The 42,652-nt window shown below is 60.0% G+C and carries 29 protein-coding genes (1 of these 29 running past the window's edge); 18 read left to right on the forward strand and 11 right to left on the reverse strand.

Features of this window, described 5'->3' with window-relative positions:
- The 13 genes from glgA to AD669_RS13625 all read left to right on the forward strand — a co-directional run.
- Window positions 1-72 carry the 3' portion of a glycogen synthase GlgA gene (glgA, locus tag AD669_RS13565; RefSeq protein WP_053120566.1) on the forward strand. It extends 1,515 nt beyond the left edge of the window, so 72 of the gene's 1,587 nt are visible here — the last part of the coding sequence; its start codon lies beyond the left edge, outside the window; it ends in the stop codon at window positions 70-72.
- A gap of 32 nt (window positions 73-104) precedes the next feature.
- Window positions 105-1,907, forward strand: coding sequence for a malto-oligosyltrehalose trehalohydrolase (gene treZ / locus AD669_RS13570; protein ID WP_053120568.1), 1,803 nt, complete (start codon window positions 105-107; stop codon window positions 1,905-1,907).
- The gene (gene malQ / locus AD669_RS13575) at window positions 1,904-3,982 is read left to right on the forward strand and encodes a 4-alpha-glucanotransferase (RefSeq protein ID WP_053120570.1); all 2,079 of its coding nucleotides are present in this window, start codon (window positions 1,904-1,906) and stop codon (window positions 3,980-3,982) included. The genes treZ and malQ overlap by 4 nt, the downstream gene beginning before the upstream one ends.
- Window positions 3,979-6,747: a malto-oligosyltrehalose synthase gene (locus tag AD669_RS13580; RefSeq protein ID WP_053120572.1), complete on the forward strand. Its 2,769-nt coding sequence runs from the start codon at window positions 3,979-3,981 to the stop codon at window positions 6,745-6,747. The genes malQ and AD669_RS13580 overlap by 4 nt, the downstream gene beginning before the upstream one ends.
- Before the next feature lie 27 nt (window positions 6,748-6,774).
- Window positions 6,775-7,089, forward strand: a complete 315-nt coding sequence (locus tag AD669_RS13585; protein WP_053120574.1) for a DUF2934 domain-containing protein — start codon at window positions 6,775-6,777, stop codon at window positions 7,087-7,089.
- 324 nt (window positions 7,090-7,413) lie between these two features.
- Window positions 7,414-9,573: a glycogen debranching protein GlgX gene (gene glgX / locus AD669_RS13590; protein ID WP_053120576.1), complete on the forward strand. Its 2,160-nt coding sequence runs from the start codon at window positions 7,414-7,416 to the stop codon at window positions 9,571-9,573.
- Between the two features lies 1 nt (window position 9,574).
- Window positions 9,575-10,573 (forward strand): acyl-CoA dehydrogenase, encoded by a 999-nt coding sequence (locus tag AD669_RS13595; RefSeq protein ID WP_053120578.1) that lies wholly within the window; start codon window positions 9,575-9,577, stop codon window positions 10,571-10,573.
- Window positions 10,570-11,328: a PIG-L deacetylase family protein gene (locus AD669_RS13600; RefSeq protein WP_053120580.1), complete on the forward strand. Its 759-nt coding sequence runs from the start codon at window positions 10,570-10,572 to the stop codon at window positions 11,326-11,328. Before AD669_RS13595 ends, AD669_RS13600 begins: the two co-directional genes overlap by 4 nt.
- Window positions 11,325-11,924: an SAM-dependent methyltransferase gene (locus AD669_RS13605; protein WP_053120582.1), complete on the forward strand. Its 600-nt coding sequence runs from the start codon at window positions 11,325-11,327 to the stop codon at window positions 11,922-11,924. Before AD669_RS13600 ends, AD669_RS13605 begins: the two co-directional genes overlap by 4 nt.
- Window positions 11,921-12,580, forward strand: coding sequence for a glycosyltransferase family 2 protein (locus tag AD669_RS13610; protein ID WP_053120585.1), 660 nt, complete (start codon window positions 11,921-11,923; stop codon window positions 12,578-12,580). The genes AD669_RS13605 and AD669_RS13610 overlap by 4 nt, the downstream gene beginning before the upstream one ends.
- A 181-nt stretch (window positions 12,581-12,761) precedes the next feature.
- Window positions 12,762-13,520, forward strand: a complete 759-nt coding sequence (locus AD669_RS13615; RefSeq protein ID WP_053120587.1) for a PIG-L deacetylase family protein — start codon at window positions 12,762-12,764, stop codon at window positions 13,518-13,520.
- Window positions 13,521-13,899: 379 nt separating this feature from the next.
- Entirely contained in the window at window positions 13,900-14,682 is a 783-nt protein-coding gene (locus AD669_RS13620) for an endonuclease/exonuclease/phosphatase family protein (RefSeq protein ID WP_053120620.1), read from the forward strand.
- A gap of 322 nt (window positions 14,683-15,004) precedes the next feature.
- On the forward strand, window positions 15,005-16,075 hold the full coding sequence (locus AD669_RS13625; RefSeq protein WP_053120589.1) for an autotransporter outer membrane beta-barrel domain-containing protein: 1,071 nt from the start codon (window positions 15,005-15,007) through the stop codon (window positions 16,073-16,075).
- A 146-nt stretch (window positions 16,076-16,221) separates the two neighbouring features.
- Here AD669_RS13625 and glgB read toward each other — a convergent pair whose 3' ends face one another.
- The 3 genes from glgB to AD669_RS13640 all read right to left on the reverse strand — a co-directional run bounded on the left by glgB (window position 16,222) and on the right by AD669_RS13640 (window position 23,986).
- On the reverse strand, window positions 16,222-18,450 hold the full coding sequence (gene glgB, locus AD669_RS13630) for a 1,4-alpha-glucan branching protein GlgB (RefSeq protein ID WP_053120591.1): 2,229 nt from the start codon (window positions 18,448-18,450) through the stop codon (window positions 16,222-16,224).
- A 2-nt stretch (window positions 18,451-18,452) separates the two neighbouring features.
- Entirely contained in the window at window positions 18,453-21,794 is a 3,342-nt protein-coding gene (gene treS, locus AD669_RS13635) for a maltose alpha-D-glucosyltransferase (RefSeq protein ID WP_053120593.1), read from the reverse strand.
- 194 nt (window positions 21,795-21,988) lie between these two features.
- Window positions 21,989-23,986, reverse strand: a complete 1,998-nt coding sequence (locus AD669_RS13640; protein ID WP_053120595.1) for an alpha-1,4-glucan--maltose-1-phosphate maltosyltransferase — start codon at window positions 23,984-23,986, stop codon at window positions 21,989-21,991.
- A gap of 216 nt (window positions 23,987-24,202) precedes the next feature.
- On the opposite strand from AD669_RS13640, the gene AD669_RS28600 reads away from it, so the two are divergent.
- The gene (locus tag AD669_RS28600) at window positions 24,203-24,361 is read left to right on the forward strand and encodes a hypothetical protein (protein ID WP_003224520.1); all 159 of its coding nucleotides are present in this window, start codon (window positions 24,203-24,205) and stop codon (window positions 24,359-24,361) included.
- Window positions 24,362-24,444: 83 nt separating this feature from the next.
- Here the strand turns inward: AD669_RS28600 and AD669_RS13645 are convergent, their stop codons facing one another.
- Window positions 24,445-24,957: an MgtC/SapB family protein gene (locus tag AD669_RS13645; RefSeq protein WP_053120597.1), complete on the reverse strand. Its 513-nt coding sequence runs from the start codon at window positions 24,955-24,957 to the stop codon at window positions 24,445-24,447.
- 122 nt (window positions 24,958-25,079) lie between these two features.
- Here AD669_RS13645 and AD669_RS13650 point away from each other — a divergent pair, with 122 nt between their 5' ends.
- From AD669_RS13650 to mapR, 3 genes are all read left to right on the forward strand, one after another.
- On the forward strand, window positions 25,080-25,328 hold the full coding sequence (locus tag AD669_RS13650; RefSeq protein WP_053120599.1) for a DUF3203 family protein: 249 nt from the start codon (window positions 25,080-25,082) through the stop codon (window positions 25,326-25,328).
- Window positions 25,329-25,523: 195 nt separating this feature from the next.
- The gene (ccoG, locus tag AD669_RS13655; protein ID WP_053120601.1) at window positions 25,524-26,954 is read left to right on the forward strand and encodes a cytochrome c oxidase accessory protein CcoG; all 1,431 of its coding nucleotides are present in this window, start codon (window positions 25,524-25,526) and stop codon (window positions 26,952-26,954) included.
- A 186-nt stretch (window positions 26,955-27,140) separates the two neighbouring features.
- A complete protein-coding gene (gene mapR, locus AD669_RS13660) occupies window positions 27,141-28,550 on the forward strand; it encodes a GntR family transcriptional regulator MpaR (RefSeq protein WP_053120604.1) in 1,410 nt (469 codons plus the stop codon).
- Between the two features lie 149 nt (window positions 28,551-28,699).
- Here the strand turns inward: mapR and AD669_RS13665 are convergent, their stop codons facing one another.
- From AD669_RS13665 to tpx, 7 genes are all read right to left on the reverse strand, one after another.
- On the reverse strand, window positions 28,700-29,446 hold the full coding sequence (locus tag AD669_RS13665; protein ID WP_053120606.1) for an SDR family oxidoreductase: 747 nt from the start codon (window positions 29,444-29,446) through the stop codon (window positions 28,700-28,702).
- Between the two features lie 253 nt (window positions 29,447-29,699).
- Entirely contained in the window at window positions 29,700-31,781 is a 2,082-nt protein-coding gene (locus AD669_RS13670; protein ID WP_053120607.1) for a bifunctional diguanylate cyclase/phosphodiesterase, read from the reverse strand.
- Between the two features lie 263 nt (window positions 31,782-32,044).
- The gene (locus AD669_RS13675; protein WP_053120609.1) at window positions 32,045-33,514 is read right to left on the reverse strand and encodes an efflux transporter outer membrane subunit; all 1,470 of its coding nucleotides are present in this window, start codon (window positions 33,512-33,514) and stop codon (window positions 32,045-32,047) included.
- Window positions 33,511-36,618, reverse strand: coding sequence for an efflux RND transporter permease subunit (locus tag AD669_RS13680; protein ID WP_053120611.1), 3,108 nt, complete (start codon window positions 36,616-36,618; stop codon window positions 33,511-33,513). The genes AD669_RS13675 and AD669_RS13680 overlap by 4 nt, the downstream gene beginning before the upstream one ends.
- Window positions 36,619-36,760: 142 nt before the next feature.
- Window positions 36,761-39,862 carry an MdtB/MuxB family multidrug efflux RND transporter permease subunit gene (locus AD669_RS13685; RefSeq protein ID WP_053120613.1) on the reverse strand — a complete coding sequence of 1,034 codons (3,102 nt, stop codon included), beginning with the start codon at window positions 39,860-39,862 and terminating at the stop codon, window positions 36,761-36,763.
- Window positions 39,859-41,166, reverse strand: coding sequence for an MdtA/MuxA family multidrug efflux RND transporter periplasmic adaptor subunit (locus tag AD669_RS13690; RefSeq protein ID WP_053120615.1), 1,308 nt, complete (start codon window positions 41,164-41,166; stop codon window positions 39,859-39,861). The genes AD669_RS13685 and AD669_RS13690 overlap by 4 nt, the downstream gene beginning before the upstream one ends.
- Before the next feature lie 185 nt (window positions 41,167-41,351).
- Window positions 41,352-41,852, reverse strand: coding sequence for a thiol peroxidase (tpx, locus tag AD669_RS13695; protein WP_008086450.1), 501 nt, complete (start codon window positions 41,850-41,852; stop codon window positions 41,352-41,354).
- Window positions 41,853-42,165: 313 nt separating this feature from the next.
- On the opposite strand from tpx, the gene AD669_RS13700 reads away from it, so the two are divergent.
- Entirely contained in the window at window positions 42,166-42,594 is a 429-nt protein-coding gene (locus tag AD669_RS13700) for a YciI family protein (protein WP_053120617.1), read from the forward strand.
- The last annotated feature ends 58 nt before the right edge of the window (window positions 42,595-42,652 follow it).

Consider the following 42,652-nt stretch of genomic DNA (forward strand, 5'->3'; position numbering starts at 1 on the left):
GCGGTTGAACCGTACGCCGAACTCTACGAACAACTGGTGGCCAAGGCCTTGGGTAAAGCAATCCACAAGTAACCGATCCACAAGGAACAAGGAGGTTGTAAACGATGCCGTTCCGGTCTATTGAAACCTGGCCCCACGGCGCGATCATGCTGGATGCCGAGCACACGCAATTTGCGCTGTGGGCGCCGGATGCGTTTTACGTCAGTGTCGAACTCGAAGACGGCCAGTCCCTGCCAATGCTGCCTCAGGCAGACGGCTGGTTTGTGATCAAGGCACGCTGTGCGGCGGGTACCCGCTACCGCTACAACATCGACGGCGAACTGGAGGTGCCCGACCCGGCCTCCCGCGCGCAGGACGGTGGCCTCGACCGCCACAGCGTGGTGGTCGATCCGCTGGCCTATCAATGGCGACACAGTGCCTGGCACGGTCGCCCGTGGAGTGAAGCAGTGATCTACGAGTTGCACGTCGGTGCGCTCGGTGGTTTCGCTGAAGTCGAACAACATCTGGCGCGCCTCGCAGGTTTGGGCATCACCGCCATTGAATTGATGCCGCTCGCGCAGTTCCCCGGCGAGCGCAATTGGGGTTACGACGGGGTTCTGCCCTACGCCCCGCAAGCCTCCTACGGCACCCCGGAACAACTCAAACATTTGATCGACAGCGCCCACGGTCATGGGCTGGCGGTGATTCTCGACGTGGTCTACAACCACTTCGGCCCCGACGGCAATTACCTGCACCGCTACGCCAAAGGCTTTTTCCGCGAAGACAAACACACGCCTTGGGGCGCGGCGATCGATTTCCGCCGCAGCGAAGTGCGCGAGTTCTTTATCGAAAACGCACTGATGTGGTTGCTCGAATACCGCTTCGACGGTTTACGCCTCGATGCAGTGCATGCCATCGAAGACCCCGATTTCCTCACGGAAATGGCCCAGCGCATCCGCGCGCAGATCGACCCGACCCGGCATGTCTGGCTGACCGTTGAAAACGAACTCAACCAATCCAGCCTGCTCGAATACGACTACGACGCGCAGTGGAATGACGACGGCCACAACGCCCTGCATGTTTTGCTCACCGGTGAAACCGACGCCTATTACGCCGACTACGCCGCGCAACCCACCGAGCAATTGGTGCGATGCCTGAGTCAGGGTTTTGTCTTCCAGGGCCACATCACCCGCCATGGCGAGCCGCGCGGCGAACCCAGCGAACACCTGCCGTCCACCGCGTTCGTGCTGTTCCTGCAAAACCACGATCAGATCGGTAACCGCGCATTCGGCGAACGCCTGCATCATCTGGCCGACCCGCGCGCCGTGCAGGCAGCGACCGTGCTGTTGCTGCTGTCACCGATGATTCCGCTGATGTTCATGGGCGATGAATTTGCCGCCGAACAGCCCTTCCAGTTTTTCACCAGCCACCATGGCGAACTGGCCGAACTGGTGCGCGAAGGCCGACGCAATGAATTCGCCGCGTTCAGCGCCTTCGCCGATCCGCACAAACGCGAGCAAATCCCCGACCCAAATGCCGAAAAAACCTTCCACGATTCACAGCCAAGGCTGATCGGCAATGGCAGCGTCAAACAGCAGGAAACCCTCGCGCTGTACCAAAAGCTTTTGCAATTTCGCCATCAATACATCATTCCGCATCTGTCCGGCACCCAGGCACTCGGCGCGCACATGCTCGGTCACGCGGCGGTCAGTGCACGCTGGCGATTGGGCAATGGCAGTGAGCTGCGAATTGACCTGAACCTCAGCGACACGCCAGTGGTCAACCCTCCACAGACCGAGGCCGTGTGGTTGTTTCAACAGCCACCCACCGTCGATCTATCGGAATCGGGCCAACTGCCCGCGTATTGCGCGCTTGTCAGCCTCACGGCCGCAACCCCTTTGCAACCTCTGGATGGAGAGCGCCTATGAGCGATGCGCAACTGGAAATTCTCGCCAGCCGAGCCGGCCTTGCTGTCGACTGGATCGACGCCAACGGCCGCCAGCAGAAAGTCGCCCCGGCGGTGCTGCGTAATGTCCTGATCGGCCTGGGCCACCCGGCCAGCACCGCACAGGAAATCGACGCCAGCCTGTTGGAATTGCAAGCCGTGCAACAAGACCGTCATTTGCCGCCGCTGCTGACCAGCGATGTCGGCGTCGGCGTCGATCTGGCGCGTTACTTCGCGCCGGAGACCCCGTGTGAAATCGTTCTTGAAGACGGCTCGCGACTGAACCTGAAACTTGACTCCGAGGCAGTGCTGCCCGGTCTGGTGCCGGTCGGTTATCAGCAGGTGCACATCGCCGATCAATTTTTCACCCTCGCGGTCGCGCCGGAACGCTGCTTCAGCGTCGGTGATGCGGTGGACAATCCGATCCCCCGCGCTTGGGGCCTGAGCGTGCAGCTATATTCGTTGCGGCGCTCCGGCGATGGCGGTTTCGGTGATACTCAAGCGCTGGAAGAACTGGCGCGAGTCGCTGGCGAACGCGGTGCCGAAGCCTTGGCGATCAGCCCGTTGCACGCGATGTTCAGCGCCGACACCGGCCGCTACAGCCCTTATTCGCCGTCCAGTCGCCTGTTTCTTAATTCGTTATACGCCGCGCCCGGTGCGATTCTCGGCGAACGCGCCCTGCGTGATGCTATCGACGCCACCGGCCTGGCAGAGCAGTTTGCGCAACTGGAAGACTTGAAACTGGTCGACTGGCCCGCCGCCGCTGACGCCAAGCAAAAACTGCTGCAAGCGTTGTACGAAGGCTTCGTTGCTGGCGATCACCCGTTGCACCCGGACTTCGCCAGTTTTCGTCACGCCGGTGGCGAAGCACTGGAAAACCACTGCCGCTTCGAAGCGATTCAGGAAATGCGCGCCGCCCGTGGCGAGAACCTCGACTGGCGGCAATGGCCGGAGCACTGGCACGACCCACGCGGCGCCGCGCTTGAAGCGTTCGCCGAAGAATATGCCGATCGCATCGGCTACTTCGCCTTCTGCCAATGGCTGATCCATCGCTGCCTCGAGCGTGCGCAAACCGCCGCTCGCAGCGCCGGCATGGGCATCGGCCTGATCGCTGATCTGGCAGTGGGTGCCGATGGCGCCGGCAGTCAGGCCTGGAGTTTTCAGGATGAGTTGCTCGCCTCGCTGACCGTTGGGGCACCGCCGGACATTCTCAATCGCTCCGGACAAGGCTGGGGGATTTCCGCGTTTTCGCCGGAAGGTCTGATTCGCAACGGCTTCCGCGCCTTTATCGACATGCTCCGCGCTAACTTCGCCCATGCCGGCGGTTTGCGCATCGACCACGTCATGGGCCTGCAACGTTTATGGGTGATCCCTAACGGCTCGGCACCGGCGGATGGCGCTTACCTGTATTACCCGGTGGATGACCTGCTGCGTTTGCTGACGCTGGAGTCCCATCGTCATCAAGCCATCGTCCTTGGCGAAGACCTCGGCACCGTGCCCGACGGTCTGCGCGAAAAACTCATCGCCCGCTCGATGCTCGGCATGCGCGTGCTGCTGTTCGAACAAGACAACACGCATTTCAAACCGATTCTCGACTGGCCGGATAACGCGCTGGCGACCACCAGCACCCACGATCTGCCCACCCTGAATGGCTGGTGGCACGGCCGCGACATCGACTGGAATGCACGCCTTGGATTTGTCGATGCCAACGGCGAAATCGAATGGCGCCAGCATCGTCAGCGTGAGCGCGAAGGCTTGCGCAGTGCACTGAGCCAGGATCCGCAGAACTTCCGCGAAGAATCCCACGAGGCCGATCAAGTCGTTGATGCCGCCGTACGCTTCCTCGGCCACACCCGTGCGCCGCTGGTATTGCTGCCACTGGAAGATGCGCTGGGCATCAACGAACAGGCGAACCTGCCCGGCACCATCGATACCCACCCTAACTGGTCGCGTCGCTTGCCCGGCCCCAGCGAAGCGTTGCTCGACGGCGTCGATGCTGCACGACGTCTGGAGCTGCTGGCTTGCGCGCGTCTTCAGGCTGCCGAGCGTGACCAATGAACCAAACGCTTATCCAGCCACTGCGCGCGACATTGCGCCTGCAATTCCATAAAGGTTTTACCCTCGAACAAGCGGTGCCACTGGTGCCGTACTTCGCTCAATTGGGCATCAGCCACATTTACGCCTCGCCGTTGCTCGCCGCCCGCGCCGGTTCGATGCACGGCTACGACGTGGTCGACCCGACGCAGGTCAACCCGGAACTCGGTGGCGAACCGGCATTGCGGCGTCTGGTCAGCACCCTGCGCGAACACAACATGGGGCTGATCCTCGACATCGTGTCCAACCACATGGCCGTCGGCGGTAACGACAACCCGTGGTGGCTGGACTTGCTGGAATGGGGACGACTGAGCCCGTATGGCGAGTTTTTCGATATCCAATGGCATTCGCCCGATCCGCTGATGGAAGGCCAGTTGTTGCTGCCGTTCCTCGGCAGTGACTACGGCGTGGCCTTGCAGGACGGCACGTTGAAGCTGCATTTCAACGCGCAGACTGGCAGCTTTTTCGTCGAGCATTACGACCATCACTTCCCGATCTGCCCGAATGATTACGGCGAGATTCTCAAGCACGAAGAAACGCTGAAGCCGCTCGCTGATCGGTTCAGTGCCCTCAGCTACCAGACCGATGCGCATTCGCTGGCGGTTCCACTCAAGGAAGAACTGCGGCAACTGGCGAGCGATGCGCAGGTGCTGCAAGCGATTGAAAACAATCTCAAGCACTACGACTCAACCACTGACGAAGGCTTTCAAGCGCTGCATCAACTGCTCGAGCGCCAGAGCTATCGTCTGGCCAGTTGGCGCACCGCCGCGGATGACATCAATTGGCGGCGCTTCTTCGACATCAATGAACTCGGTGGTTTGCGCGTCGAACGTCCGGCGGTGTTTGAAGCGACTCACGGCAAAATCTTCCAGTTGGTCGCTGAAGGTCTGGTCGACGGCTTGCGTATCGACCACATCGATGGCCTCGCCGATCCGCGGGGTTACTGCCGTAAATTGCGCCGGCGCCTTGACCTGATCGCGCCGGATCGACACTTGCCGATCTACGTCGAGAAGATCCTCGGCGCCGGCGAAACCCTGCACCGCGACTGGGCAGTGGACGGCACCACCGGCTACGAATTCATGAATCAACTGTCGCTGCTGCAACACGATCCGGACGGCGAACATGTGCTCGGTGAGCTCTGGCAACGTCGCACCGAGCGCCCCGCCGCGTTTATTGAAGAGGCACAACTGGCGCGTCAGCAGATCCTCAACGGTTCGCTGGCCAGCGATTGCGAAAGCGTTGCGCAGGCCTTGCTGCAAGTCGCCCGCGACGACCTGATGACCCGCGACCTGACCCTCGGCGCCATCCGCCGCGTATTGCAGGCGCTGATCATACATTTCCCGGTGTACCGCACTTACATCAGCGCGACGGGCCGCTCGGCGCAGGACGATGTGTTTTTCCAGCAAGCCATGGACGGTGCGCGGCCAACGCTCAGCGAAGCTGACTGGCCGGTGCTCGATTGCGTGGCGGCATGGCTCGGTGGCACACCGTGGCGGCGCAAACCGCTTGGCCGCTCGCGGAAAATCCTCAAGCACGCCTGCGTACGCTTTCAACAACTGACATCGCCGGCAGCGGCGAAAGCCGTGGAAGACACCGCGCTGTATCGCTCGGCGGTGCTGCTGTCGCGCAATGACGTCGGCTACAACACCGAACAATTCAGCGCGCCGGTCAGTGATTTCCACGAGGTCAATCAGCGGCGCCTGGCGGAATTTCCGGACAACCTGCTCGCCACCGCGACCCACGATCACAAACGCGGCGAAGACACCCGCGCGCGTCTGGCCGTGCTCAGCGAGCGCAGTCACTGGTACGCCGAGCAGATCGAATTGTGGCGCGCCCTCGCCCGCCCGGTTCGGGTTGACGATCAAGTGCCGTCGGCCGGTGATGAGCTGATCCTCTATCAAGCCTTGCTCGGTAGTTGGCCGCTGGATTTGCGCGACGACGATCACGCCGGGTTCGCCGACTACGCCAAGCGCATCTGGCAGTGGCAACAAAAAGCCTTGCGCGAAGCCAAGCTGCAAAGCAGTTGGAGCGCGCCGAACGAAGCCTATGAAAATGCGACCCAGGCCTTCACCGAAAAACTCCTGACCGGTGAAGACGGCGAACTGCTGCGTGCGGCGCTGGCCAAGACCGTCAGCAGTATCGCTGCTGCCGGCGCGCTCAATGGTTTGGCGCAAACCTTGCTGCGCATGACCGTGCCGGGGGTGCCGGATCTATACCAAGGCAACGAGTTCTGGGACTTCAGCCTGGTCGATCCGGACAATCGCCGGCCGGTGGATTACGCCGCTCGCGAGCAGGCCCTGCAGGAGCCTCTGCCACCTGTGGATCTGCTGACGCACTGGCGTGACGGGCGCATCAAGCAAGCCTTGATTGCGCAGGTGCTGAACTTGCGCGCCGAGCATGCCGAACTGTTTCGGCATGGCTCGTACCAGGCCCTGGAGGTGCTGGGCGAGCAGGCGCACAACGTGCTCGCGTTTGCCCGCGAACACGAGGGGAAACACGCCATCGTGATCGTGCCGATCCGTTGCGCGACGCTGCTGGAAAACAGTGCTGTACCTCAGGTCGATGCGCTGCACTGGGGCGATACCCGGGTGGTTTTACCGTTCGACGCCTCTGACACAAACCTGAAGGGACTTTTTCAAAGCAGCGCAGTCACAAAAAACAGGGAGCTGAAAATCAGCGACGCGCTGGGGGATGTCCCGGTCAATCTCTTTATCCAACACTTAACGTAAGCATGAGTTCAGTTCAGGAGCATTGCGATGAGTACCGACGATAAACGCATTCGCGAATTCGCCTATCAAATCTGGGAATCGGAAGGGAAACCTGAAGGTCATGAGGAGCGCCACTGGGAGATGGCGCGCAAACTGGCTGAAGCTGAAGCCTTGGCACCGAAGAAAGCCCCGAAAGCGGCGGGCAGCAAAACCGCTGGCAAGGACGCTGAAGTGAAAGCACCTGCTGCCAAACCGAAGGCAGCGGCCAAGGCCAAGCCAAGCAGCGCCGCCAAGGTGATTCCACCCGGCGAAAAACCCGCCGAGAAAAAGCCACGAGCGCCGCGCAAGCCTTCGGCGATCTAACGCTTTACCGACGATTGAATTGAACTGAATGACCGTGTGGCGGGCTTGCTCGCCACCGAGGACGCGTTCGTCCTCAAGAAATACACAAAATCCCTTGTTTAAACCGGCTTCTGTGGTGAATGGATTTTTGTGGCGAGGGGATTTATCCCCGTTGGGTTGCGAAGCAGCCCCAAATGCTGCACTTGCGGAGTGTCAGACATACCGCGTGCAATGGTTTTGCGACTGCTGCGCAGCCGAACGGGGATAAATCCCCTCACCACAAAATCTCGCTCCTACCGGGAACCGGTTTCAACTGAACTGTCCCCGTTTTTTGCAGGAGCAATCATGACCCGTCCAAAAAAAGCCGAGCCCGCCGCGCACGCTGAGCCTTCGAGAATTCGTGAAGGCCTGCCCTTCCCGCTCGGTGCGACCTGGGATGGTCTGGGGGTGAACTTTGCGCTGTTCTCCGCCAACGCCACCAAGGTCGAACTGTGCATCTTCGACGATGCCGGTGAAGTCGAACTCGAACGCATCGAACTGCCGGAATACACCGACGAGATTTACCACGGCTACTTGCCCGATGCGCACCCGGGGCTGATCTACGGCTACCGCGTGTACGGCCCTTACGATCCGGCCAACGGTCACCGCTTCAACCACAACAAACTGCTCATCGACCCGTACGCCAAACAACTGGTCGGCGAGCTGAAATGGTCGGAAGCGCTGTTCGGCTACACCATCGGCCACCCCGACGCCGACCTCAGTTTCGATGAACGCGACAGCGCGCCGTTCGTGCCCAAGTGCAAGGTCATTGACCCGGCACACACCTGGGGCAACGACCAGCGTGTCAGTGTGCCGTGGGACAAAACCATCATTTACGAAACCCATGTGCGCGGCATCAGCATGCGTCACCCCTCGGTGCCGGAAAACGTGCGAGGCACCTTCGCCGGTCTGATGAATGACGATGTGCTCAAGCACATTCGCAGCGTCGGTGTTTCGTCGGTCGAGCTGTTGCCGATCCACGCCTTCGTCAACGACCAGCACTTGCTGCACAAGGGCATGACCAATTATTGGGGCTACAACAGCATCGCGTTTTTCGCCCCGGATCCGCGTTATCTGGCCAGCGGCAAGATCGCCGAATTCAAAGAGATGGTCGCGCACCTGCACGAGGCCAATCTCGAAGTCATTCTCGACGTGGTCTACAACCACACCGCTGAAGGCAACGAACAGGGCCCGACCCTGTCGATGCGCGGGATCGACAACGCTTCGTACTACCGCTTGATGCCCGATGACAAACGCTACTACATCAACGATTCCGGCACCGGCAACACGCTGGATCTGAGCCATCCGTGCGTTTTGCAAATGGTCACCGACTCGCTGCGTTACTGGGCCACGGAAATGCACGTCGACGGTTTCCGCTTCGACCTGGCGACGATTCTTGGCCGTTATCACGATGGCTTCGACGAACGTCACAGCTTCCTCGTGGCCTGCCGTCAGGATCCGGTGCTGCGTCAGGTGAAAATGATCGCCGAGCCGTGGGACTGCGGCCCCGGTGGCTATCAGGTCGGCAACTTCCCGCCGGGCTGGGTCGAATGGAACGACAAGTTCCGCGACACCGTGCGGGCCTTCTGGAAAGGTGATGACGGCCAGGTTGCCGATTTCGCCAGTCGCATGACCGCTTCCGGCGAAATGTTCAACCAGCGCGGACGGCGGCCGTATTCGTCGGTGAACTTCATTACCGCGCACGACGGCTTCACCCTCAATGATCTGGTCTCGTACAACGACAAGCACAACGAAGCCAACGACGAGAACAATCAGGACGGCAGCAACAACAACCTGTCGTGGAACCACGGCGTCGAAGGCCCGACCGACGACCCGGAAATCAATGAACTGCGCCATCGGCAGATGCGCAATTTCTTCGCCACGCTGCTGTTGTCGCAAGGCACGCCGATGATCGTCGCCGGCGACGAATTCGCCCGCACGCAAGATGGCAACAACAACGCGTATTGCCAGGACAGCGAGATTGGTTGGGTCAACTGGGATCTGAGCGAAGACGGCAAAGGCTTGCTGAAATTCGTCAAACGCCTGATCAAGCTGCGCCTGGCTTATCCGATTCTGCGTCGCGGACGTTTCCTGGTCGGCGAGTACAACGAGGACATCGGCGTCAAAGACGTCACCTGGCTGGCACCGGACGCCACCGAGATGACCACCGAGCACTGGCACGATGCACACAATCGTTGCCTCGGCATGCTGCTTGATGGCCGCGCGCAGGAAACCGGGATCCGCCGCAAAGGTGCCGATGCGACCTTGCTGCTAGTGGTCAACGCGCACCACGACATCGTCAATTTCACCTTGCCGGAAGTGCCGGACGGCGGTTTCTGGACGTGCATGATCGACACCAATCAGCCTTCGATTCGTGGCCAGGAGCGCTTCGATTTCGGCCATGAATATTCAGTGACCGGCCGTTCGTTGCTGCTGTTTGAACTGCAACACGAAGAAGAAGATTGATATGGATCTGCACTGTTATCTCGCCCGCAAACCGCCGGATTATGCCGACACCCACGCCCTCGGCCAGTGCCTGCGAGCGATGGTTGAGGCCGGGCTTGACCGCTTGCCGTTACCCGGCAGCGGTCTGACGCTGGAGCGCTTTCAGCATTTAGCCGCTGTCGGCGGGCATGATCTGGGTTTGTGCAAACTCTATGAGGGGCACACCGATGCACTGGCGATCATCGAACAACTCGGTGGTACGCCGACGCCCGGCAGCACGTGGGGCATGTGGGCAGCGGAACCGCCGCAAGCCCGGGTGAAGGTCAGTCCGGCCGGGCATATGGTCGCGTTGAATGGACGCAAAGCCTGGTGTTCCGGCGCGGCGGTACTCAGTCATGCGCTACTGACGGCGTGGGACGCCGATGATCAACAGCAATTGGTCGCGGTGGCGCTCGATCAACCGGGCGTGACGGTCACTGATGAAGGCTGGCGCGCCGTGGGCATGGGCGCGACTGGCAGCGTCGAAGTGTTGTTCGATGGCGCTGAAGGTCAGGCCATCGGCAACCCCGGCGATTACTTGCAACGGCCGGGTTTCTGGCAGGGCGGCATTGGTATTGCCGCCTGTTGGTACGGCGCGGCGCAGCAGATTGCCGAGCGGTTGCGCAAGCAGTGCGGTCAGCGTGAAGAACCACATGCCCTCGCCCATCTCGGCGCCGTCGACAGTGCCTTGCAAGCGGCGGCGGATGTTTTGCGCTTCAGCGCTTTGCATATTGATGCAAATCCTGACGACAACGCCGAACTGCTCGCCCGTCGCGCCCGCGCAGTGGTCGAGCAGTCTGCCGAACAGGTGATCCGTGAAGTCGGCCGCGCATTGGGCGCCGGGCCTTACTGCAAGGATCGCCACTTCGCCCGACTGATCGCTGACCTGCCGGTGTTTCTGCGGCAAAGCCATGCCGAGCGCGACCTCGCCGCCCTCGGCCAACTGATTGCCCAACAACCCGCCGAGGTCTGGTCGCTATGAGAGCCAATCCAATCGTCGGCCAAGGAACGACCCTGCATCAATGGCAAGGCTCGCGGCATTTGGCGGAGCTGCAAAGCATCGACGTGCTGAGCCTGGTACCACCCGGATCGCGCGCGGTGATTATTGCACCGCACCCGGACGATGAAGTGCTGGGTTGCGGCGGTTTGCTGCAACTGCTCGCCGCTGCCGGGCGCCCGTTGCAACTGATTTCAGTGACTGACGGCAGCGCCAGTCATCCCGGTTCTGAACGCTGGCCGGTTGAACGCTTGAGCGTGATTCGGCCGCAAGAATCCGCTGAAGCGCTGCGCCGCCTCGGCCTGCCGATGCACCGTTTGAAATGGCTGCGCGGGGGTTTCACCGATACTCAAGTGGCTGCTCAGGAACAGCAATTGCGCGCGTTCATCGAAAGCCATCTGCGCCCCAACGACGTGGTGTTTACCACGTGGCGCGAAGACGGCCATTGCGATCACGAAGCCGTCGGCCGTGCCAGTGCCGAAGCCGCGCGTCAGGTCGGCGCGACCTGCCATGAGCTGCCGGTGTGGACATGGCACTGGGCAACCCCCGAAGACGCCTTCGTGCCGTGGCAACGCGCGCGCAAAATTCTTCTGACGCCGGCGCAAGTCGCGCGCAAACGCCACGCGGTGCACGCTTTTGCCAGTCAATTGGAAGGCGACGCACAAGCCGGGCTTGCACCGGTGTTGGCGCCATACGTGATCGATCGCCTGCTGCAGCCTTTTGAAGTGGTGTTTTTATGAGTGTCGATGATCGCTATTTCGACGGCCTGTTCGCCGGCAGCGACGACCCGTGGGCCTTTCGCGAGCGCTGGTACGAGCAGCGCAAACGCGCGATCACCCTCGCCGCCCTGCCGCGTCCGCACTACCGGGCGATCTTTGAACCGGGCTGCGCCAACGGTGAATTGAGCGCTGAACTGGCGAATCGCTGCGACCGACTGTTGTGCTGCGACACAGCCGACGCAGCGGTGCGTCTGGCGCGAACCCGATTGAGTCTGTTCGACCACGCTGAAGTTCGCCAAAGTCGCCTGCCGGGGGACTGGCCGGAGGAAAAATTCGACCTGATTGTATTTAGCGAAATCGGCTACTACCTCGACCGCGATGATCTGACAGCCGTTGCCCAACGCATGGGCCAGTCCTTGGCTGCAGACGGGCAAGTGCTCGCCTGTCACTGGCGCCCGCCGATTGACGACTGCCCGTTGAATGCGCGGCAGGTGCACGATTTGCTCCACGAACATTTGCACCTGCCACGCCTGGTTTTACATCAGGAAGCGGACTTCATTCTGGAAGTGTGGAGCCGCGAACCGCGCTCGGTGGCAACGCTGGAGGGCTTGCGATGATTGGCATCCTGATTCCGGCGCACAACGAGGAAGACTTGCTCGACGAGTGCCTGAGTGCCGCATTACGCGCCAGCAAACACGGACTGCTCGCCGGCGAACGGGTCGAAATATTGGTGGTTCTCGACAGTTGCACCGACCGCTCGGAACAGATTGTCAGCAAATATCCAGTTTTGAGCTTGAATATAAAAGCGCGCAATGTAGGTCAGGCGCGAGCGACCGGTGCGCGGATGTTGCTGGAGCGAGGGGCGCGGTGGATATCCTGCTCCGATGCCGACAGCCGCGTGGCCGACGACTGGCTGGTGGCGCAACTTGGATTAGGCGCCGATGCTGTCTGCGGGACGGTGACGGTTGAGCGCTGGCACGAGTCGCTCGACGAGGCGGCGCAGATTCGTTATCACAGCCACTATCGGGCGTGTGAGGGCCATCGGCATATCCATGGCGCCAACCTCGGCATCAGTGCTGACGCATACCGTTTGGCCGGTGGTTTCGAACCGCTGGCCTGTGATGAAGATGTACAACTGGTGCGGCAACTGGAGCTGACCGGCGCCAATATTGCGTGGAGTCATCGGCCGTTGGTGCACACCAGCGCGCGGCTCGACAGCCGAGCACGCGGCGGGTTTGGTGACTATTTGCGGAATTTGGTACAGATAGGCTAAAAAAAAGCGTATCAGTTTGCGAGGTTTCGAGACGAATCGTTGTTCATGAGCAATACTCTGTTGCGCGGCAATCCAGGGTTCGGAGCGTCGTGTAGCAATCAACCAGCCTTCAAGCGTCGGACACGTTGAGCAACGTTGCCAGGCGCACGACTGAGGGCGAAACCAACAAGGACGTCGCCACATGAAACCGTTATCCCTCAGTGAAAGCAGTTCGACCGCACAGATCTGGAACAGCGCCCCGCAACTCGACAATATTCCCGTCATTAATACCCGAAGCCTGGTGCCCGCTGGTGCGCGCGCTGTGATCATCGCCCCGCATCCCGGGGATGAAGTGGTGATGTGCGGCGGCCTGCTGCAATTGTTTTCCGGCCTGGGTCATCCATTGCAATTGCTCTCGATTACCGACGGCAGCGCCAGTCACCCTGGCTCGCGACAGTGGTCGGAAAAGCGCTTGAGCGTATTTCGTCCGCAAGAAAGCGTTGAAGCCCTGCGCCGCCTCGGCCTGCCGATGCACAGCCTGAAGTGGGTGCGCGGCGGGTTTACCCACAACGCCCTGCTCGACCAGGAACGCCAACTGACGGAGTTCATCAGCCGCTACCTGCGCCCTGGCGATGTGGTGTTCAGCACCTGGCGCGGCGATGGCATTGACGATCATGAAGCGGTTGGCCGCGCCGCCGCTGAAGCGGCAGAACAGGCCGGGGCGACCTTTCACGATGTGCCGGTCTGGGCCTGGCACTGGCCCGAGCGCGAACAGAAACTGATTCCTTGGGAGCGCGCGCGCAAGTTAAGGCTCGACACCTGGACAGTCGCGCGAAAAAGCCACGCCACCCACGCCTATGCCAGCCAACTCAAGGGCGAACCGGCAATCGGCATCGCGCCAATGCTGCCGCCAGTGATCCTTGAGCGGATGCGCCTGCCGTATGAAATCGTGTTTGTCTAATGCGCACGCGGTATGCCTGCCACGACGATGCTGAACGGGCCGACGCCTTCGCGAGCAGGCTCACTCCCACATTTTGAGCTCCACCCGCCACAAATCCTGCATCCAACACACCTTCCCTGTGGGAGCAGGCTCACTCGCGAAAGCGGTATGTCAGCCAACAAAGATATTGAATGAACTGACGCCTTCGCGAGCAAGCCCGCTCCCACATTTTGATCTCCACCCGACACAAATCCTGTATCCAACACACCTCCCCTGTGGGAGCGGGCTTGCTCGCGAAGGCGCTGGGTCAGGCAACGCAGATATTGATGGGTGTTCAAAGGAACTGCCGCCCCCACGCATCAGTCGCATGAATAGGCAGTCAGGATTCAGAGGAGTGAACGTGTCCAGCGATCTCAAGCGTCATGTGGTCGACGCGCCAGTCATTCATCGCTTGCGCGTGCTGACGGTGAATACGCACAAGGGTTTTACCGCGCTGAATCGGCGCTTCATTCTGCCGGAGTTGCGTGAAGCGGTGCGCAGCACCTCGGCGGATCTGGTGTTTTTGCAGGAAGTGGTCGGCGAACACGAGCGCCATTCCAGTCGCTACAACGAATGGCCGCAGACCTCGCAGTATGAATTTCTCGCCGACAGCATGTGGAGTGACTTTGCCTACGGGCGCAACGCGGTCTATCCCGATGGCCATCACGGCAATGCGTTGCTGTCGAAATACCCGATCCGCGAATACCGCAATCTCGATGTTTCAATCACCGGCCCCGAACGCCGAGGGCTGTTGCACTGCGTGCTCGATGTCCCGGGCCATGCGGAAGTACACGCGATCTGCGTGCATTTGAGCCTGCTCGAAAGCCACCGCCAATTACAGCTGCAACTCCTCTGTCAGTTGCTCGAATCGTTGCCCGAAGATGCACCGGTGATTATCGCCGGCGATTTCAATGACTGGCAGCTCCAGGGCAACGCCGCCCTCGCCCGCCGCGATTACCTGCACGAGGCCTTCGAACGTCATCACGGGCGCCCGGCCAAGACCTATCCGGCGCGATTCCCGTTGCTGCGCCTCGACCGGATCTACCTGCGCAATGCCAGCAGCCATGACCCGCGAATCCTCGGCAACAAGCCGTGGACACATCTGTCCGATCACTTGCCGCTGGCCGTTGAAGTGCATTTGTAATCCTATACCTGCGGGCTAAAACGTCTACGCCGCAGGTTTTGCGGCGTTCTCCCCAATAAACAACACCTTAGATATGTTCTGAAAAACAGACAGTTGCGTCGTCTGATATCTCTCCTACCACTCATCGCACGGTTTCTTGACGCAAGCCCCTCAGTCTTCTTAGCTCAACCTTACTACCCCCGGAAACACTGTCCGGGGCGAGCCTTCGGACACTCGCCAAATCGAGCGGCCACGGTTCGCCCCGCTCCATTCGGTCGCCCCTCGTTCGGGGTAGGAGAGACGCCACACAGAGACAGCGCATGCGATAGCAAGGTAGACCTCCATGAAAACTTCATTCACCTCAGCAGAGATCAAAGTTACTTTTTGCACAGTGTCGAGTTCTATCTTGCTGTGTTCATCCATGGAGGCGCAGGCCGGACCTGCGGCGGATGAGACGGCGGCGTGGTATCGCCAGGATGTTACGGTGATGACCTTGCCCGCAACGGTGATCACCCCGGATCGACAACGTTTCAGTCCACGCCCGGATGTGCAGGGCGCCAAGCTGATCACCGAAGACATTTCCCCTTCTGCCTGGGATCAGCTCTACGGCAAAAGCGCCCGACAGGCGCAAATCGATGTGCAATCGGCAGGTTTCGCGATGCCCGGCAGCGGCGATCTGAAAGGCCCGGCGGTGCTGACCCTGCAAAGCGGCAGCGGGCATACGCAAACCATCGGACTGATCGGCGGGGTCAACCAGATTCAAGGCAACGGCAATGGTTTAATCACCAGCCGCGCCCTCGCCGACCCGGCTACTGACACCCTCAACCTGCAAGGCCAGAGCCTCGGCGCCTATTACAGCCTGACCGGGCCGCAAGGCTGGCACGTTGATCTGACGGCCAGCGGTGGCCGGGTCAACGGCTTTAGCCGTAACGAACAAGGCGCACGGCAGTTGACCGAGGGCAGCGCGATGACCTTTTCCGTTGAGGGTGGCTACCCGATTGGTCTGAGCGAAAACTGGGTGGTCGAACCGCAGGCACAACTGATCAACCAGCGCATCACCCTCGACACGCCGTATGCCGGCAATGGCAACGCCTCGTCCAGCGACATCACTTCGTGGAGCGGCCGGGTCGGCGCACGGTTGAAAGGCAGCTACGATTTGAGCGGTCTGCCAGTCGAGCCGTATCTGCGCACCAACCTCTGGCACACGGTGTACACCGGCAACACGGTGACGCTGGATCAGGTCGACAAGATCAGCAGCAGCCGCAACTCGTCGTTTGTCGAATTGGGCTTGGGCCTGGTGGCGCGGGTGACGCCGTCGGTGAGTTTGTATGTGAGCGCGGATTACAGCAGTGATGTGGATGACAATGATCTGAACGGGATTATTGGTAGCCTCGGGGTGCGGATGCGGTGGTAGACAGCGGGTATTGATGTTGTTTGCGCCGACGCCTTCGCGAGCAAGCCCGCTCCCACAGTAGATCTCCAGTGAACACAAAATTTGTGAACACCCGGGATCCAATGTGGGAGCGGGCTTGCTCGCGAAGGCCGCGACTCGGTTCTAGATCAACCCTCAGGTTTAAGGATCAACACCGCCAACGGCGGCAGGTTCAATTCCAGTGACATCGACTGCCCATGGCTCGGCACTTCTTCGGTAAACGCCCCGCCACCATTGCCATAGTTGGAACCCGCATAAGTGTCAGCATCACTGTTGAGCAACTCCGTCCAGCGCCCGGCGAACGGCACGCCGACCCGATACGCCTGACGCGGCACCGGCGTGAAGTTCGCCACCACCAGCACCGGTTTACCGTCCTTGCTCCAGCGCAACCAGGCATAAACGCTGTTGATCGCATCATCACCAATCAACCACTGGAAACCCTGCGGCGCATCGTCCTGATCGTGCAGTGCCGGTTCTTCGCGGTACAGCCGATTAAGGTCGCCAACCAGTTTCTGCACGCCTTTGTGCTCGGAATACTGCAGCAGATACCAATCCAGCTGCTGATCGTGATTCCACTCGCGCCACTGACCAAATTCGCAGCCCATGAACAGCAGCTTCTTGCCCGGATGCGTCCACATGAAACTCAGATAAGCACGCAGATTCGCGAATTTCTGCCAGCGATCGCCGGGCATCTTGTCGATCAGCGAATGTTTGCCGTGCACCACTTCATCGTGGGAAATCGGCAAGATAAAGCGCTCGGACCAAGCGTAAACCAGACCGAAACTCAGCTCATTGTGATGATGGGCGCGGTACACCGGATCCTGCTGAATGTAATGCAGCGAATCGTGCATCCAGCCCATGTTCCATTTGTAGGCGAAACCCAAACCGCCCTGCTGCGTGCTCTGGCTGACCCCCGGCCACGCTGTCGATTCTTCGGCGATTACCAGCGCGCCCGGTGCCTCCAGCTCAACCACGTCGTTCAAATGACGGAGGAAGTCGATGGCCTCCAGATTCTCGCGACCGCCGTGGCGGTTCGGCACCCATTCGCCAGCCTTGCGCGAATAGTCGCGATACAACATCGAAGCCACGGCATCGACGCGCAGACCGTCAATGTGGAAATGCTTCAGCCAATGCAACGCCGAAGCGAGCATGTAGCCATGCACTTCAGTGCGCCCGAGGTTGTAAATCAGCGTGTCCCAATCCTGGTGGAAACCTTCCAGCGGATTGCCGTATTCGTACAGCGCGGTGCCGTCGAACTGCGCCAGACCGTGGGTATCGGTAGGGAAATGCGCCGGCACCCAGTCGAGGATCACGCCGATATCCGCCTGGTGGCAGGCGTTGACGAAGTCGCCGAACTGTTCCGGCGTGCCGTAGCGCGCACTCGGGGCGAATTGCGAGAGCAACTGGTAGCCCCAAGAACCACCGAACGGATGCTCCATGATCGGCATCAATTCGATGTGGGTGAAGCCAAGTTCTTTCACGTACGGAATCAGCCGCTCAGCCAGTTCCGGCCAGGTGTACTGGCGCGCGACTTCGCCAAGATCATCCAACTCACATTGCCACGAACCGGCGTGCAGCTCGTAAATCGACAGTGGCGCTGAATGTTTTTGCCGATCATGACGGCTGTTCATCCAGTCCTGATCCTGCCAATTGACTTGCAGCGGCGCGGCGACTTTCGACGCGGTGTCCGGCGGCAGGCTGGTGGCCAACGCCATCGGGTCAGCCTTGAGCGGCAGAATCCCGTGAGCGCCGAGAATCTCGTATTTGTACAACTCGCCCGCTTGCAGGCGCGGAATGAACAACTCCCAGACCCCGGACGGATGGCGCAAACGCATCGGATGACGACGGCCATCCCAGACGTTGAAGTCACCGACCACCGAAACGCGTCGTGCATTCGGCGCCCACACGGCAAAGCGCACGCCGTCGACACCATCAACGCTTGTCAGTTGCGCACCGAGGCAGCTACTGAGGTCGCGGTGATTGCCCTCGGCAAACAGATACAAATCCATTTCACCGAGTAACTGGCCGAAGCTGTACGGATCCTCCGCCACTTGCTCGCCACCGGCCCAACGCGTGCGCAACTGATACGGTCGCGCCTGATCAAAATGGCCGACAAACAGCCCCGGTGTTTCGGTCTGCTCCAGCGGCCCGCGTTCTTCGCCGGAGTCCTTGTCCAGCACGACAACGCTCAACGCACCGGGTAAATACGCACGGATAAACTGCCCGCCGGCGCCATCGCCGTGGGGCCCCAGAATCGAAAACGGATCGTGATGTTCAGCACGTACCAGCGCGTCGATGTCCTTCGCCGCCGGCAACAATGCTTCTTTCTGACCCTGTTCCTTGTTCGAGAAACTCATGACTACTCTCCACCAAGATCGGAAAAGGGTTTAAGCCCTGTCAATAACCCATACAAACCGTGCAACGGCACGGGCAGCCACGTCGGGCGATTTTCGGCTTCATAGGCCACTTCATAGGCCGCCTTCTCCAGACCGAACAATGCCAGCGCAGCGTCGGCCCCTTCAGGATCTTGCCAAGCATGATCAAGACTAGCTGCCGCTCGGCGATATGCCTGAACAAATGCCGCTCGCGCTTCATTCAAATAACGTTGCGCGACACGACGACGTGCGTCTTCAGACTCCGCGCCGTGATCAACGTTCTGCACATTGATGGTCATCGCCGCGGCGTAATCGAACGAACGCAGCACGCCGCTGACATCTTTGTACGGACTGTGTTTGCCTCGGCGCTCACTCAATGGCCGCGCCGGTTCGCCCTCGAAGTCGATCAGGTACGCATCGCCCTTGATCACCAGCACCTGGCCCAAATGCAGGTCGCCGTGCACGCGAATCTGCAAACCGCCGACAGCCTTTTTCGCCAGATCCTGGACGTGGGCCAGAATGGTTTTCTTCTCGTCGAGCAAGCGTTTGACCAGTTGCTGATCCGCCGCGCTGAGTTCGCCCTGATGTTGCTTGAGCAGTTTCAGCGCGTGCTCGACTTGCGCGGCGATATCTTTGCCCGTGGCCTGCGCATCCTTGGCCGTCGACACCTGCGGCGCAAAATCGACGTTGTCAGTCGGCGCGGCGAGCACTTTGTGCATCTCGCCCAAACGCTGACCGAGCATGCCGGCAAAATCCTTCAACTCGCCGAGTGCGTTGTAATGCTGTTCCTGCTCGGACATGGCATCGGCGAGTTCGTCGCGCAGCGCCCGTTCGAGGTTGTTCTGCGTCCATTCCCAGGCATCGCCCTGATTGCTCAGATAGCCTTGGGCGATCATCAACAGATTGTCTTGACCTTTGGCATCGCGGCGAATCACCGAGCCAAGCAGCGGCGAGATATTTTCGAAACCGGCCTCGGTCAGGTACGCGCTCATCTCCAGTTCCGGGTGCACGCCCGAGGCGACTTTGCGGATCAGTTTCAGCACCAGGCTGTTGCCGATCACCACCGAACTGTTCGATTGCTCCGCCGACAGGTAGCGCACTTCCGACTCGACACCGAGGCCGAGTTTTTCCAGTTGCGCCGTTGGTGCGAAGCGAATTTCGCCCTCGCTCGATTCGAGCACGGTGTTGTTCTGCATGCCCTGCAGCACGGCGCGAATAAACGCTTCGAGGCTGAACGCATCGGTGATCAAGCCGACCTGACGCACGCGACGAACGCGCGCCAACGCCAGTTGCTGCGGCAGTGCCGGGCCGACCTGATCTTCAGCAATGAAACCAAATGGCAGCTGATAACGGCTGGTGTGGCCAGCGCTGGTGACCTCAATTTCGCTGAGCAACACCGGATGCTGGGCATCGCCGAAGCGCACGCCGTAAGCCATTTGCACGTTGTCGATGGCCGCGCCTTTGCCGGCGAACCAGCGACGGTTTTGCAGCCAGTTCGGCAGGATGTTTTGCTCCAGCGTCGCGCGGGACGGCGCTTCCAGCAGTTCTTCCATGCGTTTTTTCAGCACCAGCGTGGTGAAGTCCGGCAGGCTTTGCGCGGGCTCGACGTGCCAGCTCGGCATCTGGTTTTCCGAGGCCAAGGCAAACCAGTAGAAGCCGTACGGCGCCAACGTCAGGAGGAAATTCAGTTGGCCAATCGGCGGGAAGGCATTACCGCCCAACATTTCCACCGGCACCATGCCGACGTAGGCCGACAAATCCAGCTCCGCCGCTTGCGCACTGCGCGAGACGTTCGCCACGCAAAGAATGATCTCGTGTTTGCCGTCGGCGTCGGTGAATTCGCGGGTGTAAGCGAGAATGCGGCGGTTGCTCGGCGAGAGCATTTTCAGCGTGCCGCGACCAAAGGCTTTCGACTGTTTGCGCACAGCAAGCATGCGCCGCGTCCAATTGAGCAACGAATGCGGATCGCCCGCCTGGGTTTCGACGTTGACCGACAGATAACCGTACTGCGGATCCATGATCGGCGGCAGCACCAGACTGGCCGGGTCGGCGCGGGAAAAACCGCCGTTGCGGTCGATCGACCATTGCATCGGCGTACGCACGCCGTCGCGGTCGCCCAGATAGATATTGTCGCCCATGCCGATTTCATCGCCGTAATACAGCGTCGGCGTGCCCGGCATCGACAGCAGCAGGCTGTTGAGCAGTTCGACGCGACGGCGATCGCGTTCCATCAACGGCGCCAGACGTCGACGAATACCAAGGTTGATCCGCGCGCGACGGTCAGCGGCGTAGTAATTCCACAGGTAGTCACGTTCTTTATCGGTGACCATTTCCAGCGTCAGTTCATCGTGGTTGCGCAGGAAAATCGCCCATTGGCAGTTGGCCGGAATTTCCGGGGTCTGACGCAAAATATCGGTGATCGGGAAACGGTCTTCCTGGGCCAGCGCCATGTACATGCGCGGCATCAGCGGGAAGTGAAAGGCCATGTGGCATTCGTCGCCATTCAGGCCTTTGGCGTCGGTATCGCCGAAATACAGCTGGGTGTCTTCCGGCCACTGATTGGCTTCGGCGAGCAGCATGCGGTCGGGGTAATTGGCGTCGATCTCAGCGCGAATCTGCTTGAGAACGTCGTGGGTCTCAGGGAGGTTTTCGTTGTTGGTGCCGTCGCGCTCGATCAGGTACGGAATGGCGTCGAGGCGCAGACCGTCGATACCCATGTCCAGCCAGTAACGCATCACCGAGAGCACGGCTTTCATCACTTGCGGGTTATCAAAATTCAGGTCGGGCTGGTGCGAATAGAAGCGGTGCCAAAAGTACTGGCCGGCGACCGGATCCCACGTCCAGTTGGACTTTTCGGTGTCGAGGAAAATGATCCGCGTGCCATCGTATTTCTGATCGTCATCCGACCACACGTAAAAGTCGCGCGCCGCCGAGCCGGGTTTGGCTTTGCGGGCACGCTGGAACCACGGGTGTTGGTCGGAGGTGTGGTTGATGACCAGCTCGGTGATTACTCGCAAGCCGCGTTTGTGCGCCTCGGCGATAAAGCGCTTGGCGTCGGCCATGGTGCCGTAATCGCTGTGCACGCCACGGTATTCGGCGATGTCGTAGCCATCATCGCGACGTGGCGACGGGTAGAACGGCAGCAGCCAGATGGTGTTGACGCCGAGTTCGGCAATGTAATCGAGCTTGGCGATCAGGCCGGGAAAGTCGCCGATCCCGTCGTTGTTGGAGTCGAAAAACGATTTGACGTGAACCTGGTAAATCACCGCATCCTTGTACCAGAGCGGGTCTTTGATGAAGGTGGCTGCATTGGGTTTCTTCGCCATGTGAAACTCCTGCTGAATTCTCTGGCACCACACAAGCCCTGTGATGAGTGGGCTTTTGTGGTGAGGGGATTTATCCCCGATGGGCTGCGAAGCGGCCCCCGCTTTTTCTTCAGTTGTACCGAGTGGTTTTCCATGCGACTGCTGCGCAGCCGGTCGGGGATAAATCCCCTCACCACAGGGTTTGGTGTCGATCTTTAGGAAGTGGTAATCCGCCAAATCCCGAACGGCTGATATGCCGGGTCAATCCGCATGAACTGGTATTTGCCATGCCAGTCCCAGCGATGCCCGTTCATCAAATCCTCACCGTGGGTCGTCGCATCGTCCGGCAGGCCCATTTCCCACAACGGCAGTTCGAAATTCGCTTCCTGCACGTTATGCGGATCGAGGCTGACCGCCACCAGAATGAAGTTGCTGCCATCGGCGCTGCGCTTGCCGAAATAGAGAATGTTGTCGTTCCAGGCGTTGTAGACCTTCAGCCCCAAATGCGTGTGCAGCGCCGGGTTCTGCCGGCGGATGCGGTTGAGCTGGGCGATCTCGGCAATGATGTTGCCGGGCGCGGTGAAGTCGCGGACGCGGATCTCGTACTTCTCCGAATCGAGGTACTCCTCTTTACCCGGCACCGGCGCCGCTTCGCACAGTTCGTAACCCGAATACATGCCCCACAGGCCCGAGCCCATGGTCGCCAGCGCCGCGCGGATCAAGAACCCCGGACGCCCGGACTCATGCAGGAACGCCGGATTGATGTCGGGCGTGTTGACGAAGAAATTCGGCCGGTAGCACTCGCGCCACGGCGATTCATTCAGCTCGGTGAGGTACGTGGCCAACTCAGCCTTGGTGTTGCGCCAGGTGAAATAGGTGTAACTCTGCGTGTACCCGACCTTGCCCAGCCGCGCCATCATCGCCGGCGTGGTGAACGCCTCGGCGAGGAAGATCACTTCCGGGTGCAGCGCCCGCACATCGGCAATCAGCCACTGCCAGAACGGCAGCGGTTTGGTGTGCGGGTTGTCGACGCGGAAGATCTTCACGCCTTCATTGACCCAACCGACGACGATGTCGCGTAACTCGACCCACAGACTCGGAATCGCGTCCGGCGCGTAGAAATCGACGTTGACGATGTCCTGATATTTCTTCGGCGGGTTTTCCGCGTATTTGATCGTGCCGTCCGGGCGCCAGTTGAACCAGCCCGGATGCTGCTTGAGCCACGGGTGATCCTGAGAACACTGAATGGCGAAATCGAGAGCGATTTCCAGACCATGGTCGGCAGCCGCCGCCACCAGTCGACGGAAGTCTTCACGGGTGCCGAGCTGCGAGTGAATCGCCTCGTGACCGCCCTCCTCGCTGCCAATCGCGTACGGACTGCCCGGATCGTCCGGCCCCGCCGTCAGCGAGTTATTGCGGCCCTTGCGATGCGCGCGGCCAATCGGGTGGATCGGCGTGAAGTACAACACGTCGAAACCCATGTCCTGAATCATCGGCAAGCGCGAGTGCACGTCATTAAAGGTGCCGTGACGTTTGGGGTCGTCGGTGATCGAGCGCGGAAACAGCTCGTACCAACTGGCGAACTCGGCCAGTTCGCGTTCGACGTCCATCGGGAATTCAGCACTGACGCTCAGGTAGGCGCGGTGATCGGCCTCGGCCATCAATTGCGCACTGCGCGAGTGCAGAAACAGCGCGACCTGCTCGGTTTCGAGCAGCCCGGACAGTTCATGGTGCAGCGCAGCGAGCTGTTCGCTGAGCTGACCTTCGCTGCGTTCGGCAGCTTGTTGCACCATCGTCCGGCCTTCCTGCAACTCCAGCGAGACCGGCACGGCGGCGGTGTGTTTCTTTTCCAGTTCGTACTGGAAACTGGCGAAATGATCGATCCACGCTTCGATGCAATAGAGGAAACGGCCCTGATGCTCGGGGCGGAACTGACCCTGCCAGCCATTGTTGCCCTGGTCGGACATGACCTCGCTTTGCCAGGTCTCCTCGCCTTCCTCGCGCCAGCGAATGCGCACCGCCAACTTGTCGTGACCGTCGGCGAAGACTTTGCTGGTGACCACCACTTCACGGCCGGCAATCGACTTCACGGCGAACTGCCCGCCATCGAGGGTCGGCATGGTGTCTTCAATGGCGATGCGTGGCAGCAACAAAGCCTGCGACAGCGGAATGTGCGGGTTGTAGCTTAGTTCTGAGGGGTTTTCAGCAGTCATTGAGCATCTCTCCTTAACGCCCAAAGGACGCTCTTGTGCCGGTTCAGCGTTCGCAATCGAGCGCCCGTCCGGAATGAACTCACTTAGGTTCCGAGCGACCGGTGCCGGGAAAAGTTCAGATGAAATTGCCGTTACAGAAAAGCGGATCGAATTCGCCACGAGGTGGTCAATCCACTTAAGCACTTCTCACGCCATGTGCCACACGGAGGTCTACTGATGAACATCCCGATCCCGGCCGAAACACCCGATCCGAACATCGACAAACCGACACTGCCGGAAACCGAACCGCAACCGATTCCAGAGCAAGAGCCGCCAGGCACCACGCCTCCACCTAAGGAAGAACCGCCAACGACGATGCCGCCCGTGATCGTCTGACCCGGCCACCGATCGTTCCCACGCTCTGCGTGGGAATGCCGCCGGGGACGCTCCGCGTCCCATTGCACGCGGGAAGCGATGAATTAGAGGAGATCGTTTTTCTGCTCATCCTTTTCGAACAAACGCACGATCCGTGGCATCACGCTGAAAATTCCCAGCGCCAACAAGGTACTCAGCAGCGCCGTCGCCTCCTTGCCCAACCCCGCCGCCACGCCAATCGCCGCCGTCATCCACAGCCCCGCTGCCGTGGTCAGGCCTTTGACGTGACCTTCATCGCCTTCCTTGTTCTTCAGAATCGTGCCCGCACCAAGGAAGCCGATCCCGGCGATAACGCCCTGCAGCACCCGGCTCATCGCATCGGACTCCGCCCCTGACGTCTGCGGCACCAGCACAAACAGCGCCGCGCCGAGCGCCACCAACATGTGCGTGCGCACCCCGGCCGCCTTGCCTTTATGCTCGCGTTCGAAACCGAGAATTCCGCCCAATACCGCCGCCATCACCAGCCGCACGGTGATTCGCGTGAGCTGCGACGCGTCACCAATGTCGGCAAATTCCGCTTGCAGCGTCACCCACACTTCATGCCACCAGGCGTTCATCGTGCCGTCCTTTTTATGAGTCGATAGATGATGGACAGCGGCGACCATTAATCGGTTGCGCCGAACGATCGGCAAAGCATGCGCCCTAACGTTTCAGACACCCCCGGAAAAAGGACAGCCCCATGCCCCTGCGCGTCGATGAATCCAATCCCGAGCAAAAAGTGTGTTTTTTTACCGTCGAACATGGCGAGGAAATTCGCATCTGCGACACCCTGGAAGTCAAAACGGACAGTGAAAAAGCCATGTCTTTCGTTGAGATAGAAGGCAAGCGCGTGTACATCACCGAAGCAGAAGCCGACGCCTTGACCGTAGCAGGTGCCAAGGACGGTCGTAAGCATCTCAAGGCTGACGAGAGTGATTCGGTGATTTGACTGACCTTGGTCAACACCCGGCGCAGACGCCTGCGATAGGCGTTTGCGCCTTTGCCTGCGGGCTGCTTCAAGTTGTCGCAGGACATGTCCAAAAGAACATCTGATACGCTTTTTATTGAAATACCTGAGTCTGTTATGCAAACAGATCGACGCCCATAGTTCGCTGGCCTGATGGAGGCTGATGAGCGAACGACCATGAGCGAACAAATCCCCGTCCGAACCGTAGAAGCATCTCCAACCATAAAAAGCATACCCGCACGCCCAATGAAGGCGACGGCAAAATCCAGCGACAATCAAATCCACACCCGCAGCTTCACCGGCCTGTTCCGCACCTTGCGTATGAGCGGCGCGGGGTTTCTGTTTTTGTTGTTTTTCGGCACGGTGTGGCTGAACTGGGGCGGGCGTCAGGCCGTGCTCTGGGATCTGTCGGAAAGCAAATTCCACATCTTCGGCGCGACCTTCTGGCCACAGGATTTCATCTTGCTGTCGGCACTGCTGATCATCGCCGCGTTCGGCCTGTTCGCCATCACCGTGTTTGCCGGCCGGGTCTGGTGCGGTTACACCTGCCCGCAGAGCTCGTGGACGTGGATTTTCATGTGGTGCGAGAAGATCACTGAAGGCGAACGCAACCAGCGGATCAAACTGCAAGCGGCGCCGTGGAGCCTGAACAAACTGGCGCGCCGTGCCGCCAAACACACTTTGTGGCTGGCGATCAGCGGGCTGACCGGGCTGACGTTTGTCGGCTACTTCACGCCGATTCGTCCGCTCGCTGAAGAGTTGCTGACGTTGCAAATCGGCGGGGTCAGTCTGTTCTGGATGCTGTTCTTTACCGCCGCCACCTACATCAACGCCGGCTGGCTGCGCGAAGCGGTGTGCATGCACATGTGCCCGTATGCGCGATTCCAGAGCGTGATGTTCGACAAAGACACCCTGACCATTGCCTACGACGTGGCGCGCGGCGAAAACCGTGGCCCGCGCAAACGCGATGTGAAACCCGCCGAAGCCGGTTTGGGCGACTGCATCGACTGCCAACTGTGTGTGCAGGTATGTCCGACCGGCATCGACATCCGCGACGGCTTGCAGATGGAATGCATCGGTTGCGCGGCGTGTATCGATGCCTGCGATTCGATCATGGACAAAATGAACTACCCGCGCGGGCTGATTCGCTATAGCTCTGAACGCGAACTGCAGGGCGGTAAAACCCACCTGCTGCGGCCTCGGCTGATCGGTTACACGGTGGTGTTGCTGCTGATGATCGGCGCACTCGCCCTGGCGTTGGTCGAACGGCCGATGGTTTCGCTGGACGTCACCAAGGATCGCGGGCTGTTCCGGGAGAACGCTCAAGGTCAGATCGAAAACATCTACAGTCTCAAAGTCATCAACAAAACCCAGCAGCGTCAGGTTTACAATCTGAGCCTTTTGGACGGTGACGGCTTTCAGTTGCAGGGTAAGACTGAGTTGAGTCTTGCACCGGGCGAGATTGTCGATGTGCCGGTGTCGGTGGCGATGACCACGGAACGGCCCGCGAGTAGTTCGCAGACGTTGAATTTCAAAGTGAGTGATAGCGATGAGGCGGAGGTTTACAGCGTGGCGAAGAGCCGGTTTGTGGCGCCGATGAATCGCTAAACCACACATCCCCCCTGTGGCGAGGGGATTTATCCCCGATGGGCTGCGAAGCGGCCCCAAACCTCGCGATCCGGTTTTTCATGGCGCACCGCGCTTTTAGGTTTCAGGACTGCTCCGCAGCCCATCGGGGATAAATCCCCTCGCCACAACTACATACACTCGAATCATTCACTGACCAGGCAACCGATGAAACGCTACGAAAAATTCGCCGACGACATCGCTGAACTGATCCGCTCCGGCGTCCTCGGCCCCGGCCAGCGCGTGCCCTCGGTGCGCTACGCCAGCCAGACCTACGGCGTCAGCCCCTCCACCGTGTTCCAGGCCTACTACCTGCTCGAGCGCCGAGGCCTGATCCGCGCCCGCCCCCGTTCCGGCTACTTCGTCAACGCCCACGCGCCGAGCCCGTTCTCGGAGCCGGTGATCAGCCATCAGGTCAACGAATCCACCGAAGTCGACGTCAGTGAACTGGTGTTCTCAGTACTCGATTCGATCAAAGATCCAAACACCGTGCCCTTCGGCTCAGCCTTCCCCAGCCCGACCCTGTTCCCCCTGCAACGCCTGTCCCGGTCGCTGGCCAGCGCCGCGCGGGAGATGGATCCGCGCATGGTCGTCACCGACATGTCGCCAGGCAACCCGCAACTGCGCCGCCAGATCGCCCTGCGTTACATGGTCGGCGGCCTGATGCTGCCGATGGAAGAACTGCTGATCACCAACGGCGCCCTCGAAGCGCTGAACCTGTGCCTGCAAGCAGTGACCGAACCCGGCGATCTGGTGGCCATCGAAGCGCCAGCGTTCTATGCGAGCCTGCAAGTACTTGAACGCCTGAAACTCAAAGCCGTGGAAATCCCCGTGCACCCGCGCGACGGCATCGACCTCAACGTGCTCGCGCAGACGCTCGAACGTCACCCGATCAAAGCCTGCTGGTGCATGACCAGTTTCCAGAACCCGATGGGCGCAACCATGCCCGAGGAAAAGAAACAGGAACTGGTCGAACTGCTGCGCCGTCACCAAGTGCCGCTGATCGAAGACGACGTCTACGCCGAACTCTATTACGGCCAGCAAGCGCCGAAACCGGCGAAAGCCTTCGACACCGAAGGTCTGGTTATGCATTGCGGCTCGTTCGCCAAGAGTCTGGCCCCCGGCTATCGCATCGGCTGGGTCGCTGCCGGGCGCTACGCGCAGAAAATCGAACGGCTGAAGCTGATGACCTCGCTGTGCGCCTCGATGCCCGCGCAAGCGGCGATTGCCGACTACTTGCAACACGGTGGCTACGACCGTCATCTGCGCAAACTGCGCTACGCCCTCGAAGAACAACAGAGCGCCATGCTCGCCGCCATCGCCCGTTACTTCCCGGCCCAGACACGCGTCAGCCAACCCGCCGGCGGCTACTTTTTGTGGCTGGAGCTGCCAGAGCAGATGGATTCATTGAAGTTGTTTCAGATGGCGCTGGCACAAGGCATCAGCATCGCCCCAGGGCCGATTTTTTCGCCGACGCAGCGCTTCAGGAATTGCATTCGCCTGAACTATGGCAGCCCGTGGACGGAGGATTCGGAGAAGGCGATGGAGACGTTGGGGCGGATTGTGCGGTCGTTCTGACAGGTTGATGTTGCCGCGATTTTTGCTATCGCCAGCAGGCTAGCTCCCAGAGTGGATTGCGTTGAAACACATTTGTGTGAACAACCACAAACCCTGTGGGAGCTAGCCTGCTAGCGATGAGGCCCAACCAGACAACTCAATTTTCTGGTTTAACGCCCACCACCCAAATCAACAAACGTCCCCGTCGCATACGAAGCCTTGTCCGACAACAGCCAGACAATCGCCTCCGCCACTTCATCCGGTCGCCCCCCACGAGCCATCGGAATCGCTGACTCAAGCTTGCTGACCCGATCCGGATCACCGCTCAGTGCGTGGAAATCGGTGTAGATGTAACCCGGGCGCACCGCGTTGACACGAATCCCCTCGCCCGCGACTTCCTTGGACAGGCCGATGGTGAATGTATCGAGCGCGCCTTTGGAGGCGGCGTAATCGACGTATTCATTTGGAGAACCCAAACGCGCCGCCACCGACGAGACGTTGACGATGCTGCCGCCCTGCCCGCCGTGCTTGGGCGACATGCGCAGGATCGCGTGCTTGGCACAGAGGATCGGTGCCAAAACATTGGTTTTCATGATTTTGAGGATGCGAAATTCGGACATTTCGTCGACCCGTGATTTGTGCCCGACGGTGCCGGCGTTGTTCACCAGGGCGGTGACCCGGCCCAATTCGGTGTCGACGCGCTGAAACAACGCGACCACTTCGTCTTCGATGCTGACGTCAGCGCGAACCGCAATGGCTTGTGCGCCCAGTGCACGGACTTGCTCCAGCACGCTATGCGCGGCCTGTTCATCCGACTGGTAGTTGATGCAGATCCGATAGCCTTGTTCGGCCGCCAACAACGCCGTAGCAGCGCCAATCCCGCGCCCGCCACCGGTGATCACAATGACTTTATCCATGCTGGCCCTTCCCCCGAATGCACCCATAACAGTCGGGGGAAAGAATAACCGCCATTGCCGGGTTTTGCATGGGTTGTCGTAAACATCCACCCTGTTGAACACCGCCCCCTGTGGCGAGGGGATTTATCCCCGTTGGGTTGCGAAGCAGCCCCAAAATCAGCCAGTGCGGTGTGTCAGCAGGAATCGGGGTGCAAGTTAAAGGGGCTGCTGCGCAACCCAACGGGGATAAATCCCCTCGCCACAGGATGTTGTCTCAGGCAGGAATCAGTTGTTCGCCGCGCACGATGTCCTGCATAAACCGCTCCGCCGGCATCGGGTGCCCGAGCAGATAACCCTGCAACGAATCACAGCCCAATTGCGTCAGAAAATCCTGCTGCACGCCGGTCTCCACGCCTTCAGCAACAATGCGCAAACCCAGCGCCTGGCCCAGCGCGACAATCGCCGAAACAATCGCCGCATCATCGCTGTCATGCTCCAGATCACGCACAAACCCACGATCAATCTTCAGTTCATTGGCCGGCAGACGCTTGAGGTACATCAGGCTCGAATAACCGGTACCAAAGTCGTCGATCGATAAATCGACGCCCATGTCCGACAACTCCTGCAACACCGTCATGCTCGCATCAGCATCACTCATCGCCGTGGTTTCGGTGATTTCCAGGGTCAGGCTGTTGGCCGGCAGATGATGAGTTGCCAAAGCTTTCGCCACGCTCTGCACCAAACCGGCATGACAGAACTGCAACGCCGACAGGTTCACAGCGATGCGCCAGTCGGTGTAACCGAGCACGTACCACTCGCGCATCTGGCGGCAGGCTTCATTGAGCACCCACTCGCCGATCGGAATGATCAAGCCGGTTTTTTCCGCCAGATCAATAAACTTGTCCGGCATCAGCATGCCGTGCAGCGGATGCTCCCAGCGAAGCAGCGCCTCGGCACCGACCGGGCGACCGTTGGCTGCGTCGAATTTAGGTTGGTAATGCAGGCTGAACTGGCTGTGTTCCAGCGCCGCACGCAAATCCTGCAGCAGTTGCAGTTGCTTGCGCGCATTGCTGTTCATCGACGCGTCGAAGAAGCTGTAACCGTTTTTACCGCCACCCTTGGCGTGGTACATCGCCGCGTCGGCATTCATCAGCAGTTCTTGCGTGGTCTGGCCATTGCCCGGATACAGGGCGATGCCGACGCTGGCAGAGATCTGCAAATCGTGTTCAGCCACGCGGAACGAACGGGCGATCAGGCCAACCTGACGCGCCGCCAGGCTCAATGCATCGTTCGTTTCGGCGAGGCGCACCAGCAAAACAAATTCGTCGCCGCCGATCCGCGCGAGCGTGTCCTGGCTGCGCAGATCTTCGCGCAGGCGTTGCGCCACTTCGCGCAGCAACTGGTCGCCCATGTGATGGCCGAACGCATCGTTGACTGGTTTGAAGCCATCCAGATCGATGAACATCAAGGCGAAACAGCCGCCCTGTTCATGCACCTTTTTCATCGCCTGATTGATGCGGTCATCGAGCAACATGCGGTTCGGCAAACCGGTCAGCGTGTCGTGCAGGGCCAGTTGCGTCAGTTCGCGGTTGGCTGCGGTCAGCGAGTGCGCCAGATCTGCGGTGCGCGCTTCGAGGCGGGCATCAAGAATCGAGGTGAGCAAGGCGATCGACAGCACCGCCAACGTGGTAATCAGCACCAGACTGTCGAGGCCATTGCCCTTCAGGCCATCGATGGTCGCGCCACAGAAGCTGCCGTCAGGAAACTTCGCAGCGGCCATGCCGGTGTAGTGCATGCCGACAATGGCGATGCCCATGATCACCGCCGCGCCGCCGCGAATCAGCCGTACATAAGGCGAATGCTGGCGCAGGCGAAAGGCAATCCACAGCGCGGCGGCCGAGGCGCCGACCGCGATCAGCAACGACGCGCTGAACAGTGTCGGGTCGTAATCGATGCCTGGGGTCATGCGCATCGCGGCCATGCCGGTGTAATGCATGGTGCTGATACCGGCGCCCATGATCAGCGCACCGAAGGCCAGTTGCCAGATTGGTAGCTTCGGCTGACTGACCAGCCATAGCGCAAAGCCGCACGACAGCACGGCGATCAGCAGCGACAGCGCGGTGATGCCAATGTCGTAACCCAGATCAATCGGCAGTTTGAAGGCGAGCATGCCAATGAAGTGCATCGACCAGACGCCGACCCCCATGGCCAATGCGCCACCCGCCGTCCAGAAATGCACGGCGCGGCCCCTGGCGGTGGCAATGCGCCCGCTGAGATCGAGCGCGGTGTACGAGGCGAGAATCGCCACGCACAACGAGATGAGTACGAGGGTGGAGGAATAGCTACCAGTGAGCATGAAAGTTCTCGTGACCACCCAAACCGTACTGCGTCCATTCTCGGCTGGGCAAATGCGGCGATTGTACTGATTGCGCGGAAGAACGCACTGACAAAGTAAGCAAATTGCCATCAAGCCGATGAAACGCTTGTTTGATCGTCCTACAAGGCTCTGGAAAGCACCTTTCCCCCTGTAGGAGCTGCCGCAGGCTGCGATCTTTTGATTTGGTTTTCAAGATCAAAAGATCGCAGCCTTCGGCAGCTCCTACAGGGGGGGGAGCGGGCTTATTTGCTGTCGGTTACATCCAGTTGGCCGTCCCAGCCACCGCCCAGCGCGGCGATCAGTTGCACGCTGGCGATCAGGCGGCTTTGCAGGATGTTCAGCACGCTGCGTTCGTTGCTCAGCGCCGTGGCTTGCACCACCACAACGTCGATATAGGCGATCAGCCCGGCCTTGTACTGGTTTTCCGTCAGGCGCAGAGAGTCGCGCGCCGCATCCAGCGCTTCCTGGCGCACGGCGGCTTCGTCCTGATACACCTTGAGCTGCACCAGATAGTTTTCCACTTCGCGGAAACCATCGAGCACGGTCTGGCGGTATTTGGCCACGGTCTGATCGTAAACTGCTTCAGTGCGATCGACTTCGGCGGAACGGATGCCGCCGTCAAACAGTGGCAGATCCAGTTTCGGCCCGACCGACCAGAAGCGGTTCGGCAAGCTGACCAGGTCTTGCGAGGTACTGCTGCTGTAACCACCGCTCAGACTCAGCGACAGATCCGGGTAATACGCCGCTTTCGCCACGCCGATGTTGGCGTTGGCCGCAATCACCGAACGTTCAGCCGAGGCGATGTCCGGACGACGTTCCAGCAGTTGCGACGGCAAGCTCAACGGCACTTGCGGCAGGTTCGGGATGTTCTGGGTTTCGGCAATATTGAATTCGGCTGGCGCCTGCCCGGTCAGCACGGCAATGGCGTTTTCGAATTGCGCGCGTTGCCAGATCAGATCGACCAGATCGGCCTGAGTGCTTTTCAGCTGGGTTTGCGCCTGCGCCACCGCGTCACGTCCGGACACACCGGCGCGATACTGGTTCTGGGTCATTTTCAGCGAACGCTCGTACGCCGCCACCGTGGCTTCGAGCAAACGTTTCTGCTGATCGATCACGCGTAATTGCAGGTAGTTCTGCACCAGTTCCGACTGCTGGCTCAGGCGCATCGCCGCCAGATCGGCATAACTCGCTTGAGCACTGGCCTGATCGGCCTCAAGACCACGGCGCAGTTTGCCCCAGATATCGGCTTCCCAACTGACGCCCAACTGCGCGTTATAGGTGTCGCGAATACCGCTGGAAGAACTGCTCAAACTCGAACTGCTGCTGCCGGTGCCCTGGCTGGAGCGGGTTTTGCCCACGCTCAGGTCAACGCTCGGATAGAACGCGCCGCGCGCACTGCGTACCAGGGCCTGCGCCTGACGGAACTGCGCTTCCGATTGCGCGACGGTCTGGTTGGAGCTGTTGAGCTTTTCGATCAGGCCGTTGAGCTGCTGATCGCCGTACAGCTCCCACCAGGCGCCACGGGCCAGCGAGTCGCTCGGATTGGCCTGACGCCAGCCCTCGGCTTCTTTGTACTGAGCGATTTCGGCGGTCTGCGGGCGCTGGTAGTCCGGGCCGACAGCGCAGGCACTGAGCATCGCCACGCACAGCGACAGGCTCAATAGACGCGAGCCGCGCACAGTGGCCATATGGATAAGCGAACGATCAGTCATAGCGGAGTTTCCAGAGCGGCGTCAGTACGCACGCCACGCCATTTGTTGAAACGATGGCGCAGCTTGTCGAGATAGAGGTAAACCACAGGGGTGGTGTAAAGCGTCAGCACCTGGCTGAAAATCAGCCCGCCGATGATGGTCAGGCCTAACGGCTGGCGCATTTCTGCACCTTCCGCGCGGCTGAGCAGCAACGGCAAGGCGCCGAGAATCGCTGCCAGCGTGGTCATCAGAATCGGCCGCAGACGTTGCAGGCAAGCACTGCGGATCGACTCCAGCGGAGTCATGCCTTGGTGGCGTTCAAGTTGCAGCGCCAGGTCGATCATCAGAATCGCGTTTTTCTTTACCACGCCTATCAACAGGAACAGGCCGAGCAGCGAGATCAGGCTGAACTCGCCACCCAAGGCATAGATCGACAACAACGCGCCGACCCCGGCCGACGGCAACGTAGACAAAATCGTCAGCGGGTGAATGTAGCTTTCATACAGCACACCCAACACCAGATACACCGCGAGCAACGCGCCTAGAATCATGAACGGCTGGCTCTTCTGCGTGGCGGCGAAAGCATCGGCGGTACCGGCCATTTTTGCGATCACGTCTTCTGGCAAGCCAAGTTTGGCAATCGCCCGTTCGATGGCGGCACTGCCCTGCTCCACCGTCACGCCTTCGGCCATATCGAAGGAAATATCCTCGGAGGCGAACTGCCCTTCGTGGCTGACGCGGTCGTCTTCCAGACTGCTTTCATAGTGGGCAAAGGTCGACAACGGCACGCGCGCACCGTCGGCGGTAATCACCTGTACTTGCTTGAGCGTCACCGGATCCTGCGCATATTTCGGGTTGACCTCCATCACCACCTGATACTGGTTGAGGCTGTCGTAGATCGTCGAAATCTGCCGCTGGCTGTAGGCGTTGTTCAGCACCGAAGTGACCATGTCCATATCGATGCCCAGACGCTTGGCCTGATCACGGTCGACAATCAGTGTCACCTGTTGCGCGCCTCGGCCTTCGCGGGCATCAATGGCGGTCAACTCTGGCAGCGCACGCAACGCGGTCACCACTTTCGGGTACCACTCGCGCAGTGAACCAAGGTCTGCACTTTGCAGGATGTAACTGTACTGCGAGGTGGTCTGTTCACGGCCACCGCCGAACTGCAGATCCTGATCCGCCATCAGCATCAATTGCGCGCCAGCCACCTTGGGCATTTCCTTGCGCAGCCGCTCGATGACTTTCTGCGCCGATATTTGACGATCCTTGATCGGTTTCAAACGCACGAGCATGAAGGCGTTGTTGGTGCCGTTGGTGCCGCCGATAAACCCGGCAACGCTTTCCACCGCTTCGTCCTTGAGTACAGCACGACGGAAGGTCTCCATTTTCGGCTGCATCACACTGAACGACAGACCATCGTCGCCGCGCACGAAACCGATCAACTGGCCGGTGTCCTGCTGCGGCATGAAGGTTTTCGGCACGACCACATACAAGGCAACGTTGACGCCGACCGTGATCAACAGACTGAGCAAGGTCAGGCGGCGATGACGCAGCACCCAATCGAGGCTGGTAGCGTATTTGCCAACCATCCAGTCGTTGGTGCGGCGGCTGAAACGTTGCAGACGGTTTTCCTGCCCCGGCGTGTGCGGTTTAAGCCAGCGCGCGCAGAGCATCGGTGTCAGCGTCAGGGACACCACCAGCGATACCACAATCGACGCCGCCAGGGTGATGGAGAATTCGCGGAACAGGCTCTCGATGATCCCGCCCATAAACAGGATCGACAGGAACACCGCCACCAGCGAGACGTTCATCGACAGCAAGGTAAAACCGACTTCCTTGGCCCCGAGGTAAGCAGCCTCCATCGGTTTGACGCCTTCGTCGATGTGCCGGGAAATGTTCTCCAGCACCACGATGGCGTCGTCGACCACCAGACCGGTGGCCAGAATCAGCGCCATCAGCGACAGGTTGTTCAGCGAGAATCCATAGAGGTACATCACCGCAAAGGTGCCGACCAGCGACACCGGTACCGCCAACGTCGGGATCAGCGAGGCGCGGAAGTTACCGAGGAACAGGAACACCACCAGAATCACCAGCGCCACGGCGATCAGCAGGGTCATTTCCGCTTCGTGCAACGTCGCCTTGATCACCGGCGAGCGATCCATCGCCAGATTAAGCTTCACGCTGGCTGGCAATACCGCTTGCAGTGCCGGCAGTTGCGCCTTGATTTCGTTGACCGTCTCGATGATGTTGGCGCCTGCCTGACGGTTGATCACCAGCAACACCGCGGCGTCATCGTTGAAGAAACCGCTGTTGTAGCGGTCTTCCACACCATCGCTGACTTTGGCCACGTCTTTGAGGCGCAATGCGGCGCCATCGGCGTAGTGGATGATCAGCGACTCGTAATCCTTGGCTTTCTCCAGTTGATCGTTGGCCTGGATCTGCCACAACCGCTGGCCGTCCTCGACCGAACCTTTGGGCCGGCGCACGTTGGCGTCAGCAATGGTTTTACGCACGTCATCCAGCGCCACGCCGTACTGATTCAGCGCCTGCGGTTCGAGTTCGATGCGCACTGCCGGCAACGAACTGCCGCCGATCTGCACTTCGCCGACGCCCTGCACCTGCGACAGGCTCTGCGACAGAATCGTCGAGGCCAAATCGTAAAGCTGACCTTTTTCCAGCACATCCGAGGTCAGCGACAGCACCATGATCGGCGCCTGTGACGGGTTGACCTTTTTATAGGTCGGCATGCTGCGCATCCCGCTCGGCAACAGATTGCGCGAGGCGTTGATTGCCGCCTGCACTTCCCGCGCCGCACCGTTGATGTCGCGGTCGAGGTCAAATTGCAGAATGACCCGCGTCGAACCCTGGCTGGAGCGGCTGCTCATGGTGTTGACGCCGGCGATGGCGCCAAATGAGCGCTCCAGCGGCGTGGCCACGGTGGATGCCATGACCTCCGGACTGGCGCCGGGCAGGCTGGCCTGAACGACAATCACCGGGAAATCCATTTGCGGCAGCGGCGCCACCGGCAGCAGGCCGAAGCTGACACCGCCCAGCAGCATGATCGCCAGGCTCAGCAGCATGGTCGCGACCGGGCGTTTGATGAAAGGGCCGGACAGATTCATTGACCGCAATCCCCAGCTTCACCGCACACCCCTGTAGGAGTGAGCCTGCTCGCGATAGCAATTTGTCTGCTCACATAAATGTTGGATGTGCCGGCCTCATCGCGAGCAGGCTCACTCCTACATCGGGAATGCGTGCAGACAGTCATACCGGCACCTCTGCGCTGTCGGCATTGGTTTTGCCAAACCGGCGACCGAGGCGGTCGAAGTACAGGTAGATCACGGGCGTGGTGAACAACGTTAGTACCTGGCTCACCAGCAACCCGCCAACCATCACCAGACCCAGCGGCTGACGCAATTCCGCGCCAGAGCCGGTGGCGAGCATCAGCGGCACCGCGCCGAACAGCGCCGCCAGCGTGGTCATCAGGATCGGCCGGAAACGCAACAGCGCGGCTTGATAGATCGCCTGCTCGGGCGCCATGCCCTGATTGCGTTCGGCATCAAGGGCGAAGTCGATCATCATGATCGCGTTTTTCTTCACGATACCGATCAGCAAGATGATACCGATGATCGCGATCATTCCCAGATCATTGCCGCTGAGCAGCAGTGCCAGCAAGGCACCGACCGCCGCCGACGGCAAGGTCGAAAGAATAGTAATCGGGTGGATGTAGCTCTCGTAGAGCACGCCGAGCACGATGTACATGGTCACCACCGCCGCCAGGATCAGCAGCAAGGTGCTCGACAGCGACGCCTGGAATGCTTCGGCCGCGCCCTGGAACTGCGTCTGCACGCCGACCGGCATGCCGATGTCTTTCTGCACTTGATCAATGATGTCCACCGCATGCCCCAGCGCCACGCCCGGCGCGAGGTTGAACGACATCATCACTGCCGGGAACTGGCCGATGTGGGTGATCGCCAGTTGTGCCTGACGCTCCTCGACGTGGGCCAGACTCGACAGGCGCACCTGCGCGCCATCCGTGGTTTTCACGTGGATCTGGTCCAGTGCCTGCGGGCCGATTTTCTCGCCGGACTGCGCTTGCAGCACCACGCGGTATTGACTGGCCTGGGTGTAGATCGTTGAAATCTGCCGCTGACCGAACGCGTCGTACAGTGCATCGGTGATATTCGCCACCGACACACCCAGGCGCGAGGCCGCATCGCGGTCAATCACCAGATACACCTGCAAGCCTTTGTCCTGCAAATCACTGGCAACGTCGGTCAGTTCCGGACGTTGCGCCAGTGCCTCGACCAGACGCCCGCTCCATTCACTGAGCAACTCCGAGTCTGGCGACGACATGCTGAACTGGTATTGCGTGCGGCTGACGCGGTCTTCGATAGTCAGATCCTGCACCGGCTGCATAAACAGACGGATGCCGACCAGTTTGTCCAGGTTCGGCTGCAGGCGGGCAATCACTTCCGTGGCGGTGAGATCCCGTTGATTGTGCGGTTTGAGGTTGATCAGCAAGCGGCCGCTGTTGAGCGTCGAGTTGTCGCCATCGACACCGATGTACGACGACAGGCTTTGTACCGCCGGGTCTTCAAGAATGATCTTCGCCAGTTCTTGCTGGCGCTCGCCCATGGCTGCGAAGGAAATCGACTGCGGCGCCTCGGAAATGCCCTGAATCACCCCGGTGTCCTGCACCGGAAAGAAGCCCTTCGGCACGATAATGTAAAGGAACACGGTCAACGCCAAAGTGCCGATAGCGACCAGCAAGGTCAGCGGTTGGTGCTTGAGCACCCAACGCAGCATCCGCCCGTACTCGGCGATCATCCAGTCGATCACTGCGCCACTAGCGCGGTAGAAGCGGCCCTGCTCATGCGGCTCAGGTTCACGCTTGAGCAGACGTGCGCACATCATTGGCGTCAGGGTCAGCGAGACCACCAACGAAATCAGGATCGCTACCGCGAGGGTGATGGCAAATTCACGGAACAAGCGCCCGACCACATCCGCCATGAACAGCAGCGGAATCAGTACGGCGATCAACGACAGGGTCAGGGAAATCAAGGTGAAGCCAATCTGCTTGGCGCCCTTGAGCGCTGCCTGCATGGGGCTGTCGCCCTCTTCGATAAATCGAGAGATGTTTTCCAGCATGACGATGGCATCGTCGACCACAAAACCGGTGGCGATGGTCAACGCCATCAGCGTCAGGTTGTTCACCGAGAACCCGGCGAGGTACATCACGCCAAACGTACCGATCAGCGACAACGGCACGGCCACCGACGGAATGATCGTGGCGCTGGCACGGCGCAAGAACAGGAACGTGACCATGACCACCAGCGCGATGGCGATCAGCAGTTCGTGCTGAACATCGGTTACCGAGGCGCGAATGGTTTGCGTACGATCCGTCAGTACCGTGACATCGAGGCCGGCCGGCAGGTTGTCGGTGATGCTTGGCAGCAGCGCCTTGATCCGGTCGACCACTTCAATGACGTTGGCGCCCGGCTGACGCTGAATGTTCAGCAACACTGCCTGATTCTGGTTGGCCCACGCGGCGAGACGTTCGTTCTCAGCGCCATCGACGATTTCCGCAACGTCCTTGAGCCGCAACGGCGCGCCGTTTTTATACGCGAGGATCAGGTTGGCGTAGTCCTTGGGCGACGTCAGTTGATCGTTGGCGTCGAGCATCGACACCCGGGTCGGGCCGTCGAAGTTACCTTTCGGCTGGTTGACGTTGGAGGCACCGATCAAGGTGCGCACGTCAGACAGATTGAGACTGTTGGCCGCCAAGGCTTCCGGGTTGACCTTGATCCGTACCGCCTGACGCTGACCGCCAGCAATGCTGACCATGCCGACGCCGCTGATCTGGGCGATTTTCTGCGCCATGCGCGTATCGACCAGATCATTAAGTTTGGGCAGCAACATGGTTTTCGAGGTGATGGCCAGGGTCAACACCGGGGTGTCTGCCGGGTTAACCTTGTTGTACACCGGCGGTGCCGGCAAGTCGGTTGGCAGCAGATTGGTCGCAGCGTTGATCGCGGCCTGCACCTGTTGTTCGGCAACATCCATGTTGATGTCGAGGCTGAAACGCAGGGTCAGCACCGACGCGCCGCCGGAGCTGGTCGAGGCCATTTGCGTCAGACCCGGCATCTGCCCGAACTGACGTTCAAGTGGCGCGGTCACGGCGCTGGTCATTACGTCCGGGCTGGCGCCGGGATACAGGGTCATGACGCGGATGGTCGGGTAATCGACTTGCGGCAACGCCGAGACCGGCAGCAGGCGATAAGCGATCAGGCCGGCCAGAACAATGGCCAGCATGCTCAGGGTGGTGGCTACCGGACGGAGGATGAACAGCCGCGAAATGTTCATGCGCCCTTCTTGGCCTTGTCAGTCACGGCAGCGTCTGGCGCGGCGGCAGCCGATTTGCCCTGCAAGTGTTCGGTTGGGGTGGTCGGCACGGCATTGCTGTCGTTGACCACTTCCACTTCACTGCCCTCTTTCAGGCGGTCAGTGCCTTCCAGCACCACACGGTCGCCTGCCGCCAGGCCCTCGGTGATCACGGTGTTATTACCATCGCTGGCACCGATTTTCAGTTGGCGGATGGTGACTTTCTTGTCACCGTCGAGCGCATAAACAAAGGTGCCGTTGGTGCCGAACTGGATCGCAGCAGACGGGGCCAGTACCACGCCTTTGAGGGTGTCGGCCAGCAAGTGCACGTTGACGAACTGATTCGGAAACAGCGCTTGATCGCGGTTGTCGTAACGGGCCTTGAATTTCAGGGTGCCAGTGGCAACGTCGATCTGGTTGTCGAGGCTTTGCAATACGCCAGTGGCTTGCAGTTTGGTGTCGCCACGATCCCACGCTTCGGCCGGCAGTTTGGCGCCGCTGCGGTAGCGGGCGAGCACGGTTTCGAGGCTGTTTTCCGGCAGCGTGAAGGCGACGCTGATCGGTTGGGTCTGGGTGATCACCGCGAGGAACGTGGTGTCGTTGGCCGCCACGAGGTTGCCGACGTCGACCTGACGCAGACCGACGCGACCGGCAATCGGTGCACGGATCTTGGTGAATTCAAGATTGAGCTTGGCGTCGTTGACCGCCGCCTGATTGGTTTTTACCGTGCCCAGATACTGGCCGACCAGCGCTTCGGCGGTGTCCAGTGTCTGCTTGGCAATACTGTCTTCCTTGAACAGACCGCGATAACGCTCGACGTCGACCTGAGCGTTCTTCAATTGCGCCTGATTCTGCAGCAAGGTGCCTTCGGCTTGCAGCAAGGCGTTCTGGTAAGGACGCGGATCGATCTCTGCCAGCAGGTCGCCGGCCTTGACCATCTGCCCTTCTTCGAAATTGATCTTCACCAATTCGCCGCCCACCCGGCTGCGTACATTGATGGTGTTGAGCGCCGTTACCGTGCCCAGCGCCTTGTAATACAGCGGGAAGTCGCCGGTGACCGCCGGCGCCACGCGCACCGGAATCGGCCCGGTACCGCCGCCGAAGCCTGGCCTCATCATCCCCGAACGCCCGGCATGACCGGCCGCCGCCTTATCACCGCCCTCCTTGTGGGCTGAACCGGCCGGCCAGAATTTCCAGCACAGAACAGCGATAACCAACAAGACAAGCAGGCTGATCAGCCAGCGACGGGTGTTGCGGGGGGACGATTGCATGGAGTGATTAACCATTGGGCGCGTGGGCTTCTTTTACGGGAGGCTGAACGATAAGCACTGGTGACGATTAAGCAAAGCAGCTTTACCGGCAATTTACCTTCATCTTACGTTTCAAGGTGTGAGGCAAAACACTGATACACAAATGAAAACGGCCTGGACAGGGCCAGGCCGTTAACAATTGTAAAGCGCTGTGGCAGAGCTTACTTCAGGACGGCCAGAGCAGCGTCGTAGTTCGGCTCTTCAGCGATTTCCTTGACCAGTTCGCTGTGCAGCACGTTGTCGTTCTCGTCCAGCACCACAACGGCACGGGCAGTCAGACCTTTCAGCGGGCCGTCAGCAATGGCCACGCCATAGTTTTCGATGAACTCGGCACCGCGCAGGGTCGACAGGTTCTGTACGTTTTCCAGACCTTCGGCGCCGCAGAAGCGTGCTTGAGCGAACGGCAGGTCAGCGGAGATGCACAGCACGACAGTGTTGGCGACTTCGTTGGCCTGAGCGTTGAACTTGCGCACGGAAGTGGCGCAGGTCGGGGTGTCAACGCTTGGGAAGATGTTGAGGACTTTGCGCTTGCCGGCGAAGTCTTTCAGGGTGACGTCGGACAGATTGCCGGCAACCAGGGAAAAGGCTGGCGCCTTGGAACCGGCTTGTGGCAACTGGCCGTTGACTTGAACCGGATTGCCTTTAAGGGTGACTTGAGCCATGACTTGAGTCCTTCTAACGTTGTGGTTGGAGAGCATGCAAGAAGCGGAAGTTAACCACGAAATTGTCCGACGACCTATGCCCAAAATGAAATTGTCAGGTGCCGACGCGCGAAATTGTATACAACCCGAGATCACGGTAGGAGCTGCCGAAGGCTGCGATCTTTTGATCCTCGAAACAAAATCAAAAGATCGCAGCGTGCCGCAGCTCCTACACGGGGATGCGGGCGATCCTGATTTTTTTCAACCATGCTGTCGATTCATGTCTGGCCCGTTCGATTAAGCAGTGAACCCCACACTTTTCGGAGTAACCGCCATGCGATTCATGATCCTCGTAAAAGCCAGCGCCGATTCGGAAGCCGGCGTCATGCCCAGTGAAGAACTGCTCACCGCGATGGGCAATTTCAACGAGGAACTGGCCAAGGCCGGCATCCTTGTCGAAGCGGACGGTTTACACCCGAGTAGCAAAGGCGCCCGTGTGCGCTTCTCCGGCGACAAACGTACGGTGACTGATGGCCCTTTCATCGAAACCAAGGAATTGGTCGCCGGGTATTGGATCTGGGACGTTAAATCCAAGGAAGAAGCCATTGAGTGGGTCAAGCGCTGCCCGAATCCTATGCCGGGCACCGATTCCGACATCGAGATTCGCCAGATATTCTCAGCTGAAGACTTTGGCGCAGAGTTCACTCCTGAGGCTCGCGCCCAAGAAGAGCGCATCCGCGACCAAGCAAAGAAAAACAGCTAAACCCCTCATGCCCCCTGTAGGAGCTGCCGAAGGCTGCGATCTTTTGATCTTGCCCGTA

Origin of the sequence: Pseudomonas sp. P1.31, assembly GCF_001269815.1 — a bacterium.
Taxonomy (GTDB): Bacteria; Pseudomonadota; Gammaproteobacteria; order Pseudomonadales; family Pseudomonadaceae; genus Aquipseudomonas; species Aquipseudomonas rustica.

Coding starts and splice junctions, on each gene's coding strand:
- AD669_RS13585 (WP_053120574.1), top strand. CDS start 6,775: ATGAGTACCGACGATAAACGCATTCGCGAATTCGCCTATCAAATCTGG.
- AD669_RS13595 (WP_053120578.1), top strand. CDS start 9,575: ATGGATCTGCACTGTTATCTCGCCCGCAAACCGCCGGATTATGCCGAC.
- tpx (WP_008086450.1), bottom strand. CDS start 41,852: ATGGCTCAAGTCACCCTTAAAGGCAATCCGGTTCAAGTCAACGGCCAG.
- AD669_RS13650 (WP_053120599.1), top strand. CDS start 25,080: ATGCCCCTGCGCGTCGATGAATCCAATCCCGAGCAAAAAGTGTGTTTT.
- AD669_RS13675 (WP_053120609.1), bottom strand. CDS start 33,514: ATGACTGATCGTTCGCTTATCCATATGGCCACTGTGCGCGGCTCGCGT.
- AD669_RS13625 (WP_053120589.1), top strand. CDS start 15,005: ATGAAAACTTCATTCACCTCAGCAGAGATCAAAGTTACTTTTTGCACA.
- ccoG (WP_053120601.1), top strand. CDS start 25,524: ATGAGCGAACAAATCCCCGTCCGAACCGTAGAAGCATCTCCAACCATA.
- AD669_RS13700 (WP_053120617.1), top strand. CDS start 42,166: ATGCGATTCATGATCCTCGTAAAAGCCAGCGCCGATTCGGAAGCCGGC.
- AD669_RS13640 (WP_053120595.1), bottom strand. CDS start 23,986: ATGACTGCTGAAAACCCCTCAGAACTAAGCTACAACCCGCACATTCCG.
- AD669_RS13600 (WP_053120580.1), top strand. CDS start 10,570: ATGAGAGCCAATCCAATCGTCGGCCAAGGAACGACCCTGCATCAATGG.
- AD669_RS13690 (WP_053120615.1), bottom strand. CDS start 41,166: ATGGTTAATCACTCCATGCAATCGTCCCCCCGCAACACCCGTCGCTGG.
- malQ (WP_053120570.1), top strand. CDS start 1,904: ATGAGCGATGCGCAACTGGAAATTCTCGCCAGCCGAGCCGGCCTTGCT.
- AD669_RS13670 (WP_053120607.1), bottom strand. CDS start 31,781: ATGCTCACTGGTAGCTATTCCTCCACCCTCGTACTCATCTCGTTGTGC.
- AD669_RS13680 (WP_053120611.1), bottom strand. CDS start 36,618: ATGAATCTGTCCGGCCCTTTCATCAAACGCCCGGTCGCGACCATGCTG.
- AD669_RS13615 (WP_053120587.1), top strand. CDS start 12,762: ATGAAACCGTTATCCCTCAGTGAAAGCAGTTCGACCGCACAGATCTGG.
- AD669_RS13685 (WP_053120613.1), bottom strand. CDS start 39,862: ATGAACATTTCGCGGCTGTTCATCCTCCGTCCGGTAGCCACCACCCTG.
- glgX (WP_053120576.1), top strand. CDS start 7,414: ATGACCCGTCCAAAAAAAGCCGAGCCCGCCGCGCACGCTGAGCCTTCG.
- treZ (WP_053120568.1), top strand. CDS start 105: ATGCCGTTCCGGTCTATTGAAACCTGGCCCCACGGCGCGATCATGCTG.
- AD669_RS28600 (WP_003224520.1), top strand. CDS start 24,203: ATGAACATCCCGATCCCGGCCGAAACACCCGATCCGAACATCGACAAA.
- AD669_RS13665 (WP_053120606.1), bottom strand. CDS start 29,446: ATGGATAAAGTCATTGTGATCACCGGTGGCGGGCGCGGGATTGGCGCT.
- glgB (WP_053120591.1), bottom strand. CDS start 18,450: ATGAGTTTCTCGAACAAGGAACAGGGTCAGAAAGAAGCATTGTTGCCG.
- AD669_RS13580 (WP_053120572.1), top strand. CDS start 3,979: ATGAACCAAACGCTTATCCAGCCACTGCGCGCGACATTGCGCCTGCAA.
- mapR (WP_053120604.1), top strand. CDS start 27,141: ATGAAACGCTACGAAAAATTCGCCGACGACATCGCTGAACTGATCCGC.
- AD669_RS13605 (WP_053120582.1), top strand. CDS start 11,325: ATGAGTGTCGATGATCGCTATTTCGACGGCCTGTTCGCCGGCAGCGAC.
- AD669_RS13645 (WP_053120597.1), bottom strand. CDS start 24,957: ATGAACGCCTGGTGGCATGAAGTGTGGGTGACGCTGCAAGCGGAATTT.
- AD669_RS13610 (WP_053120585.1), top strand. CDS start 11,921: ATGATTGGCATCCTGATTCCGGCGCACAACGAGGAAGACTTGCTCGAC.
- treS (WP_053120593.1), bottom strand. CDS start 21,794: ATGGCGAAGAAACCCAATGCAGCCACCTTCATCAAAGACCCGCTCTGG.